This window comes from Cronobacter dublinensis subsp. dublinensis LMG 23823 (assembly GCF_001277235.1).
Classification (GTDB): domain Bacteria; phylum Pseudomonadota; class Gammaproteobacteria; order Enterobacterales; family Enterobacteriaceae; genus Cronobacter; species Cronobacter dublinensis.
In genome coordinates this window covers 1,320,158-1,377,828 of record NZ_CP012266.1, presented here as the reverse complement: position 1 = coordinate 1,377,828, position 57,671 = coordinate 1,320,158, and the positions used below count along the sequence as shown (strand labels likewise).

The 57,671-nt window shown below is 58.1% G+C and carries 50 protein-coding genes and 7 tRNA genes (2 of these 57 running past the window's edge); 39 read left to right on the top strand and 18 right to left on the bottom strand.

Going from position 1 to position 57,671, the window contains the following annotated elements:
• Both AFK67_RS06295 and AFK67_RS06290 read right to left on the bottom strand, forming a co-directional pair.
• Positions 1 to 947, bottom strand: partial view of a DUF979 domain-containing protein gene (locus AFK67_RS06295; RefSeq protein WP_007719991.1) — the 5' portion only. Its footprint begins 40 nt before the window's first position; only the first 947 of its 987 coding nucleotides appear in the window; the start codon lies at positions 945 to 947; its stop codon lies off the left edge, out of view.
• Positions 944 to 1,666, bottom strand: a complete 723-nt coding sequence (locus AFK67_RS06290; protein WP_007719990.1) for a DUF969 domain-containing protein — start codon at positions 1,664 to 1,666, stop codon at positions 944 to 946. The genes AFK67_RS06295 and AFK67_RS06290 overlap by 4 nt, the downstream gene beginning before the upstream one ends.
• A gap of 247 nt (positions 1,667 to 1,913) precedes the next feature.
• Between AFK67_RS06290 and AFK67_RS06285 the strand changes: the two genes are divergently transcribed.
• Positions 1,914 to 2,462, top strand: coding sequence for a winged helix DNA-binding protein (locus AFK67_RS06285; protein WP_038873463.1), 549 nt, complete (start codon positions 1,914 to 1,916; stop codon positions 2,460 to 2,462).
• A 1-nt stretch (position 2,463) separates the two neighbouring features.
• Here the strand turns inward: AFK67_RS06285 and pxpA are convergent, their stop codons facing one another.
• The 7 genes from pxpA to AFK67_RS06250 all read right to left on the bottom strand — a co-directional run bounded on the left by pxpA (position 2,464) and on the right by AFK67_RS06250 (position 8,290).
• Positions 2,464 to 3,198: a 5-oxoprolinase subunit PxpA gene (pxpA, locus tag AFK67_RS06280; protein ID WP_007719985.1), complete on the bottom strand. Its 735-nt coding sequence runs from the start codon at positions 3,196 to 3,198 to the stop codon at positions 2,464 to 2,466.
• A complete protein-coding gene (pxpC, locus tag AFK67_RS06275; RefSeq protein ID WP_007719983.1) occupies positions 3,188 to 4,120 on the bottom strand; it encodes a 5-oxoprolinase subunit PxpC in 933 nt (310 codons plus the stop codon). Before pxpC ends, pxpA begins: the two co-directional genes overlap by 11 nt.
• Positions 4,114 to 4,770: a 5-oxoprolinase subunit PxpB gene (gene pxpB, locus AFK67_RS06270; protein WP_038873470.1), complete on the bottom strand. Its 657-nt coding sequence runs from the start codon at positions 4,768 to 4,770 to the stop codon at positions 4,114 to 4,116. Before pxpB ends, pxpC begins: the two co-directional genes overlap by 7 nt.
• Before the next feature lie 20 nt (positions 4,771 to 4,790).
• Positions 4,791 to 5,534: a type 2 GTP cyclohydrolase I gene (locus AFK67_RS06265; protein ID WP_007719981.1), complete on the bottom strand. Its 744-nt coding sequence runs from the start codon at positions 5,532 to 5,534 to the stop codon at positions 4,791 to 4,793.
• A 9-nt stretch (positions 5,535 to 5,543) separates the two neighbouring features.
• The gene (gene phrB, locus AFK67_RS06260) at positions 5,544 to 6,965 is read right to left on the bottom strand and encodes a deoxyribodipyrimidine photo-lyase (protein ID WP_007719980.1); all 1,422 of its coding nucleotides are present in this window, start codon (positions 6,963 to 6,965) and stop codon (positions 5,544 to 5,546) included.
• Positions 6,966 to 6,977: 12 nt separating this feature from the next.
• The gene (locus AFK67_RS06255) at positions 6,978 to 7,934 is read right to left on the bottom strand and encodes a YbgA family protein (RefSeq protein ID WP_007719979.1); all 957 of its coding nucleotides are present in this window, start codon (positions 7,932 to 7,934) and stop codon (positions 6,978 to 6,980) included.
• 149 nt (positions 7,935 to 8,083) lie between these two features.
• The gene (locus tag AFK67_RS06250; protein ID WP_007719978.1) at positions 8,084 to 8,290 is read right to left on the bottom strand and encodes a YbfA family protein; all 207 of its coding nucleotides are present in this window, start codon (positions 8,288 to 8,290) and stop codon (positions 8,084 to 8,086) included.
• Positions 8,291 to 8,605: 315 nt separating this feature from the next.
• Here AFK67_RS06250 and kdpF point away from each other — a divergent pair, with 315 nt between their 5' ends.
• From kdpF to potE, 9 genes are all read left to right on the top strand, one after another.
• Complete coding sequence (gene kdpF, locus AFK67_RS21605; RefSeq protein WP_071601114.1) at positions 8,606 to 8,695, top strand: K(+)-transporting ATPase subunit F; 90 nt, start codon at positions 8,606 to 8,608, stop codon at positions 8,693 to 8,695.
• A complete protein-coding gene (kdpA, locus tag AFK67_RS06245) occupies positions 8,695 to 10,377 on the top strand; it encodes a potassium-transporting ATPase subunit KdpA (protein WP_007719977.1) in 1,683 nt (560 codons plus the stop codon). The genes kdpF and kdpA overlap by 1 nt, the downstream gene beginning before the upstream one ends.
• 20 nt (positions 10,378 to 10,397) lie before the next feature.
• Positions 10,398 to 12,446 (top strand): potassium-transporting ATPase subunit KdpB, encoded by a 2,049-nt coding sequence (gene kdpB, locus AFK67_RS06240; protein WP_038883998.1) that lies wholly within the window; start codon positions 10,398 to 10,400, stop codon positions 12,444 to 12,446.
• Between the two features lie 11 nt (positions 12,447 to 12,457).
• Positions 12,458 to 13,030: a potassium-transporting ATPase subunit KdpC gene (gene kdpC, locus AFK67_RS06235; RefSeq protein ID WP_007729828.1), complete on the top strand. Its 573-nt coding sequence runs from the start codon at positions 12,458 to 12,460 to the stop codon at positions 13,028 to 13,030.
• Between the two features lie 9 nt (positions 13,031 to 13,039).
• The gene (gene kdpD / locus AFK67_RS06230) at positions 13,040 to 15,724 is read left to right on the top strand and encodes a two-component system sensor histidine kinase KdpD (RefSeq protein ID WP_038873485.1); all 2,685 of its coding nucleotides are present in this window, start codon (positions 13,040 to 13,042) and stop codon (positions 15,722 to 15,724) included.
• Positions 15,721 to 16,398, top strand: coding sequence for a two-component system response regulator KdpE (gene kdpE, locus AFK67_RS06225; protein ID WP_007728047.1), 678 nt, complete (start codon positions 15,721 to 15,723; stop codon positions 16,396 to 16,398). The genes kdpD and kdpE overlap by 4 nt, the downstream gene beginning before the upstream one ends.
• Before the next feature lie 331 nt (positions 16,399 to 16,729).
• Positions 16,730 to 16,834, top strand: coding sequence for a leader peptide SpeFL (gene speFL, locus AFK67_RS22750; RefSeq protein ID WP_106503839.1), 105 nt, complete (start codon positions 16,730 to 16,732; stop codon positions 16,832 to 16,834).
• Positions 16,835 to 17,100: 266 nt separating this feature from the next.
• The gene (speF, locus tag AFK67_RS06220) at positions 17,101 to 19,296 is read left to right on the top strand and encodes an ornithine decarboxylase SpeF (RefSeq protein WP_007728046.1); all 2,196 of its coding nucleotides are present in this window, start codon (positions 17,101 to 17,103) and stop codon (positions 19,294 to 19,296) included.
• On the top strand, positions 19,296 to 20,609 hold the full coding sequence (potE, locus tag AFK67_RS06215; protein WP_032967497.1) for a putrescine-ornithine antiporter: 1,314 nt from the start codon (positions 19,296 to 19,298) through the stop codon (positions 20,607 to 20,609). The genes speF and potE overlap by 1 nt, the downstream gene beginning before the upstream one ends.
• Positions 20,610 to 20,725: 116 nt before the next feature.
• On the opposite strand, the gene pgm is transcribed toward potE, so the two are convergent.
• Together pgm and seqA are read right to left on the bottom strand one after the other, a co-directional pair.
• Positions 20,726 to 22,366 carry a phosphoglucomutase (alpha-D-glucose-1,6-bisphosphate-dependent) gene (gene pgm / locus AFK67_RS06210; RefSeq protein WP_038884001.1) on the bottom strand — a complete coding sequence of 547 codons (1,641 nt, stop codon included), beginning with the start codon at positions 22,364 to 22,366 and terminating at the stop codon, positions 20,726 to 20,728.
• A 24-nt stretch (positions 22,367 to 22,390) separates the two neighbouring features.
• The gene (gene seqA / locus AFK67_RS06205; protein ID WP_032967495.1) at positions 22,391 to 22,936 is read right to left on the bottom strand and encodes a replication initiation negative regulator SeqA; all 546 of its coding nucleotides are present in this window, start codon (positions 22,934 to 22,936) and stop codon (positions 22,391 to 22,393) included.
• A gap of 183 nt (positions 22,937 to 23,119) precedes the next feature.
• Between seqA and ybfF the strand changes: the two genes are divergently transcribed.
• The 5 genes from ybfF (at position 23,120) to AFK67_RS06180 (ending at position 26,665) form a co-directional block, all read left to right on the top strand.
• Complete coding sequence (gene ybfF, locus AFK67_RS06200; RefSeq protein WP_007728040.1) at positions 23,120 to 23,887, top strand: esterase; 768 nt, start codon at positions 23,120 to 23,122, stop codon at positions 23,885 to 23,887.
• Positions 23,888 to 24,014: 127 nt separating this feature from the next.
• Positions 24,015 to 24,296 (top strand): LexA regulated protein, encoded by a 282-nt coding sequence (ybfE, locus tag AFK67_RS06195; protein WP_007756312.1) that lies wholly within the window; start codon positions 24,015 to 24,017, stop codon positions 24,294 to 24,296.
• 161 nt (positions 24,297 to 24,457) lie between these two features.
• A complete protein-coding gene (gene fldA, locus AFK67_RS06190) occupies positions 24,458 to 24,988 on the top strand; it encodes a flavodoxin FldA (protein WP_015740539.1) in 531 nt (176 codons plus the stop codon).
• A 289-nt stretch (positions 24,989 to 25,277) separates the two neighbouring features.
• Positions 25,278 to 25,730 (top strand): ferric iron uptake transcriptional regulator, encoded by a 453-nt coding sequence (gene fur / locus AFK67_RS06185; RefSeq protein WP_007728035.1) that lies wholly within the window; start codon positions 25,278 to 25,280, stop codon positions 25,728 to 25,730.
• Positions 25,731 to 26,053: 323 nt separating this feature from the next.
• On the top strand, positions 26,054 to 26,665 hold the full coding sequence (locus AFK67_RS06180; RefSeq protein WP_007728033.1) for a helix-turn-helix domain-containing protein: 612 nt from the start codon (positions 26,054 to 26,056) through the stop codon (positions 26,663 to 26,665).
• Positions 26,666 to 26,722: 57 nt separating this feature from the next.
• Here the strand turns inward: AFK67_RS06180 and AFK67_RS06175 are convergent, their stop codons facing one another.
• The 5 genes from AFK67_RS06175 to nagE form a co-directional block, all read right to left on the bottom strand.
• Positions 26,723 to 29,374 (bottom strand): beta-N-acetylhexosaminidase, encoded by a 2,652-nt coding sequence (locus AFK67_RS06175; protein WP_038884004.1) that lies wholly within the window; start codon positions 29,372 to 29,374, stop codon positions 26,723 to 26,725.
• 54 nt (positions 29,375 to 29,428) lie between these two features.
• Positions 29,429 to 30,826 carry a chitoporin ChiP gene (chiP, locus tag AFK67_RS06170; RefSeq protein WP_038884007.1) on the bottom strand — a complete coding sequence of 466 codons (1,398 nt, stop codon included), beginning with the start codon at positions 30,824 to 30,826 and terminating at the stop codon, positions 29,429 to 29,431.
• A gap of 451 nt (positions 30,827 to 31,277) precedes the next feature.
• Entirely contained in the window at positions 31,278 to 32,945 is a 1,668-nt protein-coding gene (gene glnS / locus AFK67_RS06165) for a glutamine--tRNA ligase (protein ID WP_007728024.1), read from the bottom strand.
• A 105-nt stretch (positions 32,946 to 33,050) separates the two neighbouring features.
• Entirely contained in the window at positions 33,051 to 33,467 is a 417-nt protein-coding gene (locus tag AFK67_RS06160) for a hypothetical protein (RefSeq protein ID WP_007728023.1), read from the bottom strand.
• 127 nt (positions 33,468 to 33,594) lie between these two features.
• Entirely contained in the window at positions 33,595 to 35,547 is a 1,953-nt protein-coding gene (gene nagE / locus AFK67_RS06155; RefSeq protein WP_007728022.1) for a PTS N-acetyl glucosamine transporter subunit IIABC, read from the bottom strand.
• 317 nt (positions 35,548 to 35,864) lie between these two features.
• Here nagE and nagB point away from each other — a divergent pair, with 317 nt between their 5' ends.
• The 12 genes from nagB (at position 35,865) to AFK67_RS06095 (ending at position 42,880) form a co-directional block, all read left to right on the top strand.
• Positions 35,865 to 36,665 (top strand): glucosamine-6-phosphate deaminase, encoded by an 801-nt coding sequence (gene nagB, locus AFK67_RS06150; protein WP_007670385.1) that lies wholly within the window; start codon positions 35,865 to 35,867, stop codon positions 36,663 to 36,665.
• A 21-nt stretch (positions 36,666 to 36,686) separates the two neighbouring features.
• Entirely contained in the window at positions 36,687 to 37,835 is a 1,149-nt protein-coding gene (gene nagA / locus AFK67_RS06145; RefSeq protein ID WP_007728021.1) for an N-acetylglucosamine-6-phosphate deacetylase, read from the top strand.
• An 8-nt stretch (positions 37,836 to 37,843) separates the two neighbouring features.
• Positions 37,844 to 39,064 carry a DNA-binding transcriptional regulator NagC gene (gene nagC, locus AFK67_RS06140; RefSeq protein WP_007728017.1) on the top strand — a complete coding sequence of 407 codons (1,221 nt, stop codon included), beginning with the start codon at positions 37,844 to 37,846 and terminating at the stop codon, positions 39,062 to 39,064.
• 61 nt (positions 39,065 to 39,125) lie between these two features.
• Positions 39,126 to 39,878: an HAD-IIA family hydrolase gene (locus AFK67_RS06135; protein WP_004387185.1), complete on the top strand. Its 753-nt coding sequence runs from the start codon at positions 39,126 to 39,128 to the stop codon at positions 39,876 to 39,878.
• A gap of 298 nt (positions 39,879 to 40,176) precedes the next feature.
• Positions 40,177 to 41,841, top strand: coding sequence for an asparagine synthase B (gene asnB / locus AFK67_RS06130; protein ID WP_007728015.1), 1,665 nt, complete (start codon positions 40,177 to 40,179; stop codon positions 41,839 to 41,841).
• 251 nt (positions 41,842 to 42,092) lie between these two features.
• A tRNA-Met gene (locus tag AFK67_RS06125) sits at positions 42,093 to 42,169 on the top strand.
• Positions 42,170 to 42,177: 8 nt separating this feature from the next.
• A tRNA-Leu gene (locus AFK67_RS06120) sits at positions 42,178 to 42,262 on the top strand.
• A 23-nt stretch (positions 42,263 to 42,285) separates the two neighbouring features.
• Positions 42,286 to 42,360, top strand: a tRNA-Gln gene (locus tag AFK67_RS06115).
• Positions 42,361 to 42,396: 36 nt separating this feature from the next.
• A tRNA-Gln gene (locus tag AFK67_RS06110) sits at positions 42,397 to 42,471 on the top strand.
• A gap of 29 nt (positions 42,472 to 42,500) precedes the next feature.
• Positions 42,501 to 42,577: transfer RNA gene (locus tag AFK67_RS06105), tRNA-Met, on the top strand.
• Between the two features lie 62 nt (positions 42,578 to 42,639).
• Positions 42,640 to 42,714 (top strand) — tRNA-Gln (locus tag AFK67_RS06100).
• Positions 42,715 to 42,805: 91 nt separating this feature from the next.
• Positions 42,806 to 42,880, top strand: a tRNA-Gln gene (locus tag AFK67_RS06095).
• Positions 42,881 to 43,110: 230 nt separating this feature from the next.
• Here the strand turns inward: AFK67_RS06095 and ubiF are convergent.
• Positions 43,111 to 44,286 (bottom strand): 3-demethoxyubiquinol 3-hydroxylase, encoded by a 1,176-nt coding sequence (gene ubiF, locus AFK67_RS06090; RefSeq protein WP_007710605.1) that lies wholly within the window; start codon positions 44,284 to 44,286, stop codon positions 43,111 to 43,113.
• Between the two features lie 145 nt (positions 44,287 to 44,431).
• Between ubiF and miaB the strand changes: the two genes are divergently transcribed.
• The 9 genes from miaB (at position 44,432) to AFK67_RS06045 (ending at position 53,669) form a co-directional block, all read left to right on the top strand.
• Positions 44,432 to 45,856 carry a tRNA (N6-isopentenyl adenosine(37)-C2)-methylthiotransferase MiaB gene (gene miaB, locus AFK67_RS06085; RefSeq protein ID WP_007710631.1) on the top strand — a complete coding sequence of 475 codons (1,425 nt, stop codon included), beginning with the start codon at positions 44,432 to 44,434 and terminating at the stop codon, positions 45,854 to 45,856.
• A gap of 203 nt (positions 45,857 to 46,059) precedes the next feature.
• Complete coding sequence (locus tag AFK67_RS06080) at positions 46,060 to 47,121, top strand: PhoH family protein (RefSeq protein WP_007710634.1); 1,062 nt, start codon at positions 46,060 to 46,062, stop codon at positions 47,119 to 47,121.
• Positions 47,118 to 47,585: an rRNA maturation RNase YbeY gene (ybeY, locus tag AFK67_RS06075; RefSeq protein WP_007710637.1), complete on the top strand. Its 468-nt coding sequence runs from the start codon at positions 47,118 to 47,120 to the stop codon at positions 47,583 to 47,585. Before AFK67_RS06080 ends, ybeY begins: the two co-directional genes overlap by 4 nt.
• 102 nt (positions 47,586 to 47,687) lie before the next feature.
• A complete protein-coding gene (gene corC, locus AFK67_RS06070) occupies positions 47,688 to 48,563 on the top strand; it encodes a CNNM family magnesium/cobalt transport protein CorC (protein ID WP_007710647.1) in 876 nt (291 codons plus the stop codon).
• Between the two features lie 4 nt (positions 48,564 to 48,567).
• Positions 48,568 to 50,109 (top strand): apolipoprotein N-acyltransferase, encoded by a 1,542-nt coding sequence (gene lnt / locus AFK67_RS06065; RefSeq protein ID WP_007710648.1) that lies wholly within the window; start codon positions 48,568 to 48,570, stop codon positions 50,107 to 50,109.
• Positions 50,110 to 50,459: 350 nt separating this feature from the next.
• Positions 50,460 to 51,365, top strand: a complete 906-nt coding sequence (locus AFK67_RS06060) for an amino acid ABC transporter substrate-binding protein (protein WP_007710649.1) — start codon at positions 50,460 to 50,462, stop codon at positions 51,363 to 51,365.
• A 164-nt stretch (positions 51,366 to 51,529) separates the two neighbouring features.
• Complete coding sequence (locus AFK67_RS06055) at positions 51,530 to 52,270, top strand: amino acid ABC transporter permease (protein ID WP_007710650.1); 741 nt, start codon at positions 51,530 to 51,532, stop codon at positions 52,268 to 52,270.
• Positions 52,270 to 52,944, top strand: a complete 675-nt coding sequence (gltK, locus tag AFK67_RS06050; protein ID WP_007710651.1) for a glutamate/aspartate ABC transporter permease GltK — start codon at positions 52,270 to 52,272, stop codon at positions 52,942 to 52,944. The genes AFK67_RS06055 and gltK overlap by 1 nt, the downstream gene beginning before the upstream one ends.
• Positions 52,944 to 53,669, top strand: a complete 726-nt coding sequence (locus AFK67_RS06045) for an amino acid ABC transporter ATP-binding protein (RefSeq protein ID WP_007699518.1) — start codon at positions 52,944 to 52,946, stop codon at positions 53,667 to 53,669. Before gltK ends, AFK67_RS06045 begins: the two co-directional genes overlap by 1 nt.
• 60 nt (positions 53,670 to 53,729) lie before the next feature.
• Here the strand turns inward: AFK67_RS06045 and AFK67_RS06040 are convergent, their stop codons facing one another.
• Positions 53,730 to 54,212 (bottom strand): zinc ribbon-containing protein, encoded by a 483-nt coding sequence (locus AFK67_RS06040; protein WP_038884013.1) that lies wholly within the window; start codon positions 54,210 to 54,212, stop codon positions 53,730 to 53,732.
• Between the two features lie 228 nt (positions 54,213 to 54,440).
• Between AFK67_RS06040 and leuS the strand changes: the two genes are divergently transcribed.
• The 3 genes in view from leuS to holA are tightly spaced (at most 14 nt apart) and all read left to right on the top strand, a layout consistent with a single transcriptional unit that may run on beyond the window.
• Complete coding sequence (gene leuS, locus AFK67_RS06035; protein ID WP_007710654.1) at positions 54,441 to 57,023, top strand: leucine--tRNA ligase; 2,583 nt, start codon at positions 54,441 to 54,443, stop codon at positions 57,021 to 57,023.
• A gap of 14 nt (positions 57,024 to 57,037) precedes the next feature.
• On the top strand, positions 57,038 to 57,637 hold the full coding sequence (gene lptE, locus AFK67_RS06030) for an LPS assembly lipoprotein LptE (RefSeq protein WP_007710657.1): 600 nt from the start codon (positions 57,038 to 57,040) through the stop codon (positions 57,635 to 57,637).
• Positions 57,637 to 57,671, top strand: partial view of a DNA polymerase III subunit delta gene (gene holA / locus AFK67_RS06025; RefSeq protein WP_007710659.1) — the start only. 997 nt of this gene lie beyond the right edge of the window; 35 of the gene's 1,032 nt are visible here — the first part of the coding sequence; its start codon is at positions 57,637 to 57,639; the stop codon falls past the right edge of the window. The genes lptE and holA overlap by 1 nt, the downstream gene beginning before the upstream one ends.

Here is a 57,671-nt window from a genome sequence, read left to right as displayed (position 1 = left end):
ACCAGCAGCGTCACCGCCGTGGGGATCTGAATTTTTATCACCTGATACTTATCTTTCAGCTCCAGCAGCGCGGCGGGAACGATGTTAAAGTTGGCCGCCATCGGCGTCATCAGCGTGCCGCAATACCCGGCATACATGCCGATAGCCAGCAGCGGCGCCGGGTCGCCGTGGTGATGGTTAATCAACAGCGGCAGCGCAATACCCGCGCTCAGCACCGGGAACGCCGCAAACGCGTTACCCATGATCATCGTAAACAGCGCCATGCCGATGCAGTAAATCACCACCAGCAGGAAACGGTTTTCCGGGTCGACAAACAGGCTCACCACCTGCTGCACCGCGGTGCCGGTATTGGCGACGACAAACACGCCACCGAGCATCGCCAGCATCTGCGGCAAAATGACCGCCCAGCCGATGGTATCCACCAGACGGCGCGACTGGCGGACCGCATGGAGCGGCGTGCCGCGCGTCAGCCACCAGCCGACCAGCAGTGCCGCGACGCACGCGACGCACAGCGCGGCAAGCGTCAGCTGTTTTTGATCCAGCAGGAACACGCCGCCCACCGAAACGCCTTTTAAAAACAGCGTGCCGATGACCGTCACCACCGGGATCAGCAGGGCGGGCAGGAACAGCCAGTTGCGCAGGCGCTGCGACGACGCTTCGCGCTCCGCCTCGGTAGACATTTTATAGTGCCCCTTCCCTACCAGCCCAAAGCCCGCCAGCAGCGCTATCACAATCACCGCGCCGCCGATGATGCGGTAGGCCAGCGAACGGCCCAGCTCCTGCACCATCAGATCGCCGAAGAGGAAAATACCGCCGAACAGGAACCAGAACAGCGCGGTGGTAAAGCGCTTCGGGTTGCCGCGATCGCGCAGCGTCATCACCACCAGCAGCATCACGACAAAGCCAATCAGGTAATAGACGCGGTTAATGGTCAGTAACGTGCTCATTGCGCCGCCTCCTCTTTGCCCTGCTCCGCACGCCAGGCCATCACGTCACGGCGCACGCTGGCGTCGAGTCGCAGCAGGCGCGCCATATGAATAATCAGCGCCGCGATAGCGGTCGGGATGGCCCAGAGGCCGATATGCAGCGGCTCGATGCCCGCTATGCCGTTCTCTTTCAGGAAGGCGTCAATCAGCAACACCGCGCCGAAAGCGATAAAAATATCTTCGCCGAAGAACACGGCGATGTTGTCGCATGCGGCGGCGTGGGCTTTGATTTTGTCGCGAATGTGTTGCGGCAGCTCGCCATATTCATTAAGCGCCGCGCCTTCAGCCATCGGCGCCAGTAGCGGACGCACGGTCTGGGCATGGCCGCCGAGCGACATCAGCCCGAGCGCGGCGGTGCCTTCGCGCACCACGAAATAGAGCATCAGAATTCGCGCTGACGTGGCGCTGGCGATTTTCGCCACCCACGCCTGGGCGCGCTCTTTCAGGCCGTAATACTCCAGCAGGCCAATCACCGGCAGGATCAGAATGAAGGTTGCGAGCGAACGGCTGTTAACAAATTTTTCACCAAAGGTTTCCAGCAGCATGCCAAAATCCATACCGACCGTGAGCCCTGTCGTCAGCCCGGCGACCACCACGACCAGCAGCGGGTTAAAGCGCAGCGCAAAACCGAGAACCACCACCGGGATCCCGATGAGCGGCAACAGAGAGGAACCGTCCATACATTGTTACCCTTTCCAAAGTGAGCGTTGCACGCCGAAGGCTGTTTTTGTCATTCGCCGGGGTGGCGAAGCGTGGGCATTGCGGCGAACGTTGTTGTGTTGTCAGGCGCTGTGAACGTGCAGAACCTGACCAAAAAGCTATATCTGAACGGTCACAACATGTAAACAATTTATCAATAAAATGTTTTTATTTTGTCGGTTACGTTTTATAGTTTTTGCGAATACCCCCAGGAGGAAGAGGGACGCGATGAGCCAGAAAAAAACTGCAACATCAAAGAGTAATGATGACATCACCGACGGGCGCATCGTCTCGTCCCGCCACCTGGTATCGGAGCGCTGCGCCGAATTATCGGAGCTGGAATACGCGCTGATCATGACTAGCAACGCGTTTAACAAATGGATGGTGCGCTGCATGACGGCGGCAGGCGAGCCGGATATGGGCGCGTTCGACGTGTCGTTGCTGCATCACGTCAACCACCGCAACCGCAAGAAAAAGCTGGCGGATATCTGCTTTGTGCTGAACGTCGAAGACACGCACATCGTGACCTACGCGCTGAAAAAGCTGGTGAAGGCCGGGTATGTCACCAGCGAAAAGGTAGGAAAAGAGCTTTATTTTTCGACCACTGAAGAAGGCAAAGCGCTGTGCATGAAATACCGCGATGTGCGCGAGGCGTGTCTTATCGCCATTCAGGTGGAGAGCGGCATTCCGGGGGCCGCGATTGGCGAAACGGCGCAACTGCTGCGCACCATCGCCTCGCTTTACGACACCGCCGCGCGGGCGGCGGCATCGCTGTAAGTTACGCGCTTATCGGTATCTGGCGCGCGTCAAAGGCGTCACGTAACCGGCGCGCGAACGCCAGCGCGTGCGCGCCGTCGCCGTGCAGGCAGACCGTCTGGGCGTTGACCGCAGCCCAGCCCCCTTCCCGGCTTCGCACTCGCCCCTCCAGCACCATTGAGAGCGTGCGCGACACCGCCTCGTCGTCATCCTCGATTAATGCGCCCGGCTCGCTGCGCGGCACAAGCGAGCCGTCCGCCAGATAACCGCGGTCGGCGAATACCTCTTCGCGCGTGGCAAGCTGATGGCGCGCGCCCGCGCGAATCAGCTCGCTCCCGGCCAGCCCCACCAGCAGCAGCGCGGCATCAAAATCCTTCACCGCGCGGGCGATGGCGTCCGCAAGCGCCGCGTCTTTCGCCGCCTGGTTATACAGCATCCCGTGCGGTTTCACATGCGTGATCCTGCCACCCTCGGCGCGCGCAATGGCCGCGAGCGCGCCGACCTGGTAAAGCGTCTCGGCGTAAATCGTCTCCGGCGGCAGCTGCATCGCCGTGCGCCCGAAGTTTTCGCGGTCCGCAAAGCCCGGATGCGCGCCGATGGCCACGCCGTGCGCCAGCGCCAGCCGCACGCTCTCGCGCATGGTCTGCGCGTCGCCCGCGTGGAATCCGCAGGCGATGTTGGCCGAGCTAATCAGCGGCATCAGCAGCGCGTCGTTACCGCAGCCCTCGCCGAGATCGGCATTCAGATCAATCTTCATCGTTCAGCCGCCATGCCAGTTGTTGCAGGTAGCGCTCGCGATCGCTGCGCGCTTTCAGCGCCTCTTCGATGGAGCACTGCACAAAGTGAATGGGCTCGCCCAGACGCAGCTGCGCGAGGTTATAGCGATCGGCGTCGATAACACAGGCGATGCGCGGGTAGCCGCCGGTGGTCTGGGCGTCGTTCATCAGCACAATCGGCTGGCCGCCGGGCGGCACCTGCACCACGCCAGGCAACAGCCCGTGCGAGAGCAGATCGCGCTCCGTAGTGCGCTCCAGCACATGACCATGCAGCCGGTAGCCCATGCGGTTGCTCTGCGGGCTTAACTGCCAGGGCGTGCGCCAGAACGCCTCTTTCGCCGCGTGGCTGAATTCGTGATACTCCGGCCCCGGCAGCGCGCGGATACGGTTACCCCACAGCAGTTGCTTCACGCCGCGCGCCTCGCGAAAGTGGCGGGTGGCCGGGTTCACCGGCACGACGTCGCCGTCGCGCAGCAGGCGCCCTTCAAAACCGCCGACGCCCACTTTGATATCAGTACTGCGCGAGCCCATCACCTCCGGCACGTTGAAGCCCCCCGCCAGCGCCAGATAGCTGCGCATGCCGCGGCGCGGCAGCTTAAGCGTTAAGCGCTGCCCTGCGCGGGCCAGCAGCCGCCAGCCGGTCCAGACGGCGCGTTCATCCAGCGTCGCATCGCAACCCGCGCCGGTGAGCGCAAACCAGGTCTCTTCGGTGAACTCGACCACACACTGGCCGAGCGTGATTTCGAGCGCCGCCGCGTTCGGATCGTTGCCCACCAGCAGGTTGGCAATCTGTAACGATGGGCCATCGAGCGCGCCGCATTGGCTCACGCCGTACTGGCGCAGCCCGACGCGGCCGCCGTCCTGAATCGAGGCGTGCATGCCCGCGCGAATAATCTTCAGCATACGCCCTCCGGTTGCGGCACAAAGCGCACGGTGTCGCCGGGCGCGAGCAGGCCCGGCGGGTTTTTCTGCGGGTTAAACAGCGCAAGCGGCGTGTGGCCGATTATCTGCCAGCCGCCAGGCGTGGGCAGCGGATAAATACCGGTCTGACTGCCGCCGATGCCCACAGAGCCTGCGGGCACCGACAGCCTTGGCTCGGCGCGACGCGGCGTGGCAAGCTCGGGCGCAAGCCCCCCGAGATAGGGAAAGCCCGGCTGGAAGCCGATGAAATAGACCACGTAATCCACCTGCGAGTGCTTCTCCACCACCTGCTTTTCGCTAAGCCCGGCGTGGCGCGCCACGTCTGCCAGATCCGGCCCGCCGTCGCCGCCGTAGACGACAGGGATTTCAATACGCCGCGCATCGGGGAGAATAGCCTCGCTCTCCTCCCACCAGCGCTGTAGCCGCTCAATCGCGTCCAGCGCCATCGTGCCGGGCTCGCGCAGCATCACGGTAATGTTATTCATGCCGGGAATGACTTCCACCACGGCGGGCACCGCCTCCAGACGCTGCACCAGCCCCCAGATCCGCTGCTGGCTGGCAAGCGTCACGGGCGGTTCCAGCTCAAGCACCACGGCGCTTTCGCCTAACAGATAACAACGGGCTCGCTGCACGTTTTCCTCTCTTGTGTTGTTTAAGCCGGGTTCGGGATATCGATAAAGGTCACGTCCAGATCGGTGGTTTCGTTCAGCCACTCGCTGAGCGCCCGAATGCCGCCGCGCTCGGTGGCGTGGTGGCCGGCGGCGTAAAAGTGCAGCCCTTGCTCACGCGCCGAGTGAATGGTCTGCTCCGACACTTCGCCGGTGATAAACGCATCGACGCCGAAGCGCGCCGCGCTGTCGATAAAGCTCTGGCCGCCGCCGGTACACCAGGCGACGCGTTTCACAAGGTCAGGGCCGGTATCGCCGCACCACAGCGGACGACGCCCCAGACGCGCCTCAAGCCAGGAGGCGAATTCCGGGCCAGAGACCGCCATCGAAAGCTCGCCCCACGGCACCAGCGGTTCGATTTCGCCTTTTACTTCAATGCCGAGCAGCTGCGCCAGCTGGACGTTATTGCCAAGCTGCGGGTGCGCGTCGAGCGGCAGGTGCCAGCCGTAGAGATTAATGTCGTGGGTCAGCAGCGTTTTCAGGCGGTTGCGCTTCATGCCACGCACCACCGGCGATTCGCCTTTCCAGAAATAGCCGTGGTGCACAATCACGGCGTCCGCCTGCTGGCGCACCGCTTCATCAAGCAGCGCCTGGCTTGCGGTCACGCCGGTGACGATTTTTCGCACCTCATCGCGGCCTTCGACCTGCAACCCGTTCGGCGCGTAATCGCTGAACGTCGCGCTGTTGAGTTTGTCGTTAATCAGTTGTTCCAGTTCGCTGTTTTTCATAGGGTCTCTCTATTCCTTACGGGCCGCTTCAAACGCCGCGAGCGTGGCGACGCGGGCTTTTTTATGGTCGACGATGGGTTTCGGATAACGCAGCGCCGCGCCCTGCTTTTTCGCCCAGTCATGCGGCTCATGCACCGCCTTGCCGGGGATGTGGCTCAGCTCCGGCACCCAGCGGCGGATAAAATCGCCGTCGGCGTCAAACCGCTGCCCCTGCGTGGTGGGGTTGAAGATGCGGAAATAAGGCGCGGCGTCGGTGCCTGTCGAAGCCGCCCACTGCCAGCCGCCGTTGTTCGCCGCGAAATCGCCGTCGATCAGTTGCGACATAAAATAGCGTTCGCCACGCCGCCAGTCGACCAGTAAGTCTTTGACCAGAAAGCTGGCGGTTATCATACGCAACCGGTTATGCATCCAGCCGGTCGCATTCATCTGACGCATGGCGGCGTCGACAATCGGGTAACCCGTGCGCCCCTCGCACCAGGCCTCGAACAGCGCGTCGTTCTGCTGCCACGCCACCCGCGCCGTCCAGTCGACAAACGGCTGATGACGGCACAGGCACGGCCAGGCGACGATAAGATGGCGATAGAACTCGCGCCAGATAAGCTCATTTAGCCAGACCGCCCCGCTGCCGCCTTCCAGCGCGCGCGGGTGTTCGGTGAGCAAGCGATGCAGACACTGGCGCGGCGACAGCACGCCGATGGCGAGATAGGGCGAAAGCAAACTGGTGCCGCGAATTGCCGGGAAATCGCGCTTTTCGGGATAGTCGCCCGCCGCCGTCTGGCAGAATTCGCGCAGGCGTTGCAGCGCGGCCTCCTCGCCCGCCGGAAACAGCAGCGCGTCCGGCGTCTCGCACGGGTAATCAAAGGGGGCGAGCGCGGGCACGTCGCTTATCGCACCGCCCGCGCGCGGTTTTGGCGCGTTCACGCACGGCGGCAGCCCTTCGCCGAGACGGCGCAAAAATGCCCGGCTGTACGGCGTGAAAACTTTATACATCTCGCCGCTACCGGTCACGACGCTTCCGGGCGGCAGCATCACGCTGTCATCAAAGCCCTGGCAGGCGACGCGCTCAGCAAGCCGGCGCTCGACCGCCGCGTCGCGCCGGGCCTCGTTCAGCTCATACTGATAGTTGTAAAAAAGCGCCGAGACCTGATGCTCGTCGCAAAACGTCGCGAGCGTCTCCACGGCGGCGGCGAAATCGGGGGCCTCGCGGGTAAAGAGCGGAATGCCGCGTTTCGCGAGCGCCAGCTGCAGCGCCTCAAGGTTTTGCCAGATGAACGCCGCCTGGCGCGGCGCGAGCGTGTGATCGCGCCACTGTTGCGGGGTCGCGATAAAAAGACCGATCACCCGCGCGTCGGGGTCACGGCAGGCGGCGGCGAGCGCCAGGTTATCAAAAACGCGTAAATCCGCGCGAAACCAGACCAGATGCGTGGTCATAACACTCCTTGTTTAACGGCCATAGCGCAGGCGCAGCGCTTCCGGGTAAGGCTCGAAATAGCGTTGTTGATCAAGGTAGGGGTCAGGGAATTCCGCCATGTAGTGCTTAAGCAGCGTCACCGGCGCCAGCAGCGGCTGGGTGCCCTGACGGTAGCGGTCGATAAGCGTGGACAGCTCCTGACGCTGACGCCCGTTGAGCTGCTCGCGGAAGTAGCCCTGCACATGCATCAGTACGTTGGTGTGGTTGCGGCGAGTCGCCTGTACCGACAGCAGCGTCATCAGGCGCATGCGGTACTCCTCGAAATAGGCATCCAGAGACTCCCACTTGTCGATGGCGGAGACAAAGCGCCCCAGCTCGCGATAGAGCGGCTGCGAATGCGCCAGCAGCAGAAGTTTGTAGCGGCTGTGAAAGGCTATCAGATTACCGCGCGTCAGCCCTTCGGCGCGCAGCGCGTGCAGTTCATGCAGGGTATAAATGCGCTCGACGAAATTCTCGCGAATGGCCGGGTCGTACAGGCGTCCGTCCTCTTCCACCGGCAGCCAGGGCAGCGCTTTCATCAGAATATCGGTGTAGATGCCGCGACCGGCTTTACGGTTATTTTTACCGTCCGCATCGTAGACGCGCACGCGCTCCATGCCGCAGCTTGGCGACTTGGCGCAGACAATATAGCCGCACAGGTGACCAAGACGGCTGACGCGCGCCTCGGAAAAGGCCGTCATCTCCTCGGTTAAATCGCCCTCGCGTTTATCGCTAAAGCGCAGCGCAGGGTGGCCGTCGTCGGTTTTCACCAGACGCAGCGCCGGGCGCGGCACCGGCAGGCCCACCGCCATTTCGGGGCAGACCGGCTCATACTTCACCCAGGGCGCCAGCTCTTCCACCGCAAAGGCGAGCCGTTTATGGCCGCCGTCAAAACGCACATTTTCCCCTAAAAGACAGGCGCTAATGCCAACAGGGATTTTTATACTCATTCGGCCATCCTCATTTTTATACACTCTCAGTGTAGCCAGAGGCGGCCTGTTAACACCAGTCTGATGACTGCGAAAAACGCAGCGGCGCGCAGGTAGCGCAGGCATAAAAAAACCGCTCAATGTGAGCGGTTTTTAAGGGTGCGCGCGAATCAGTAGAAATAGCTAGCGGTTTGTTCCGCCTGGGCCATCCAGACCGGCTGATCGCTGGTTTTCGACCACACGCGATGCAGATAGCTGTAAAAGCGTGCGCGATCTTTCCAGAACAGCATTACGGGCAGAGCGACAATGCCCGCCACCAGCACCAGCGCGCGACGCAGGAAGACCTGATGCGAAGGATATTTTTTATATAAAGACATAGGTTTCTCCCCCATTTTTAAATTGCCCGGCACGCAAGGCCGGAAAGTGAATTTTGTGAGCTGGTTAAAATTGTACCGTTTTGCCTGTAATTTTACTACTCATCCGACCACCTTTTAAGACCAATTCTTAGCATCTTTACAATTGATACCGTAAATAAGTTACAAAATGGTTAACGAAATACTAACCCGCAGTTAAATCAGGGTCTTTGTGATTTTTATATTTTTTTTACACCCTGCTTCGCGATTTTTGCGAAACCTTTACGCCTGAATCCCTACCCTCTGCCCATATTCCAAAAACCCCCATGGAGGTGGATTGTGAGTGCAGGCCTGCTAACCGGCATCGTGCTGGTTTTCCTGTTGCTGGGCTATCTGGTATACGCCCTGATTAATGCGGAGGCGTTCTGATGGCGGCCTCGGGATTTTTACTTATCGCCAGTTTTTTACTGGTACTGATGGCGCTCGCAAGACCGCTCGGCGCCCTGTTGGCCCGGCTTATCGACGGCGAGCCCCTGCCGGGCGTGGGCGGCGTGGAGCGCGTGCTCTGGACCGTGCTCGGTATTCAACACGAGGAGATGGACTGGAAGCGCTATCTGCTGGCAATCCTGCTGTTTAACGCGCTCGGGCTGGTGGTGCTGTTTACCCTTCTCATGTGCCAGGGCTTTCTGCCGCTGAATCCGCAGCAGATGCCGGGGCTTTCCTGGGATCTGGCGCTCAATACGGCGGTGAGCTTCGTCACCAATACCAACTGGCAAGCCTATGCGGGCGAAAGCACTTTAAGTTATTTCAGCCAGATGGCGGGCCTCGCGGTGCAGAACTTCCTCTCCGCCGCCACCGGCATCGCCGTGGCGTTTGCGCTGATCCGCGCGTTCGCGCGCCAGTCGGCGAGCACGCTCGGCAACGCCTGGCAGGATCTCACCCGCGTGACGCTGTGGGTGCTGGTGCCCATTTCGCTGATTATCGCCCTGTTTTTTATTCAACAAGGTGCGATTCAAAACTTCTCAGCCTACCAGCCGTTTACCACGCTTGAAGGCGCACAGCAGATGCTGCCGATGGGCCCGGTCGCCTCGCAGGAAGCCATCAAGATGCTCGGCACCAACGGCGGCGGCTTCTTTAACGTCAACTCTTCACACCCGTTTGAAAACCCGACTGCGCTAACGAACTTCGTACAGATGCTGGCGATTTTCATTATCCCGGCGGCGCTCTGTTTCGCCTTCGGCGATGCGGTGGGCAACGCGCGTCAGGGCCGCGCCATTCTGTGGACCATGACGGTGATTTTCGTAGTCTGCGTGGCGCTGGTGATGTGGGCCGAAACCGCGGGGAACCCGCACTTCCTGACGTTCGGTGCCGACAGCGCGGTGAATATGGAAGGCAAAGAGAGCCGCTTTGGCATCCTCGCCAGCAGCCTGTTCGCGGTGGTGACCACATCGGCCTCGTGCGGCGCGGTCAACGCCATGCACGACTCTTTCACCGCGCTCGGTGGCATGCTGCCGATGTGGCTGATGCAGATTGGCGAAGTGGTATTTGGCGGCGTCGGATCCGGGCTGTACGGGATGCTGCTGTTCGTGCTGCTGGGCGTGTTTATCGCCGGGCTGATGATTGGCCGCACGCCGGAATACCTCGGTAAAAAAATCGACGTGCGCGAGATGAAAATGACCGCGCTGGCGATCCTGGTCACCCCTGCGCTGGTGCTTATCGGCACGGCGCTGGCGCTGATGACCGACGCGGGCCGCGCGGGCATTTTCAACCCCGGCATTCACGGGTTTAGCGAAGTGCTGTACGCGGTGTCGTCGGCCGCCAATAACAACGGCAGCGCCTTCGGGGGCCTTAGCGCCAACACGCCGTTCTGGAACCTGCTGCTGGCGTTCTGCATGTGGTTTGGCCGCTTCCTGGTGATTGTGCCAGTGATGGCGATTGCCGGGTCGCTCGCCGCCAAAAAAGCCCAGCCCGCGAGCCCCGGCACGCTGCCTACTCACGGCGCGCTGTTTATCGGCCTGCTGACGGGCACGGTGCTGCTGGTCGGCGCCCTGACCTTTATCCCCGCCCTCGCCTTAGGCCCGGTCGCGGAACACCTTTCTCTTGTGAAATGACCATTGCGGAGTCACTATCCATGAGTCGCAAGCAACTGGCCCTGTTCGAATCGTCCCTGGTTCGTCAGGCGCTGATCGATGCTTTTAAAAAACTGAGTCCGCGCGCCCAGTGGCGCAACCCGGTCATGTTTATCGTCTGGGTCGGCAGCCTGCTGACCACGCTGATTGCCGTGGCGATTGCCACCGGAAAGCTCCCGGGCGAGGCGCTGTTTACCGGCGCAATCAGCCTGTGGCTGTGGTTTACGGTGCTGTTCGCGAACTTCGCCGAAGCACTGGCCGAGGGCCGCAGCAAAGCTCAGGCCAATAGCCTCAAGGGCGTTAAAAAGACCGCGTTCGCCCGTAAACTGCGCGCACCAACCCACGACGCTCAGGTGGATCACGTTCCCGCCACCGACCTGCGCAAAGGCGATATCGTGCTGGTGGAAGCCGGCGATATTATCCCGTGCGACGGCGAAGTGCTCGAAGGCGGCGCGTCGGTTGACGAGAGCGCCATTACGGGCGAATCGGCGCCGGTTATCCGTGAATCGGGCGGCGATTTCGCCTCGGTAACCGGCGGCACGCGCATTCTCTCCGACTGGCTGGTTATCCAGTGCAGCGTCAACCCCGGCGAGACGTTCCTCGACCGCATGATTGCGATGGTCGAGAGCGCCGAGCGCCGTAAAACGCCGAACGAAATCGCGCTCACCATTCTGCTGGTGGCGCTCACCATCGTCTTCCTGCTGGCGACCGCGACCCTCTATCCCTTCTCGCTGTACGGCGGCACGCCGGTCAGCGTGACGGTGCTGGTGGCGCTGCTGGTGTGTCTCATCCCGACGACCATCGGCGGGCTGCTCTCCGCCATCGGCGTGGCGGGCATGAGCCGGATGCTGGGCGCGAACGTGATAGCCACCAGCGGGCGCGCGGTAGAAGCGGCGGGCGATGTGGACGTGCTGCTGCTTGATAAAACCGGCACCATCACGCTTGGCAACCGTCAGGCCTCCGCGTTCCTGCCCGCGCCGGGCGTCGATGAAAAAACGCTGGCGGACGCCGCGCAGCTCGCCTCGCTTGCCGACGAAACGCCGGAAGGCCGCAGCATCGTGGTGCTCGCCAAGCAGCGCTTTAACCTGCGCGAGCGCGACGTGCAAAGTCTTCAGGCGACGTTTGTACCCTTTACCGCCCAGACGCGCATGAGCGGGATTAACGTCCAGAACCGGATGATCCGTAAAGGCTCGGTAGACGCCATTCGTCGCCACGTGGAAGCCAACGGCGGGCAGTTTCCGGCACAAGTGGACACGCTGGTGGAAGGCGTGGCGCGCACCGGCGGCACGCCGCTGGTGGTGGCCGAAGGCGCGCAGGTGCTCGGCGTTATCGCGCTGAAAGATATCGTCAAAGGCGGCATTAAAGAGCGCTTCGCGCAGCTTCGCAAAATGGGCATCAAAACGGTGATGATCACCGGCGACAACCGGCTGACCGCCGCCGCCATCGCGGCCGAAGCGGGCGTGGATGATTTTCTCTCCGAAGCGACGCCGGAGGCCAAACTGGCGCTGATCCGCCAGTATCAGGCCGAAGGACGGCTGGTGGCGATGACCGGCGATGGCACCAACGACGCCCCGGCGCTGGCGCAGGCGGACGTGGCGGTGGCGATGAACTCCGGCACCCAGGCGGCGAAAGAGGCGGGGAACATGGTCGATCTCGACTCCAACCCCACCAAACTCATCGAGGTGGTGCATATCGGCAAACAGATGCTGATGACGCGCGGCTCGCTGACGACGTTCAGTATCGCCAACGACGTGGCGAAATATTTCGCCATTATCCCGGCGGCGTTCGCGGCGACGTACCCGCAGCTTAACGCGCTGAACGTGATGCATCTGCACTCGCCCGCTTCGGCCATTCTGAGCGCCGTTATCTTTAACGCGCTGATTATCGTCTTTCTGATCCCGCTGGCACTGAAAGGCGTGAGCTACAAGCCGCTCGCGGCGGCGGCGATGCTGCGTCGTAACCTGTGGATTTACGGTCTGGGCGGTCTTGTAGTGCCGTTTATCGGCATCAAGCTCATCGACCTGCTGTTAACGCTGTTTGGTCTGGTTTAAAAGGAGTCGCTATGGCTACGTTACGCCCTGCATTCGCAGTACTGATTTTCCTGACGCTTATTACCGGCGGCGTCTACCCGCTGGCGACCACCGTGCTCGGCCAGTGGTGGTTCAACGACCAGGCGCAAGGCTCGCTTATCCGCCAGAATGATGAGGTTCGCGGCTCGCGCCTCATTGGCCAGGCGTTCAGCGAGGCGAAATATTTCCAGGGCCGCCCTTCCGCCACTGCCGAAGCGCCTTATAATCCAATGGCTTCCGGCGGCAGCAATCTCGCCGCCAGTAACCCGGAGCTGGATAAACAGGTGCAGGCGCGCGTCGCCGCGCTGCGGGCCGCCAACCCGGACGCCCGCGCGGCGGTGCCGGTGGAGCTGGTGACGGCTTCTGCGAGCGGTCTGGATTATGGCATCACGCCGGACGCCGCCTTCTGGCAGGCGCCGCGTGTGGCGCAGGCGCGCGGGATCTCTGAAGCGGAAGTCGGACGGCTTATCCGCGAGGCGACCCAGGCGCCGCTCGCCGGTTTCCTCGGCCAGCCGGTCGTGAATGTGCTGCAACTGAATATGGCGCTGGACGCCCTGCAACCGTAAGGAAAAACCATGACCGAAGAGCCGATGCGCCCCGACCCGGATCGCCTGCTGGAGCAGACGCAGGGACGGACGCGCGGAAAACTCAAAATTTTCTTCGGCGCCTGCGCAGGCGTAGGGAAAACCTACGCCATGCTCCAGGAGGCCCAGCGTCTGCGGGCGCAGGGCCTCGATATCCTGGTGGGCGTGGTGGAAACCCACGGCCGCCAGGAGACGGCGGCATTACTCAAGGGGCTGGCAATCCAGCCCCTTAAGCGTATCCATCACCGGGGCCGCGTGGTGCAGGAGTTCGATCTCGACGGCGCGCTGGCCCGCAACCCGGCGCTGATCCTGATGGATGAACTGGCACACAGTAACGCGCCCGGCTCGCGCCACCCGAAACGCTGGCAGGATGTCGACGAGCTGCTGGACGCGGGCATCGACGTGTTTACTACGGTCAACGTGCAGCATCTGGAGAGCCTGAACGACGTCGTGGGCGGCGTGACCGGTATTCAGGTGCGCGAAACGGTGCCGGACCCGATTTTCGACGCGGCAGATGAAATTGTGCTGGTGGATTTGCCGCCGGACGACCTGCGCCAGCGCCTGCATGAAGGCAAAGTCTATATCACCGGCCAGGCCGAGCGCGCCATCGAGCACTTTTTCCGTAAAGGCAATCTTATCGCGCTGCGCGAGCTGGCGCTGCGGCGCACCGCCGACCGCGTGGATGACCAGATGCGCGCGTGGCGCGACCGGCAGGGCCAGGAGAAAGTCTGGCATACCCGCGATGCCATTCTGCTGTGCATCGGCCAGGGCTCGGGCAATGAAAAGCTGGTGCGTACCGCCGCGCGGCTGGCGGCGCGACTCGGCAGCGTCTGGCACGCCGTGTATGTGGAAACCCCGCGCCTTCACCGACTGTCGGAATCCGCCCGCCGCACTATTTTAAGCGCGCTGCACCTCGCCCAGGAGCTGGGCGCGGAGACCGCCACCCTCGCCGACCCGGTCGAGGAAAAAGCGGTGCTGCGCTACGCCCGCGAGCATAACCTTGGCAAAATCGTCATCGGGCGGCGCAACAAACGCCGCTGGTGGAGCCAGGATACGTTCGCCGAGCGGCTGGCGCGCCACGCGCCCGACCTCGATTTGCTGATTGTCGCGCTGGATGACAAACCCGCGCCCGCGGCGGCGAAACCTGCCGACAGCCGCACGTTTATGGAAAAGTGGCGCGTGCAGATGCGCGGCTGCGCCGTGGCGCTCGCGCTCTGCGCGCTGATTACGCTGGTGGCGCACCAGTGGCTTATCGCCTTCGACGCCGCCAACCTGGTGATGGTCTATTTGCTTGGCGTGGTGGTGGTGGCGCTGTTTTATGGCCGCTGGCCGTCGGTACTCGCCACTGTCATCAACGTGGTGAGCTTCGATCTCTTTTTTATCGCGCCGCGCGGCACGCTGGCGGTGTCGGACGTGCAGTATCTGCTGACCTTCGCGGTGATGCTGAGCGTCGGGCTGATTATCGGCAACCTGACCGCCGGCGTGCGTTACCAGGCGCGCATCGCGCGTTATCGCGAACAGCGCACCCGACACCTCTATGAAATGTCCAAAGCGCTGGCCGTGGGCCGCACCGCGCGCGATATCGCCGCCACCAGCCAGCAGTATATCGCCTCCACCTTTCACGCCCGCGGCCTGCTGCTGCTGCCGGACGACCAGGGCAAACTGCAACCGCCGCAGCCGCTGACCGACATCACGCCGTGGGATGAAGCTATCGCCCGCTGGAGCTTTGATAAGGGGCTGCCTGCGGGCGCGGGCACCGACACCCTGCCCGGCGTGCCTTATCAAATTCTGCCGCTGCGCGCGGCGGGCCGGACGCTCGGGCTGGTGATTGTCGAGCCGAGCAACCTGCGCCAGCTGATGATCCCCGAGCAGCAGCGGCTGCTGGAGACGTTTACGCTGCTGGTGGCAAGCGCTCTCGAACGGCTCTCCCTGACCGAAAGCGAAGAGCAGGCGCGGCTTGCGAGCGAGCGCGAACAGCTGCGCAACTCGCTGCTGGCGGCGCTCTCCCACGACCTGCGCACGCCGCTGACGGTGCTGTTCGGCCAGGCGGAGATCCTGACGCTCGATCTGGCCTCAGAAGGCTCAAAACACGCGCCGCAGGCAAGCGAAATTCGCCAGCATGTGCTGAACACCGCGCGGCTGGTGAATAATCTGCTGGATATGGCGCGCATTCAGTCCGGCGGTTTTAACCTGCGCAAAGAGTGGCTGACGCTGGAAGAAGTGGTGGGCAGCGCGCTCAAGATGCTGGAGCCGGGCCTCGGCGGGCGACATATCGCGCTGAGCCTGAGCGACCCGCTGGCGCTTATTCACGTCGACGGCCCGCTCTTTGAGCGGGTGCTGATTAACCTGCTGGAAAACGCCGCCAAATATGCGGGCGCGCGGGCGCAGATAGGCGTGCGGGCGGGCTGGCGCGACGAGCGGCTCGATCTCGAAGTCTGGGACAGCGGCCCCGGCATTCCGGCTGGTCAGGAGGAGGCTATCTTTGCTAAATTCGCTCGCGGTAATAAAGAATCCGCCATCCCCGGCGTCGGCCTGGGGCTCGCCATTTGCCAGGCGATTGTCGAGGTGCACGGCGGCGAGATTTACGCCCGTAATCGCCCGGAAGGCGGCGCCAGCTTTCACGTGCTGCTGCCCAAAGAAACGCCCCCGGAACTGGATATCCACGAGGTCATGTGATTAGCGTTCTGATAGTCGAAGATGAAAAAGAGATCCGCCGCTTTCTGCGCACCGCGCTTGAGAGCGAGGGGTTGCGCGTCTATGACGCCGAAACTCTGCAACGCGGGCTGATTGAAGCCGCGACCCGCAAGCCCGATCTGGTGATTCTCGATCTCGGCCTGCCGGATGGCGACGGCATCGATTTTATCCGCGACTATCGCCAGTGGAGCCAGACGCCGGTGATTGTGCTTTCGGCGCGCAGCGACGAGCAGGATAAGATAGCGGCGCTCGATGCGGGTGCCGATGATTTTCTTGGCAAACCGTTCGGCATTGGCGAGTTGCAGGCGCGGCTGCGCGTCGCGCTGCGCCGCCACGGCGCCGCCAGCCAGAGCGACCCGGTGGTACGGTTCTCCGATATCACGGTTGACCTGGCCGCACGGCGCATTACACGCGGCGCGCAGGAGATCCACCTGACGCCTATTGAGTTCCGCCTGCTGGCCGTGCTGCTGAACAATGCCGGCAAAGTGCTGACCCAGCGCCAGCTGTTAAGCCAGGTATGGGGGCCGAACGCGGTGGAGCACAGCCATTATCTGCGTATCTACATGGGTCACCTGCGCCAGAAGCTGGAGCTTGACCCGGCGCGCCCGCGTCACCTGTTGACTGAAACGGGCATCGGCTACCGGTTTATGCTTTAGGCGCATCGCCGCGTCAGGCCTGGCGCGGCGGCGTTTCTCCCTCATTTTTATTCTGAATAAATCCTCGCCGCAATAAAATTATTATTCATTTGTTTTATTATTCCTATGCGATAATTCATTCCCGCCAGCGTTAAATCCCCCGAAATATAGTAAAAACCATATCAATAACTAACCAGCTACATTTATGCAATCAGAGGAGATCTGCGCTGCATTATGCATAAATAACGACGTATTATTTCTGATTTAGGCTATTTTTGTTGATCTCTTTCACAGATTAACCCTACAGGCCGGATAAAATGACCCCGCTTTCAATGAATGAAAGGAAACGACGATGGAAAATAACAATCGGTTAATGCCGCATATCCGGCGGACAACCCATATTATGATGTTTGCTCACCGCAACTGCTTTGACTTCCATATTTTCAACGCCCGCTAGCCTTTAGCGCCGCAGCGCGCCTGCCGTTTCTCAGCGAAAATTCCACATGATGTCCTAACGGGGTTACGCCTGAGAATGTGCGCCTCTTTTTTGCCATAAAACCCATGATAACCAGCGTGTTAGCTGGCAGGGTTTTGTCTGGCAAAAATAAAATCAAGGTTATTTCCCGCGTTTATTATGCGGCGGGAAACTTTTGCCTAAAAATAATAAAGCAATTTCCGCAAGGAAATAGCGCGGGATTGCTTTGCCTGAAATAAGGGATCACCATGCAAGCGTTAAAAATTGGCGTCAGCCGTTTATGCCCGGACTGTTTTTCAACAGAACGGGAAATCATTAATATTCACGACACCGACTATATTGATATTGCCGCCGCGGTTATTGCCGTCAGCGATATTTTCCAGGGCATTATCGATGAAATAGAGATGACCGGCTTCGGCGTGCCGGTATTTGTGGTGTGCCAGCCTGAGGAGCGGGTGCCAGCGGAGTATCTGGCGCGGATTTCTGGCGTGTTTGACTATAACGAAACGCACCGCGACTACTATGGCCGCCAGCTTGAAGCCGCCGCGCAGAAGTATGAAACCGCGCTGCGCCCGCCCTTCTTTCGCGCGCTGGTCGATTACGTGAATCAGGGCAACAGCGCGTTTGACTGCCCCGGCCACCAGGGCGGTGAGTTTTTCCGCCGTCACCCCGCCGGAAACCAGTTTGTGAATTTCTTCGGCGACACGCTGTTTCGCGCCGACTTATGCAACGCCGACGTGGCGATGGGCGATTTACTGATCCACGAAGGCGCGCCGTGCCTCGCACAGCAGCACGCCGCGCAGGTGTTTAACGCCGACAAAACGTATTTTGTGCTGAACGGCACGTCATCCGCCAATAAAGTGGTGCTTAACGCGCTGCTTGCGCCCGGCGATCTGGTGCTGTTTGACCGCAATAACCATAAGTCGAACCACCACGGCGCGCTGTTGCAGGCGGGAGCCACGCCGGTCTATCTGGAGACCGCGCGTAACCCGTACGGCTTTATCGGCGGCATTGATGCCCACTGCTTCGACGAGCGCTATCTGCGCAACCTGGTGCGCGAAACCGCCCCGGATCGCGCTGCGATGGCGCGGCCCTTCCGCCTCGCCGTTATCCAGCTCGGCACTTACGACGGCACTATCTACAACGCCCGCCAGGTGGTCGATATCCTGGGGCCGCTGTGCGATTACATTCTCTTCGACTCCGCCTGGGTGGGCTATGAGCAGTTTATTCCGATGATGGCGCCCTGCTCGCCGCTGCTGCTGACGCTTAACGAAAACGATCCGGGCATCCTGGTCACGCAGTCGGTGCATAAACAGCAGGCCGGATTTTCTCAGACGTCACAAATACATAAAAAAGACAGCCATATCAAAGGACAGCCGCGTTATGTGCCCCACAAGCGCATGAATAACGCCTTTATGATGCACGCCTCCACCAGCCCCTTTTACCCGCTCTTCGCGGCCCTCGACATTAACGCGCGGATGCATGAAGGCGAAGGCGGACGCCGCATGTGGATGCGCTGTGTGGAGAATGGCATCGACGCACGCAAGATGATTTTCGACAACTGTCGCGCTATTCGCCCCTTCGTTCCGGCGACGGTCGATGGCCGCCCGTGGCAGAGCTATGAGACGCAGGAAATTGCCTCCGACCTGCGATTCTTCCACTTCGTGCCCGGCGAGCGCTGGCACGCCTTTGAGGGCTACGCGCCGCACCAGTATTTTGTCGACCCGTGCAAGCTGCTGCTCACCACGCCGGGCATCGACACCGCAACCGGCGAATATGAAGCATTCGGCGTGCCTGCCGCCGTGCTCGCAAGCTATCTGCGCGAAAACCATATCGTCCCGGAGAAGTGCGACCTGAACTCGATCCTGTTCCTGCTCACCCCGGCAGAAGAGATGAGCAAGCTGCAACAGCTGGTGGCGCAGCTGGCGCGTTTTGAAAAGCTGCTGGAGAGCGACGCGCCGTTAAGCGAGGTGCTCCCGACACTCTGGAAACAGCATCAGGCCCGTTATGACGGGTATACGCTGCGCCAGCTCTGCCAGGAGATGCATGATTTCTACGCCAGCCGCAACGTGAAGCAACTGCAAAAAGAGATGTTCCGTAAGGCGTATTTCCCCCGCGTCGCCATGAGCCCGCAGGCCGCGAATCATGCGCTGATCCGCGGCGAGGTGGAGCTGGTGCGGCTTGACCAGGCCGAAGGCCGCATCGCGGCTGAAGGCGCGCTACCTTACCCGCCCGGCGTGCTGTGCGTGGTGCCCGGCGAAATCTGGCGCGGCGCGGCGCTGCGCTACTTCCAGGCGCTGGAAGAAGGGATCAACCTGCTGCCGGGCTTCGCGCCGGAATTACAGGGGGTCTATGTCCAGGAGAACGACGGTCGCCGCCAGGTGTGGTGCTACGTCGTCACTACGCGTCCGGTCACGCAGAGCCGCACAGAAGGAGCGTTATGATGAGCAAATCCAACAAAATGGGCGTCGTGCCGCTGACCATCCTGACGATGGTCAACATGATGGGCTCGGGCATTATTATGCTGCCGACCAAGCTTGCCGAAGTGGGCACCATTTCGATTATCTCCTGGCTTGTGACTGCCGTCGGGTCGACCGCGCTGGCCTGGGCGTTCGCGAGGTGCGGGATGTTCAGCCGTAAAGCGGGCGGCATGGGCGGCTACGCGGAGTACGCGTTCGGTAAGTCGGGCAACTTTATGGCCAACTATACCTACGGCGTGTCGCTGCTTATCGCTAACGTCGCCATCGCTATCTCTGCGGTCGGCTATGGCAGCGAACTGTTCGGCGCGGCGCTGACGCCGGTGCAGACCGGCCTCGCCACGATGGGGGTATTGTGGATTTGCACGGTCGCCAACTTCGGCGGCGCGCGCATCACCGGCAAGCTCAGCAGCATTACCGTCTGGGGGGTGATTATTCCGGTGGTCGGGCTGTCGGTGATCGGCTGGTTCTGGTTCAGCCCGTCGCTGTATGCGGACTCCTGGAACCCGCACCACGTGCCGTTTTTCGACGCGGTGGGATCGTCCATCGCGATGACGCTGTGGGCCTTTCTCGGGCTGGAATCGGCCTGCGCCAACACCGAGGTGGTGGAAAACCCGGAGCGCAACGTGCCGATTGCGGTACTGGGCGGCACGCTCGGCGCGGCGGTGATTTATATTGTTTCCACCAACGTGATTGCGGGCATTGTGCCAAACCTGAGCCTCGCGCACTCCACCGCGCCGTTCGGGCTGGCGTTCGCGCAGATGTTCACGCCGGGCGTCGGGAAAATCATCATGGCGCTGATGGTGATGTCCTGCTGCGGTTCGCTGCTCGGCTGGCAGTTTACTATCGCTCAGGTGTTCCGCTCCTCCGCCGACGCGGGCTATTTCCCGAAAGTGTTCTCACGGCTGAGCAACGCCGAAGCGCCGGTAAAAGGGATGCTGACGATTGTGATTATCCAGAGCGCGCTGTCGTTGATGACTATCAGCCCGTCGCTCAACAAGCAGTTCAACGTGCTCGTGAATCTGGCGGTGGTGACCAATATCATCCCGTATATTCTGTCGATGGCGGCGCTGGTCATTATTCAGCAAGTAGCGAACGTGCCGCCGCGCAAGGCGAAGCGGGCCAATGCGGTGGCCCTGGTGGGCGCGATTTACAGTTTTTACGCGCTCTACTCTTCCGGCCAGGAGGCGATGCTGTACGGCGCGATGGTGACGTTTATGGGCTGGACGTTATATGGGCTGGTGTCACCGCGTTTTGAATTAAACAACAAGCACGGCTAAAAAAAGCCCGGTGGCGCTGACGCTTACCGGGCCTGTGAGATCAATGTATAACGGCAACCCGAGGGTTGCCGTTATTACGTCAGTGCCAGAGGGAGCTGACGCCCGCCCCGCAACGCTTACGCGTTTTTCAGCACTTCGCTGACGATTTCTACCGCTTCTTTCTCAATCTGCTTGCGGTGCTCTTCGCCGAGGAAGCTTTCGCAGTAGATCTTGTACGCGTCTTCGGTGCCGGAAGGACGCGCCGCGAACCAGCCGTTCTCGGTCATCACTTTCAGGCCGCCGATGGCCGCACCGTTACCTGGCGCAGCCGTCAGACGCGCGGTGATCGGGTCGCCTGCCAGCGTGCTGGCGCTGACCATCTCCGGAGAGAGTTTAGAGAGCGCCGCTTTCTGCGCTGAGGACGCGGAAGCCTGCAGACGGTTGTAGCTCGGCGCGCCGAAACGCGCGGCGAGTTCGTCATAGTGCTGCTGCGGGTTTTTGCCGGTGACCGCGGTGATTTCCGCCGCCAGCAGGCACATGATGATGCCGTCTTTATCGGTGGACCACGGCGTGCCGTCAAAGCGCAGGAAGGACGCGCCCGCGCTCTCTTCGCCGCCGAAGCCGAAGCTGCCGTCGTAGAGACCGTCAACGAACCATTTAAAGCCGACCGGCACTTCCACCAGCTTACGGCCCAGCGCATCGACCACGCGGTCGATCATCGCGGAAGAGACCAGCGTTTTGCCGACGGCCACGTCCTGGCCCCACTGCGGGCGATGCTGGAACAGATAGTTGATAGCGACAGCCAGATAGTGGTTCGGGTTCATCAGCCCCGCCGGAGTGACGATGCCGTGGCGGTCGTAGTCCGGGTCGTTGGCGAACGCCAGATCGAATTTATCGCGCAGCGCCAGCAGGCCCGCCATCGCGGATTCCGAGGAGCAGTCCATCCGGATAGCGCCATCTTTATCGAGATGCATAAAGCGGAAAGTCTGATCTACCTGATCATTAACGAGGGTGAGATCGAGCTTGTAGTACTCGGCGATGCGCTTCCAGTATTCGATGCCGGAGCCGCCCAGCGGGTCGACGCCAAGCTTCAGGCCCGCTTTCTGGATAGCGGCCATGTCGACGATCTCCGCCAGCCCTTCGATAAACGGCTGCACCAGATCTTTTTCCTGAATACGACCGCTCGCCCAGGCGTCATCCAGCGAAATACGCTTCACGCCTTTCAGGCCGTCCGCCAGCAACGCGTTGGCGCGGTTTTCGACCACTTTGGTGACGTTGGTATCCGCCGGGCCGCCGTTAGGCGGGTTGTATTTGATGCCGCCGTCGTCCGGCGGGTTGTGCGACGGCGTGATGACGATGCCGTCGGCCTGCGCGCCGCCGCGTTTGTTGTGTTCAAGGATGGCGTTAGAGACCGCAGGCGTCGGCGTGTAACCGTTGTTGTCCTGCACGATGATATCGACGCCGTTCGCCGCCAGCACTTCCAGCACGGAGATAAACGCGGGCTCGGAGAGCGCGTGCGTATCTTTACCGACGTAACACGGCCCGGTGATGCCGTTTTTGGCGCGCTCTTCGGCAATCGCCTGGGCGATGGCCAGAATGTGCGGCTCGTTAAAACTGTGACGCGCGGCGCTGCCGCGGTGGCCGGAAGTCCCGAACTTCACCGCGTGCTCCGCATTACCCACCATCGGCTTCAGCACATAGTACTGCGCGGTCAGCTGGGCGACGTTAATTAAATCACTCTGTTGTGCAGGCTGTCCCGCACGGTTATCGACTGCCATGGCCTGGTCCTTCTGACGCAAGAGTTAAATGGTGCCGCAAACCTTCTCAATCAATTCCGCCGGGAACTGCATGGTCTGCATGATGTGTTCAATCATGCTGCATTTGCGGCCTGTATTCGTGTTCGTGATAACCCAGAACGGCGTCCCCGGCACGTGGCGGGGTTTCGTCTGGTTGCCACTTTGCAGCAGCGTTTGCTCATCGCCTGCGAAATAGACGCGGGTACGACCGTGTAACGATTCGGTCGCGTCGGCAAACGCGTCTGCATCCAGTGAATAGAGTGTAGACAGCACCAGCATAAAACGATTGACCGCGCGTTTTTGTTCGGCGTATTCATCCGACAGCAGCAGCTCGCGCATGGCGCGAACGCGATCGCGCGCCGGGTTGGCCGGTTTTTCAGCGGCGGGCGCGACGGTTTCGGGAAGCTCTGCTTTGGCGGGTGTAGCAGCGACGTGCGAGGCGGCGGAAAACTTCAGCATGCGCCGTAAAATGTCGGACGCGCTTTCGCCAATATGCAGGGTGTGGCTGGCAATGTAGCGATACAGCTCGTCATCAACTTCAATCGTTTTCATCTTAATCCAGTGCGATTTCTTTTCTGAATACAAGTCATTGGGATTATAGAGTTAAAACCCAACAGCGGATAGCGTCAAACCAGGAAGGCCGCAAAAGTCGGAATTAACTGGAACCTTGCAGCCGGGCGGCAGAATGGTCAACATGATAACCTAACCTGTCAGTCGCCAAAAAAGAACTTTGCCATGAAATTAAATACCCGCACGCAATCTGCGCAACAACCGACTCAAAATACACCGATTGTGTTAATTCACGGGCTGTTCGGGAGTCTCGATAACCTCGGCGTGCTGGCCCGCGACCTGGTGCAGGATAATGACATCGTGCAGGTCGATTTACGCAACCACGGCCTTTCTGCGCGTAGCGAGGCGATGGATTACCCGGCGATGGCGCAGGATATTCTCGACACGCTGGATTCGCTGGGACTGAATAAGGTGATTCTTATCGGTCACTCGATGGGCGGCAAAGCGGCGATGGCCGTCACCGCGCTTGCCCCGGAGCGCATCGAAAAGCTGGTGGCGATTGATATCGCGCCGGTGGATTATCAGGTGCGCCGCCACGACGAGATATTCGCGGCCGTTAACGCGGTGAGCGATGCGGGCGCGACCTCCCGCCAGCAGGCAGCGGAAATCATGCGCCAGCATATCGCGGAAGAAGGCGTGATTCAGTTTCTGCTGAAGTCGTTTGTCGACGGCGAGTGGCGCTTTAACGTGCCGGTGCTGTGGGAGCAGTATGCGCATATCGTCGGCTGGCAGGCGATCCCCGCCTGGCACGGCCCGGCGCTGTTTATTCGCGGCGGCGCGTCGCCTTATGTGGAAGAAGCGCACCGCGAGGCGCTGCTGGCGCAATTCCCGCAGGCCCGCGCGCACGTTATCGCGGGGGCCGGTCACTGGGTTCATGCCGAAAAACCGCAGGCGGTGGTACGCGCTATCCGTCGTTTCCTGGAAACTGATTAAAAACAGACCGACCGGCGCCGTCGCGCGCCGGATGCGTTGGCGCGCTTCGCTGCCTCATGTATGATGGCGCGCTGAAATACCGTCGGGACCGCCCCGACAGCCTGTTTCCCCTGTCTATACTCATACCATGGCAAAAGAACAAACGGACCGCACAACGCTCGATCTCTTCGCGGATGAACGCCGTCCGGGCAGACCGAAAACCAATCCGCTGTCGCGAGATGAACAGCTGCGCATCAATAAGCGCAACCAGCTTAAGCGCGACAAAGTTCGCGGGCTTAAGCGCGTGGAGCTGAAGCTGAACGCCGACGCCGTGGACGCGCTGAATCATCTGGCGCAGGCGCGTAATATCAGCCGCAGCGAGCTGATTGAAGCCATGCTCCTCGCTCAGCTGCAGGCCTTGCAGGAGTAAGGTCTGGTCTGAATTTTACCCAAAAGGACGGGGCAATGTAGCAGAGAGTGCACCCGGCGCCTGATACCGTTTCCGCACCTTCGCCTGTTCTGCTATGATTGCCCTATCTGTGGGCGTTATGCCAGCACCATCACATTTAGATTCAAGAGGTTATTCTTCTTATGGCAATCGTAGGCATCTTTTTCGGCAGCGACACCGGCAACACCGAAAATATCGCAAAAATTATCCAGAAACAGCTCGGGAAAGACGTTGCTGAAGTGCATGACATTGCTAAAAGCAGCAAAGAGGATCTGGAAGCGTTCGATATTCTTCTGCTTGGCATCCCGACCTGGTACTACGGTGAAGCGCAGTGCGACTGGGACGACTTTTTCCCGACGCTGGAAGAAATTGACTTCAACGGTAAGCTGGTTGCGCTGTTCGGCTGCGGCGACCAGGAAGATTACGCGGAATACTTCTGCGACGCGCTGGGCACCATTCGCGATATTATCGAGCCGCGCGGCGCGACTATCGTTGGCCACTGGCCGACCGAAGGTTATCACTTCGAAGCGTCCAAAGGTCTGGCGGATGACGATCACTTCGTCGGCCTCGCGATTGACGAAGATCGCCAGCCGGAGCTCACCGCAGAACGCGTTGAGAAGTGGGTGAAGCAGGTTTCTGAAGAGCTGCACCTGCAGGAAATCATCAACGCCTGATGATAAACGGCGCGGGCGGCCGTCCGCGCCGGTTGATAGATAAAAGCAATGAAAATAATTGCTACAAATTTTTAACTTTCCCTCACTACGCTGTACAATGGCTTCCTTAATTATCAGGCCTTCACGTTAAAAACGCTGGCGGGTCCACGATTTTTAAGCTCTTTTTTGCCGGGTGCTTGCGGTTTTCATTTAGGCATGTCAGTTCTATAATGAGACGCATTCATCTTCGGCGTATCCGATGTATCGCTCCCTTTCGGGACGAGTCGTTAAGCAACAGGACAGATTCCGCATGACTGACAACAATACCGCATTAAAGAAGGCCGGCCTGAAAGTCACGCTTCCTCGATTAAAAATCCTCGAAGTGCTGCAGGAACCGGTCAATCATCATGTCAGTGCGGAAGACCTTTATAAGCGTCTGATTGACATGGGTGAAGAGATTGGCCTTGCCACGGTCTATCGCGTACTGAACCAGTTCGACGATGCCGGCATTGTCACCCGTCACAACTTCGAAGGCGGTAAATCCGTTTTCGAGCTGACGCAACAGCATCATCACGATCACCTGATCTGCCTCGATTGCGGCAAAGTGATCGAATTCAGCGATGAATCTATTGAAGCTCGTCAGCGTGAAATCGCGACGCGTCACGGCATCCGCCTGACTAACCACAGCCTCTATCTGTACGGTCACTGTGCCGATGGCGACTGCCGCGAAAACGAACACGCGCACGAGGTCGGCGAGAAATAACGCTCGTCATACCGCCTGCTCCAAAGCCGACCTGTGTCGGCTTTTTTATTGTCTGAAAACCAGAGACTGAAAATACAGCTGTACTATTTTAGATAAAAAACACTGCGCTGCGTATTTTAATACAGCGTACAATGCTTAATTAAACCATATCTATTTTATTAAATTGAAATTCAGAAAAGATAAATGTCTTTACCGGTCAATCAGTTAGGCAACGAATTATCACGATTGTTCATTTCCTCTTCCCTGCCCCTTATTGCAGCAATAAAAAAGCATCCATTAAGATACAGCAACGACATAATTTTATTTTAAACAAGGTAACCAATATGGTATTACCCTCCAAACCCCTTGCTGAGATTTATCGCATTGCTGATATTTTCAATAGTTACGGTAACTGGTCTCGTGCGGAGAAAAATACGCTGATCCCGCTGCGGGACGGGGAAATCTGTATCATACGCGGCGGTCAGTTCTCGCTGATGCGCCAGAGCGACCGGCTGCTGCTGGAAAAAAGCAGCGCCCCGTCGGTACTGGGCCTGGCCAGAAATTTAGGTAAATCCCAATTCGCAAAATTACAGGCGGATTCAGAATGTCATTATCAGTTAATTCCTTTTGATTATTTCATGCAGGAAATTGAAAAAAATCACTGCCAGTTACATCTCCTGGTTTTGTCCTCATGGATAATTAATATGCTTTGCTATCGCGAAGAGATTATGCTCGGCAGAAACAGCTTTAGTATGATTAAAGCCAATATCGAATGTCTGGCCGCGATGGATGAGTTTATGCGTAACCGGATTAACGTCGCAGATTATATTGTTAAAAAAACCAATCTTTCCCGCAGTATGGTAATGAAAACCCTTTCTCAGTTGCGCAGCGCGAAACATATTGAAATCAGTAAAGGTAAGCTGCTAGCCGTGCATTCCCTGCCTGACGCGCCGTAATACGCCGCCCCGATAAACCTAAAAGCCAGCCCGGAGGCTGGCTTTTTTATTATGCCGTTACGGCTGCAGGTGCTCCGTCCGGCTGTAACGTTTGCCGTCGTGGCTGACGCTGCGCACCTGCACGTCGCCCGTGACGCCCGGCGGTTGCGCGGCGTCATAGCGCTGCCAGCGCGCGCCGCCATCGGTGGAATACTCTACCGTCACGCCAGGCAGGCTGGTGTTCATCTGCAATACGCCTGCGTTAATGCGCGCGCCGGGCACCGGCAGACGGAACTGCACGCCTGCTTTTTCAAGCTTCGGCAATTCGCGGCTGCCGAGCAGATTCGCAAAGCGCGTCCAGTCTCGTTGCAGCGCTTTCACGTCAACCTGATGCGTTTCACCGCCTTTATACTCGCGGCCCGCCTGATAATCCTGTTCCCAGGCGGCGCGGTGCCAGGCGCGCTCCGCAACGGCCAGCAGACGTGGGTACATCATGTACTCCATCTGTTTATCGGTGCGCACCACTTCGCTCCAGAGCTGCGCCGAGAGGCCATACGCGCCCGGCCAGGGCTTGTCGGATTTGGCGCTGAACGTGTTGCCGTCGCGATCGACCGATGTCTCGGCGTTCTGCGGCAGGTTATCCGGCGCGAAGCTGAAAATCTTCCGCTCATCGCTGAAACGCGTGCCCCAGTAGTAGCCGCTCTCCGCCGGATTCACTTCGTTCGGGAAATCCAGGTAGACATAATCCGGGTTAGAAACCACCACACGGAAACCTTTATTCGCCCAGTCGTTGACGCTGTCAAAACCGCCCCAGTAAAGGGTGTCCCAGAAGTTCACGTTAACGTGCGAGGTCGCAAAGGCGCCGGCGTCTTTCGCATCCTTGAGGCCATCCTGCCAGGCCTGCATGGTGTCGATGCCGTGCGCTTTCACAAGCTTGCTGACCTCAACGCCAAAGTAGCTGGAGAGATGTTCGACATCGGCGACCACGCCGTCCTGCACCATCTTCTGACACACCGGCGAGCGCGCCCAGGGCTTATCCTGGCGACCTTTATCGATAATCCCCTTCCCGGCTTCCGGTTTCGTTTTATCGGTGTAACCGGTGCCAAGGTAGATATTTTTCGCCTCATCGCCGCCAAAATGCCAGGTCGTGAGCGGCTGCCCGGCCTCCCGGTGCATCTGCTGAATTTCGCTGATGACTTTGTCCACAAAACGGCGCGAAGCGTCGAGGCATGGGTTGAGGTAGCCGGTGCGGTTGTAATACTGCACGCCGGTGGTGACCGACGTATCCTGCGGGTCGAGCAGGCGGTACGCATTCGCCTCGTCGGGTTTACCCGCCTTCGCCAGCCGATCGTAGCGTGCCTCCATCGCGATCACCGCCGCACGGGCGTGGGCTGGCATGTCTATTTCCGGGATGACCTCAATCTGGCGCGCCGCGGCGTATTTCACGATGTCGATATAATCGGCGCGGGTGAAATAGCCGCTGCCGTTATTGTTCGTGTCCGGCCCGGAGCCGAGCTGCGGCAGCAGGCAGGTTTTTTCGCTCAGATCGTGGCAGCGTTTTCCGCCGATCTCAGTAAGCTCCGGCAGCCCCGGGATCTCGATACGCCAGCCTTCGTCATCACTTAAATGAAAGTGGAATTTATTCAGCTTATAGGCCGCCATCTGATCGAGCAGGCGCAGTACGGCGGCTTTGGTGTGAAAGTTACGCCCCACATCAAGGTGGATGCCGCGATAGTCAAACCGCGGCGCGTCCTGCGCGTCGAGCGTCGCGATACGCTGCGCGCCCTCCGCCGGGATAAGCGACAGCAGCGACTGCAAACCATAAAACACGCCCGCCCGATCGTAACCGGTAATCACCGCCTCTTTCGGACCGATATGCAGTTGATACGCCCCGGATACCGCCTCTTTACCGCTAAACGCGCGCGTCGCGATGGCCGTGCGTACCGGATAACCCACGCCCGTTTTCACCCCCAACAGCGCGAAGCGCGCATTGATAGCCTCCTGTGACGCGTTATCAAGCGCGGCGAGATCAAGCTGCACGCCCTTTTCGAGAGAGACGTCCTGCCCGTGCAGCCTTACCTGGCGAGGCGTAGGGATAATCTGCCCGCGCAGGCTCCCGGCGTTGAGTATTTTGACGTCGCTGTTTTTGTCAAAGCGCGCCCCGGCGGTCATTAAAATATTTTTATCCTCCGGGGTGCGTTTCCACTGGTCCTTCAACGGGCTGACGAAATCCGTCAGGGTTTCGGTATCGGTGCTGGCGATGACCTTCGGCGCGCCGTCGTCTGCGGTGACGTACCAGCGCGGCAGCACATCGGTGATAAACAGCTGCCAGTATTCATTGACGATTGGGATCTCCACCGAGGCGTTGGCCGGGAAGCCGGTGAATTTGTCCGTCGGTTCAAGCTTATGGAGATCGCCCATCACATGGGTCACCTTAAACTGATCGTTATCGACTTTGAGGATCTGGCGAATGCTGTGAAACCAGATAGTCCAGTTTTTATCGGTCACCGCCTCGCCCGGATTGGTGAGCGTGATAACCGCTTTATTGCAGGAAGCCCAGTCGGCGCCGAGCGCCGCACAGTCGATACCGCGCTGCGCCGCGTGATTATCGGTGATAGCGTAGTTGAGCCCAAACTGGCTGATGTGATCGGCCGTTGACGCCTGCGCGCTGGTGCCCGTAAAGACGCCCATCAGCGCGCCCGCTAACATACTGATCTGTAGATTTTTCATCATTTCGTCCTTTCACTGCCCTTGATGTAAGGCGCTGCGCGCGCCCCTGCGCAATCAGAAAATCGTAAACGGCGCCGTGATGATAAATTTCACGTCGCGCTCGTCCTGGAAGATGTTGCCGTAACCGCCGCCGTAGCTCGGGATGTCGGAATGATTGTCGTATTGCGTGAAATGCAGTTTGAACATCGTGCCTTTGGCGCGACCGTCCTGCAGGGTGTAAACCGCGTCCAGACTGTACGCGGACTCTTTCAGGCGGTAGTCGGCGTCGTAGTAGCCGTCGGTCGTGGGAAGCGTTGAGGGCTTCGCATCCCACGCGTAAACGTAAGAGGCGCCCAGCGCGAAGCCCGGCAAATTCCAGTTTTTCAGGTCATACATTGCGCCGAAGAACACGGCTTTTTCATCGTCAGCGTTAAAATCCGAGCGGTTATCCCACCAGATATCGAGCCGTCCGTTGGAGGAGGCATACGTCGGCGTCATGCGTTGCAGGAAATAGCCCTGTTGCCCTTCGGCGCGCACCCAGGTGCCTTCAAGACGCAGATCGACCGGACCGACCTTATAGCCAAACGTCAGCGCCTGGAGCCACGCGGTGCCGTCGTAAATATCATTAATGGTGCCGCGGCTGGCTTTATCGCGCGCGCCGTAGAACTGATAGCTGGTGGCGAGCGGGTTTCCGGCAAGCGGGAAGCTGTAACTCGCTTTGGCGAAGTACTGATCGACATAGCCCTGCGCCTGGCCGAACGCCGCTTCCAGCACCAGCGAATTTTTAAAATCATATTTCGCGCCGATGGAGTGGAGATAATCCACGCGGGTGGTTCTGTCGTTCTGCCGGAACTTGTCCATCTCCAGATGCCACGGCGACTTGTATTCGTTGGTCCACATGTAAGAAAAACTCAGCGCGCCCGCATCGCCGTAGTCAATATTCGCGCCCGCTTCCGCGCCCTGATACGTGCCGGGCATAAAGCTCCAGTGCGGCGCAAGCAGCGTCTGTCCGGTGGGTTGCAGCCAGCCGGCGCGCGCCCAGACGGAACCATATTTTAATTTACCCGCCGCTTTATAGAGGCTGATGCCGCTTTTATCGCCGGACCAGTCTTCGTCATAGGCTTTATTGCTGGAGGAGAACGCGATTTCGTTCGGATGACCGCTGTCGCCGTTTTCCGCCATTTCAAGCGCGGTAAACGCGGCGATATCGAGCCCGAACATATCGGCGGCGAATCCGGACTGAAAGTCGAGATTCGCGTTCCAGGTGGAGTGGGAAAGGTTGGTTTTATATTTGTCTTCCACGACATCTTTACGGTCGCGCTCGCGCTGCCAGTAATAGATGCCGCCGGTTAACGTGGAGTCATCAATAAACCCTGCGGCCTGCACGCCGGGCGAGCTGCACAGGCCGCCCAGCGCGGTAACGCTGGCGACAGCCAAGGCGACGCCGCTACGTTTGTGTCTCAACGAACGCATGTGAAATTCCTCTTTGACGTAAAAAAATTCGCGTGGCGCAAGGCGCGTAAAGCGAATGAAAAAGTAAAAAAATTGAAAGCGGTGACGAAAACATCCCCCGCGAGAAAGCACTTAAAGACTATTTTTCGCGACGCGAATTATCAATCTTAAAACCCGAAATCTTTGTGGCTTTATGACGAGGAGCACAAAAAATCCTTCATTTTGTAACATTTTCATAAGGGTGGATTTTTATAGCGATAAAGTTTAAAAAATAAGACAAAACAATAAAATGAAAGCGATTTCATTCTTTAAAACAGGGGAATGTGTGGAAGCGCTGATCCGTGAGAGAAAATGAAGGGAGAAATAAAAAACATATTAATTCGCAACGCGAATATTTCAGAGAGGTTAACGGCTTGATTCGATGAATAAAAAAAACGCCGCACGATGGCGGCGTCCTGTTACAGGCTGGCTTTTACTCGCCGATTTTAGCCCAGGTATCGCGCAGGCCGACGGTGCGGTTGAAGACCAGTTTGTCACCGTTTGCATGGCGGCTGTCGAGGCAGAAATAGCCTTCGCGCTCGAACTGCAGGGCTTTGCCCGCCTCGGCGTTTTTCAGGCTCGGTTCAGCATAACCCTGCTTGATAACCAGCGATTCGCTGTTGATCGTCGCGAGGAAATCTTCCGCAGCACCCGGGTTCGGCACACTGAAAAGACGGTCATAAAGACGGATCTCAACCGGCAGCGCATGCGCGGCGCTGACCCAGTGGATAACGCCTTTCACCTTGCGACCATCGGCCGGATCTTTGCTCAGCGTTTCGGCATCGTAAGTGCAGTAGATGGTAGTGATTTCGCCCGCGTCGTCTTTCTCAACGCGTTCCGCTTTAATGACATAGGCATTACGCAGGCGGACTTCTTTGCCGAGCACCAGACGTTTGTACTGCTTGTTCGCTTCTTCGCGGAAATCTGCGCGATCGATCCAGATCTCGCCGCTGAACGGCACGTCGCGGTTGCCCATTTCCGGTTTGTTCGGATGATTAGGCATTAAAACCACTTCGCTCTGACCCTGCGGGTAGTTTTCGATAACCAGTTTCACCGGATCGATAACGGCCATCGCGCGCGGCGCGTTCTCGTTGAGGTCTTCGCGAATGCAAGACTCAAGAGACGCCATTTCAATGGTGTTGTCCTGCTTGGTTACGCCGATGCGTTTACAGAATTCACGGATGGAAGCAGCGGTGTAACCGCGACGGCGCAGACCGGAAATGGTCGGCATACGTGGATCGTCCCAGCCTTCAACGTGCTTGTCGGTCACCAGCAGGTTCAGCTTGCGCTTGGACATCACGGTATATTCCAGATTCAGACGAGAGAACTCGTACTGACGCGGATGCACCGGAATGGTGATGTTATCCAGCACCCAGTCGTACAAACGACGGTTATCCTGGAATTCCAGCGTACAGAGTGAATGGGTGATCCCTTCCAGCGCATCGGAAATGCAGTGGGTGAAGTCGTACATCGGGTAGATGCACCACTTGTTGCCGGTCTGGTGATGTTCAGCGAACTTAATGCGGTAAATAACCGGGTCGCGCATTACGATAAACGGCGACGCCATATCGATTTTCGCACGCAGGCACGCTTTACCTTCTTCAAACCCGCCCGCGCGCATTTTTTCAAACAGCGCCAGGTTTTCCTCCACGCTGCGATCGCGGTACGGGCTGTTTTTGCCAGGCGCAGTCAGGGTGCCGCGGTATTCGCGGATCTGCTCCGGCGACAGCTCGTCGACGTAAGCCAGCCCTTTGTTGATAAGCTCAACGGCGTAGCTGTAGAGCTTATCGAAATAGTCAGAGGAGTAACGTACGTCGCCAGACCAGTGGAAACCCAGCCATTGCACGTCGTTTTTAATCGACTCGACAAATTCCAGGTCTTCTTTCACCGGGTTGGTATCGTCAAAGCGAAGGTTGCACTGGCCGTTGTAATCCTGCGCGATGCCGAAGTTCAGGCAGATAGATTTCGCGTGGCCGATGTGCAGATAGCCGTTCGGCTCCGGCGGAAAGCGGGTGCAAATCGTGGTGTGTTTTCCAGACGCCAAATCTTCATCAATAATCTGGCGAATAAAGTTAGTCGGGCGGGCTTCTGCCTCACTCATCGCATATTCCTCAAAGCGTCAACATCGTTTAACGGCGTATGATCTTATAAGCAGAGACGGGAAACAACCTTTAGTTACAGAAATCCCGCCGCGAAGTACCGCCTGTTACTGGCGGGCTTCAGCATACTGCGCGAGGTGACAACGCTCGGGCGTTCTGGCTTTGAATAATTTTACGGGCGGCCTTAACGACTCAACCCCGCCTTCGCGCGGAAGGTAACCCGGCGCTTCAACACACCAGCTCCAGGAATACATCATCGTGCCGTGCAGGAAGAAAATCATGTTTTCCCATTCTGAAACCCGCGAAACGGAAATATGACCGTTTTCATCCGCCGTGAATTTTTCCGGCGGCGGGTAATAGCCCGGCGGCGAGCGGTGCGTTTGTAGCCAGAGCGTTGCGTGGGGAACCGGTTCGCCCTGCTCGTTTTGAATATCCATCTCCAGCGCAGGCCGGTGCGTGGCGTAGCGGGGCACACAGCCGCTCAGCAGCACGGCGGCAAAAACAGCGATAATAAAATGACGCATACGATTCTCCTTAATTCTGGTGGCGATACCCTACACGGCATTCTGACGGATGCGCCAGCCCCCAAAAAAAGCAAAAAAAACGGCGGGAGCATCTCCCGCCGTTTAAGGCATAACGACTCAGAAGCGATTATTTGCCTTTAATCTCATACAGCGGGCTCTGCCCTGCCACCACCGCGCCCTGCGCCTTAACAATCAGACTGCCGAAGTCGTCGATGTTGCTGCACACCACGGGGCTAATCATTGAGCGCGCATTCGCGTTCAGGTAATCGAGGTCAAGCTCCAGAACCGGCTGACCTGCGGTCACCTGGGCGCCCTCTTCCACCAGACGTTTAAAGCCCTGACCGTTAAGCGCGACCGTATCAATACCCATGTGAACCACGATTTCCGCGCCGTTTTCGGTTTCCAGGCAGAACGCGTGGTTGGTGTTGAAGATTTTGACAATCGTGCCCGCCGCCGGTGACACCACCGTTTTGTCGGTCGGTTTGATAGCGACGCCATCACCGACGGCTTTGCTCGCAAACGCTTCGTCCGGCACTGCATCCAGCGCCACAACCTCGCCGGTCACCGGCGAGACCAGCGCGGCTATCGTATACGCATTGGCGACCGCCTGTGGTTTTACCGCGGGTGCGACAGGCGTAGCCGGCGCGACGCCTGCAGTAGCGGGTGCGACAGGGCCACGGGCCACGACTTTTTTCATTTCGTCGCCGATAGATTCCGCCTTCGCGCCCACAATGACCTGAATGGTTTGCTTGTTTAATTTCACCACGCCGGACGCGCCAAGGCGTTTGCACGCGGCCTCACTGACCAGCGCAGCGTCATCAACGGTGAGTCGCAGGCGGGTAATACAGGCATCAATCGCTTTCAGGTTATCACTGCCGCCAACGGCCGCGATGTAGCTGGTCGCCAGTTGTTCCAGACCTTCTTCTGTATTGCTGTTCGCCTCTTCCGTCACTATCTCGCTGTCTTTGTCTTCACGACCCGGCGTTTTCAGGTTGAACATGCGAATCACCGCGCTGAACAACAGGAAATAGATAACGAAGAACACCAGCCCCATGACCAGCAGCATCCAGACATTTTTGCTGGCGGCGGGCAGGCTGTACATCAGCGCATAGTCAATGGCCCCTGCCGAGAAGGAGAACCCGGCGTGGATGCCCAGCAGCGTGGCGACAAACAGGCTAACACCCGTTAACAGCGCATGCAGCAGATACAGGACAGGCGCCAGGAACATGAACAGGAATTCCAGCGGCTCGGTCACACCGGTCAGAAACGCGGTGATCGCAACGGACAGCAGCATACCGCCGACCATCGGACGGCGAGCTTTGGGAGCGGCAAAGTACATTGCCAGCGCAGCCCCCGGTAAACCGAACATCATGATCGGGAAGAAGCCGGACATAAACATCCCGGCGGTGCCGTCACCCGCGTAGAAGCGGTTGATATCGCCATGGAATACCGTACCCGCGGCATTGGTAAACTCGCCAATCTGGAACCAGGCGATAGTGTTCAGTACCTGATGCAGCCCGGTTGGAATAAGCAGACGGTTAATAAAGCCGAAGATACCGGAACCCAGCGCGCCCGCAGAGACGATCCATTCGCCGCCAGCATGAATCGCGTGCTGCACCGGCGGCCAGACATAGCCAAAAATGGCAGCCAGCACCAGACAGAAGAAACCCGTTGCGATAGGGACAAAACGTTTGCCGCCGAAGAAGCTCAGGAAGTCAGGCAGCTTGATCCCCGCCCAGCGGTTATAGACCGCGCCGCCTACCAAGCCCGTAATAATACCGGCCAGCACGCCCATATTAATTTCCGGGTTGATAGTTACCATAGCTTTGGTCAGCACAAAATAACCCACCGCACCGGCAAGGGCCGCCGCGCCTGCGCTATCTTTGGACCAGCTGGAGGCGACCCCAATAGCAAAGATTAACGCCAGGTTATCGAAAATCGCCCCGCCCGCTTGCGCGATGAAGGCAACGTTAAGCAAATCTGGCTGACCGAATCGTAACAGTAGCGCCGCCACAGGCAGCACCGCGATGGGGAGCTGTAACGCTCTGCCCAGCCGCTGGAAAAAACCTAAAATATTCATCTGATTCCCCCTACGAGACCCCGTTCTGGCTTCTTTGAAGCCGTTTTTTATTGTGCTACCAACCCCGAAACGCGGCGATACTTTGCAACAGTGCTGAGTGTCTGCAAAATTAATTCGCCTCGCAAATTAAACGCGTCTTTTCTGTGATTTTTATCACCAAATATCGTAGTTACACACCCTGACCTATGGCTTACCTCGAAAACTTATTTTATCATTCAAAAAATCGAGACGGATTGCTCCCGCTTTCAGCGAACGGGTATACCCTTACACTGTGCGTCGTTCAATCCGCGCCTGTTTTCTAACTTTCGAGGTGAACAATGAGACTGATTCCGCTGGCTACGCCGCAGCAGGTAGGCAAATGGGCCGCCCGCCATATTGTTAAGCGCATTAACGATTTCAACCCCACCGCTGACCGTCCTTTCGTTCTCGGCCTGCCGACAGGCGGCACGCCGCTTGAAGCCTACAAAGCGCTGATTGAGATGCACAAAGCGGGCCAGGTGAGCTTCAAACATGTGGTGACCTTTAACATGGATGAATATGTCGGGCTGCCGAAAGATCATCCGGAAAGCTACCACAGCTTTATGTACCGCAATTTCTTCGACCACGTTGATATTCCCGAAGAAAATATCAACCTGCTGGATGGCAACGCGCCGGATATTGACGCAGAATGCCGCCGCTATGAAGAAAAAATTCGAGCTTACGGCAAAATTCATCTGTTTATGGGCGGCGTGGGCAACGACGGTCATATCGCGTTCAATGAGCCTGCGTCTTCGCTGGCCTCCCGTACCCGTATCAAAACGCTGACGCATGACACCCGCGTGGCGAATTCGCGTTTCTTTGGCGGCGATGTGAATCAGGTGCCAAAATACGCCCTTACGGTGGGCGTCGGCACGCTGCTGGACGCGCAGGAAGTCATGATTCTGGTTCTGGGCCACGTTAAGGCGCAGGCGCTGCAGGCAGCCGTTGAAGGCAATGTGAATCATATGTGGACCATCAGCTGTCTGCAGCTGCATCCGAAAGCGGTTATCGTCTGCGATGAGCCTTCCACCATGGAACTGAAAGTGAAGACGTTAAAATACTTCACCGAGCTCGAAGCTGAGAATATTAAAGATCTTTAAGGACTGTTTACCGGGGGCATTATGTACGCTTTAACCCATGGCCGGATTTATACCGGTCACGACATTCTGGATGACCACGCGATTGTTATCGCCGATGGCCTGATTGAGCGCCTGTGCCCGCTGGCTGACCTGCCAGCAGGGATCGAGCAGCGCGATATGGGCGGCGCCATCATCGCCCCCGGTTTTATCGACGTGCAGCTGAACGGCTGCGGTGGCGTGCAGTTTAACGACACGGCAGACGCCGTCTCGGTCGACACGCTGGAAATCATGCAAAAGGCCAATGAGAAATCGGGCTGCACCAGCTATCTGCCGACGCTGATCACCTGTAGCGATGCGCTGATGAAACAGGGCGTGCGCGTGATGCGCGACTACCTGGCGCACCATAAAAACCAGGCGCTCGGTCTGCACCTTGAAGGCCCGTGGCTGAATATCGTCAAAAAAGGCACGCATAACCCGGATTATGTGCGTGAGCCGGACGCGGAACTGGTGGATTATCTGTGTGAGAACGCCGATGTCATCACCAAAATCACGCTCGCGCCGGAACGCGTCGCGCCGGAGGTTATTGCAAAACTGACGGCCGCTGGCATCGTGGTCTCCGCCGGGCACTCCAACGCGACGCTGAAAGAAGCGAAAAAAGGCTTCCGCGCCGGGATCCGCTTTGCCACGCACCTTTTTAACGCGATGCCGTATATCACCGGCCGCGAGCCTGGCCTTACCGGCGCAATCTTTGACGAGCCGGATGTCTTTTGCGGCATTATCGCCGACGGCCTGCACGTGGATTTCGCGAACGTGCGTCTCGCAAAAAAGGTAAAAGGCGACAAACTTTGTCTGGTGACCGATGCAACGGCGCCCGCAGGTGCCAATATTGATGAGTTCATTTTTGCTGGTAAAACAATATACTACCGCAATGGCCTGTGCGTGGACGAGAACGGCACCCTCAGTGGTTCGGCGTTGACCATGATCGAAGGCGTGCGCAACCTGGTGGAGCATGTCAATATCGCACTGGACGAAGCGCTGCGTATGGCGACGCTTTATCCGGCTCGCGCCATGGGCGTGGCGCACCGGCTTGGCAGCGTTGAAGCGGGCAAAGTGGCGAATCTCACCGCCTTTACCCGCGATTATAAAATCATCAAGACCATCGTTAATGGTAACGAGGTCGTTACTGAGTAAATAAAGGCATGACGACTGGCGGACAGGCTCAAATTGGCAACGTTGATCTCGTAAAACAGCTTAACAGCGCGGCGGTGTATCGCCTTATCGACCAGCATGGACCGATATCGCGCATACAGATAGCCGAACAGAGCCAGCTCGCGCCCGCCAGCGTTACCAAAATTACTCGCCAGCTGATTGAGCGCGGCCTGATTAAAGAAGTCGATCAGCAGGCCTCTACCGGGGGCCGCCGCGCTATCTCCATCATCACGGAAACCCGGCATTTTCAGGCGGTCGGCGTGCGGCTTGGCCGACACGACGCCACGCTGACGCTGTTTGATCTGAGCAGCAAAGTGCTGGCGGAAGAACATTTCCCCCTGCCCGAGCGCACCCAGGAAACGCTGGAGCACGCGCTGTTGAACACCATCGCGCAGTTTATCGAAACCTGGCAGCGCAAAATCCGCGAGCTCATCGCCGTCTCCGTTATTCTGCCGGGCCTTGTTGACCCGGAAAGCGGCGTTATCCGCTATATGCCGCACATTAACGTGGAGAACTGGCCGCTGGTCGACGCGCTGCAAAATCGCTTCAACGTCGCCTGTTTTGTCGGGCACGACATCCGTAGCCTGGCGCTGGCAGAGCACTACTTCGGTGCAACGCGCGACTGCGAAGACTCCATTCTGGTGCGCGTTCACCGCGGCACGGGCGCAGGGATTATCTCCAACGGGCGCATTTTCATCGGCCGCAACGGCAACGTCGGCGAGATTGGCCATATCCAGGTCGATCCTTTAGGCGAGCGCTGTCACTGTGGCAACTTCGGGTGTCTGGAAACCGTCGCCGCTAACGCTGCGATAGAGCAGCGCGTGCGTCAACTGCTTGAACAGGGTTACCAGAGCCGCCTGACGGCGGACGAGTGCAACATCAAAGCGATTTGCAAAGCCGCCAACCGGGGTGATGCGCTGGCCTGTGAAGTGGTGGAGCGCGTCGGGCGTCAACTGGGCAAAACTATCGCTATCGCCATTAACCTGTTTAACCCGCAAAAAGTGGTGATCGCCGGAGAAATCGTGGAGGCGCAGAAAGTGCTGCTGCCCGCTATCGAAAGCTGCATCAACACCCAGTCCCTGAAAGCGTTTCGTAAAAACCTGCCGGTGGTGCCGTCGCAGCTCGATCACCGCTCGGCGATCGGCGCGTTTGCGCTGGTGAAACGCGCCATGCTTAACGGATTGTTATTACAGCGTTTGCTGGAAAGTTAACGAGTGACTTTGGCGTTTGCGCTATAGTTACGCCTTTCTGTTCCCTGAGCCAGAGTAGTCCATGACCATTCAGAACGTAATTTGCGATATCGATGGCGTGCTGATGCACGATAACGTTGCGGTGCCCGGCGCCAGCGAGTTTCTGACCCGCATCCTCGAAAAAGGGTTTCCGCTGGTTCTGCTGACCAACTACCCTTCCCAGACCGGCCAGGATCTGGCTAACCGTTTCGCCTCCGCCGGGATCGACGTGCCGGACAGCGTGTTCTACACCTCCGCCATGGCGACGGCGGATTTCCTGCGTCGTCAGGAAGGTAAAAAGGCCTATGTGGTCGGCGAAGGGGCATTAATTCACGAGCTATATAAAGCCGGCTTTACCATCACCGATATCAACCCTGATTTTGTGATTGTCGGCGAAACCCGCTCCTATAACTGGGAAATGATGCATAAAGCCGCCTTTTTCGTCGCCAATGGCGCGCGATTTATCGCCACTAACCCCGACACGCACGGGCGCGGCTTTTACCCGGCGTGCGGCGCGCTGTGCGCGGGCATTGAGAAAATCTCTGGCCGCAAGCCGTTTTATGTCGGCAAGCCGAGCCCGTGGATCATTCGCGCAGCGCTGAACAAAATGCAGGCGCACTCCGAGCATACCGTGATTGTCGGCGACAACCTGCGTACCGATATTCTGGCGGGATTCCAGGCCGGGCTCGAAACCATCCTGGTATTGTCCGGCGTTTCTACCATTAACGATATCGACGCCATGCCGTTCCGGCCAAGCTGGATCTACCCTTCCGTCGCCGAAATCGACGTTATCTAATCCCAACGGCCATTAACGATGGCCGTTTTTTTTGCCCTTTGCGCAAAGACCGCATTCAATAAAATCGCTATATTTTTGCTGAATCATCAAAAACACAGCGTTTTTGATAACCATTTTTAAATTTCCGCTAACGCCTGTTGAACTATTTATTACTCCGACGCTAAAAGACTTGCACAGACCGCATCATTTACGGCATTTTCTTAATCAATAACGGAGGCCGACGCGAAAACATTGCATAAACCGCAACGCCTCGCAGACAGACAACACAACATCACCGCCAGGGTTAACGGAGTTTTCTATGTGTTCTATTTTTGGTGTGCTGGATATTAAAACTGATGCGGTTGAACTGCGTAAAAAAGCACTTGAGCTCTCGCGCCTGATGCGCCACCGCGGCCCGGACTGGTCCGGCGTTTTCGCCAGCGATAAAGCTATTCTCGCGCATGAACGTCTTTCTATCGTCGACGTCAACGCAGGCGCGCAGCCGCTCTACAACACCGAAAAAACGCATGTGCTGGCCGTTAATGGCGAGATCTACAACCATCAGGCGCTGCGCGCGGAGTACGGCGATCGTTTCCAGTTCCAGACCGGCTCTGACTGCGAAGTTATCCTGGCGCTGTATCAGGAGAAGGGGCCGGAATTTCTCGACGAATTACAGGGCATGTTCGCTTTCGTGCTCTATGACAGCGAAAAAGACGCGTACCTGATTGGTCGCGACCATATCGGCATCATCCCGCTTTATATGGGCCACGATGAGCACGGCAACTTTTATGTCGCTTCCGAGATGAAATCGCTGGTGCCGGTATGCCGCACCATTAAAGAGTTCCCGGCGGGCAGCTATCTGTGGAGCCAGGACGGCGAAATCCGCCAGTACTACCAGCGCGACTGGTTTGACTATGACGCGGTAAAAGACAACGTGACGGATAAAGCCGAGCTGCGTCAGGCGCTGGAAGACGCCGTGAAGAGCCACTTAATGTCTGACGTGCCGTATGGCGTGCTGCTCTCGGGCGGTCTGGACTCGTCTGTTATCTCGGCTATTACCAAGAAATTCGCCGCGCGCCGCGTGGAAGATCAGGAGCGCTCCGAAGCCTGGTGGCCGCAGCTGCACTCCTTTGCGGTTGGCCTTGAAGGCTCGCCGGATCTGAAAGCAGCACAGGAAGTGGCGAACCATCTCGGTACGGTACACCATGAAATCCACTTTACCGTTCAGGAAGGGCTGGATGCTATTCGTGACGTGATTTACCACATCGAAACCTACGATGTGACAACCATTCGCGCGTCGACTCCGATGTATTTAATGTCCCGTAAAATCAAAGCGATGGGCATTAAGATGGTGCTCTCCGGCGAGGGTTCAGACGAAGTGTTCGGCGGCTACCTTTACTTCCATAAAGCGCCGAATGCGAAAGAGCTGCATGAAGAGACCGTGCGTAAACTGCAGGCGCTGCATATGTTTGACTGCGCGCGTGCCAACAAAGCGATGTCGGCCTGGGGCGTTGAAGCGCGCGTGCCGTTCCTCGATAAGAAATTCCTCGATGTGGCGATGCGCATCAACCCGCAGGATAAAATGTGCGGCAACGGCAAGATGGAAAAACATATTCTGCGTGAATGTTTTGAATCTTACCTGCCGGCGAGCGTGGCGTGGCGCCAGAAAGAGCAGTTCTCTGACGGCGTCGGCTACAGCTGGATCGATACACTGAAAGAAGTGGCCGCAGAGCAGGTCACCGATCAGCAGTTAGCCACGGCCAGCTTCCGTTTTCCGTACAATACGCCGTCGTCTAAAGAAGCGTACCTTTACCGCGAGATTTTTGAAGAACTCTTCCCGGTGCCGAGCGCAGCGGAGTGCGTGCCGGGCGGGCCGTCCGTTGCCTGCTCTTCTGCAAAAGCTATCGAATGGGATGAAGCATTCAAAACCATGAACGATCCGTCAGGCCGCGCAGTGGGCGTACATCAGTCCGCCTACAAATAAGCGAGCTTTAAATGAACAACGGGCCTTCACGGCCCGTTTTTTTATGGGCGCAAAGATGTTCGGGCAGTGTCTCGTTTTCCATTGACTTAGTGGATAATTCGCCCGGAATCGACGAATATTGCATCAAGCTGTTCGCAAGCTAGTCAAACAGTCACAATCCGTCGATTTTCGCCAAAAAAGGTGTTGACGCTTCCAGGCCCAATACGCATAATGCGCCCCGCAACGCCGATAAGGTAACGCGAAAAAAAGATGGCTACGTAGCTCAGCTGGTTAGAGCACATCACTCATAATGATGGGGTCACAGGTTCGATTCCCGTCGTAGCCACCATCTTTTTTGCGGGAGTGGCGAAATTGGTAGACGCACCAGATTTAGGTTCTGGCGCCGCAAGGTGTGCGAGTTCAAGTCTCGCCTCCCGCACCATTCCCGGGTTAGCGTTGCACGGATGGGGTATCGCCAAGCGGTAAGGCACCGGTTTTTGATACCGGCATTCCCTGGTTCGAATCCAGGTACCCCAGCCATATTTCTTCGACTTTTGCGTATAACGCAGTGGTCGTTGGGGTATCGCCAAGCGGTAAGGCACCGGTTTTTGATACCGGCATCCCCTGGTTCGAATCCAGGTACCCCAGCCAGTCGTCATGGCTGGTGAGTAACAAAATTTGGCTACGTAGCTCAGCTGGTTAGAGCACAGCACTCATAATGCTGGGGTCACAGGTTCGATTCCCGTCGTAGCCACCATATTTAAAGCGTCTTGCATTTTTAATGTGGGATAGCGCGAAGTAAAATTCGCAAGAGTTTCTTGGGGTATCGCCAAGCGGTAAGGCAGTGGATTCTGATTCCACCATTCCGAGGTTCGAATCCTCGTACCCCAGCCACTTTGAAGAAGCGGTTGGCAACAAGCTAAACGCACAGGTTAAAGGTTCTTTGTTTCTTCCTTTAACTGATCATTCAGTACCAACATTTTGTTGGGGTATCGCCAAGCGGTAAGGCAGTGGATTCTGATTCCACCATTCCGAGGTTCGAATCCTCGTACCCCAGCCACTCTTTAAAAGCCTGCGAAAGCAGGCTTTTTTCTTTTCTGCGCCTCAACTGTATAGCGCTGTCTTTAGCGCGCTTCCCAAACTCTGCCGTTCTCTTGCAGCATCACGCAATAAAAAAGCCCGCGCATGCAGGCCTTTTCACTCCCCTCGCTCACCGCTGCCAGGCGATGACGGCGCTAACGCCTCCGCCATGTCATTAAACGCAGCAATAAGCATGTTGTAACTAAGGCGTTATAAACCGAGCGCATATCGCAGCGCCTGACGCTTCAGTACGCCCGACCGCTGGGCGGCGATAAGCCCCAGATTGCGCAGCACCCGCAGCGGCTTCAGCTTCGCGGTAAAGCCCGCGTGGAAGAGATCCATACCGCTTTGCATCAGCAGATTATCCGGCAGCCGGCGACGCTGGTAGCGCTTGAGCACCTCGCCAGACGCCCAGTCTTCCGCCGCATTGCGGGCATCAATCACCACCTTCAACAGCGCATCTACATCGCGATAGCCGAGATTCACGCCCTGCCCCGCCAGCGGGTGAATGGTATGCGCGGCGTCGCCCACCAGCGCGACACCCGGCAGCACGTAACGCAGTGCATGTCGGCGCACCAGCGGAAACGCGCCGCAGGTGACCGGCGTCACGCCGCCGAGCCGCGATGGAAACGCCGCCGCGATCTCGCGCCCGAGCTGCGTCATATTCATCGCCTGCAGTTGACGAACGCGCGCCGGGCGGTCATACCAGACCAGCGAGGCCCAGTTATCAAACAGCGGCAGAAACGCATGCGGCCCGTTGGGCGTAAAATGCTGCCATGTGCTGTCGCCAGGCGGTTGCTGGCACTGCACGCTGATGAGCAAACACGACTGCTGATATTGCCAGGCGTTCACCCCGATCCCGGCCCATTTGCGCACCTGCGAGCTTGCGCCATCGGCGCCGATGACCAGCCGCGCGTCGAGCGTTTCGCCATTATCCAGCGCCAGCTGATACCCGTGTTGCGAGGCGGTCATCTGCGTGAGCGTCGTCGGGCACAGCAGTTTAACGGCCGGATGCGCCTCCAGCGCCTCCCACAGCGCGCGTTGCAGTACGCTGTTTTCCACCATGTAGCCGAGTTCGGGCAGTTGCAGCTCGTCAGCGCTGAATTCAACGCGTGCCTCGTTCCACTCCCAGGTTTCGAGGCGACGATAAGGATGCGCGCGCATCTCCAGCACCCGCTGCCAGACGCCCAGCCCGCGCAGCAGATCCACAGAAGCGCAGCTGATGGAAGAGATCCGCACGTCCGGCGGATTTTGCGGCGAAAACGCGGGCGGCGCGGCGTGCTCGACTACCGCCACCTGAAAACCATTTTGCGCCAGCCCCAGCGCGGCCGCGGCGCCCACCATGCCACCGCCGACGACGGCGACTTCAATAGGTTGATTTGTCATGGTCATTTTGTCCTTAAGCAGTCTCCCTTCAGTTTACCGGATTTTTCGCCGCCTGACGTCTTTGCCTCGCCACTGGTCACGAACACGTCAAAGCATTACAATACGCGGCCAAAATGAGTGGCTTTAACTGAGCAATGGCAAGTCAATGACAAAAAAACTCCATATTAAAACCTGGGGCTGTCAGATGAACGAATACGATTCATCGAAGATGGCCGATCTGCTGGAAACCACGCACGGCTTTACGCTGACCGACGTGGCGGAAGAAGCAGATATTCTGCTGCTGAATACCTGCTCAATCCGCGAGAAGGCACAGGAGAAGGTTTTCCATCAGTTAGGGCGCTGGAAAACGTTAAAGGAAAAGAACCCGGATGTGATTATCGGCGTGGGCGGCTGCGTGGCCTCTCAGGAAGGCGATCATATTCGCGATCGCGCCCGCTACGTCGACATTATTTTCGGGCCTCAGACTCTGCACCGCCTGCCGGAAATGATCAACCAGGTGAAAGGCACCCGCAGCCCGGTCGTTGACATCAGCTTCCCGGAAATCGAGAAATTCGACCGTCTGCCGGAGCCGCGCGCGGAAGGCCCGACGGCGTTCGTTTCCATCATGGAAGGCTGCAACAAATACTGCACCTACTGCGTGGTTCCGTACACCCGCGGCGAAGAAGTCAGCCGTCCGAGCGACGACATCGTGCTGGAAATCGCCCAGCTCGCGGCACAGGGCGTACGTGAAGTTAACCTGCTCGGGCAGAACGTGAACGCCTGGCGCGGCGAAAACTACGACGGCACCATCGGCACTTTCGCCGATCTGCTGCGTCTGGTGGCCGCTATCGATGGTATCGACCGTATTCGCTTCACCACCAGCCACCCGATCGAATTCACTGACGATATCATCGAAGTGTATCGCGATACCCCGGAGCTGGTGAGTTTCCTGCATCTGCCGGTGCAAAGCGGCTCCGACCGCGTGCTGAACATGATGGGACGCACCCACACGGCGCTGGAATATAAAGCGATTATCCGCAAGCTGCGCGCTGCGCGTCCGGATATCCAGATTAGCTCCGACTTTATCGTCGGCTTCCCTGGCGAAACCCAGCAGGATTTCGAACAGACCATGAAGCTGATTGCCGAGGTCAATTTCGATATGAGCTACAGCTTTATTTTCTCCGCACGCCCCGGCACCCCGGCCGCCGACATGGTGGACGACGTGCCGGAAGAAGAGAAAAAGCAGCGTCTGTATATTCTGCAGGAGCGCATCAACCAGCAGGCGATGGCCTGGAGCCGCCGTATGCTCGGCACGACCCAGCGCATCCTGGTGGAAGGCACGTCGCGTAAAAGCATCATGGAGCTTTCCGGACGCACCGAAAATAACCGTGTGGTGAATTTCGAAGGCGCGCCGGAGATGGTCGGTAAATTCGTCGATGTGGAAATAACCGAGGTGTTTCCGAACTCCCTGCGCGGCAAAGTTATCCGCACCGAGGAAGAGATGGGCCTGCGCGTAGTGGAATCCCCGGCGGCGATCATCGCCCGCACCCGCAAAGAGAACGAACTCGGCGTCGGCATTTTCCAGCCGTAACCCGCTGTCTCACGTATGCCGCCCCGCTGCGGCATACGCTTATTTTTCACCCATCCGCTCTTGTATTCTGAAAGCGTCACCCAAATATCCGGGTTGTCGCTTGCGCCTTTTTCCCTCGCCGTGAATAATTTCTCTAAGGCCCTGTGAAAATCAGCAGGCATTTTATTCACCTTAACTGGCCCTGTGTGACCAAGAGGACAAGTTTGAATATCGAAACACGTGAATTTACGCTGGAACCTGCAGACAACGCTCGTCTGCTTAGCCTCTGTGGACCCTTTGATGACAACATCAAACAGCTGGAACGCCGCCTCGGCATCGAAATCGCCCGTCGCGACAACCACTTTAAACTGACCGGCCGCACCATTTGCGTCAGCGCCGCGACGGATATTCTGCGCCATCTGTATGTCGATACGGCACCGATGCGCGGCGAAATCAAAGAGATCGAGCCGGAACAGATCCATCTGGCTATCAAAGAGTTTCGCGTGCTGGAGCAGAGCGCCGAAAGCGTGCCGGAGTACGGCAAAGCGGTCAATATCAAGACCAAACGCGGCGTGATTAAACCCCGCACGCCGAACCAGGCGCAGTATATCGCCAACATCCTTGACCACGACATCACGTTTGGTATCGGCCCTGCCGGTACCGGTAAAACGTATCTCGCGGTCGCGGCCGCCGTGGACGCGCTGGAGCGTCAGGAGATCCGCCGCATTCTGCTGACCCGCCCGGCGGTGGAAGCGGGTGAAAAGCTCGGCTTCCTGCCAGGCGATCTCAGCCAGAAGGTTGACCCATACCTGCGGCCGCTCTACGACGCGCTGTTTGAAATGTTAGGTTTTGAGCGCGTAGAGAAACTGATGGAGCGCAACGTGATTGAAGTCGCGCCGCTCGCGTATATGCGTGGTCGCACGCTCAACGACGCGTTCATCATTCTTGATGAGAGCCAGAACACCACCATCGAGCAGATGAAGATGTTCCTGACGCGTATCGGCTTTAACTCTAAGGCAGTTATTACCGGCGACGTCACGCAAATCGACTTGCCGAGAAACCTGAAGTCCGGTCTGCGTCACGCCATTGAAGTGCTGTCGGAGGTGGAGGAAATCAGCTTTAACTTCTTCCACAGCGAAGACGTGGTACGCCACCCGGTCGTTGCGCGTATCGTCACCGCCTATGAAGCCTGGGAAGAGGCTGACCAGAAACGCAAGGCCGAACAGGCGGCGGAACGTAAACGCGAAGCGCTGGCGCTGGCCGCTGGCACGCAGGAGAGTAAATGAGTCAGGTTATCCTTGATTTGCAGGTTGCCTGCGAAGACATCGCCGGTTTGCCGGACGAAGCCCAGTTTCAGACATGGCTGAATGCCGTCATCCCACAGTTTCAGGAAGAATCAGAGGTGACGGTACGACTGGTGGATGAAGCGGAAAGTCATGATTTAAATCTGACCTACCGCGGTAAGGATAAATCGACCAACGTGCTGTCGTTTCCGTTCGAAGCGCCGCCAGGCATCGAGCTGCCGCTACTTGGCGATCTGATTATCTGTCGTCAGGTGGTGGAGCGCGAAGCGCAGGAGCAGGAAAAGCCGCTGGAAGCCCACTGGGCGCATATGGTGGTGCACGGCAGTCTGCATCTGTTGGGCTATGACCATATCGAGGATGACGAAGCCGAAGAGATGGAAGGCATCGAAACCGAGATAATGCTTGCCCTGGGCTTTGACGATCCGTACATTGCCGAGAAAGCATAATCTGTGCGGCAGTCCGCTGCCGCCCGTGATTTCTATCGCCGCGGCGTGTATTTACCGCCGCGGGCGACACATCCACTAACATGAGAACCCTGAATTAACGCCATGAGCGACGACAACTCACACAGTAGCGACTCACTTAACAAAAAGGGATTTTTCTCCCTCCTCTTAAGCCAGCTTTTCCACGGTGAACCGAAAAACCGTGATGAACTGCTTGAGCTTATCCGTGATTCCGAGCAGAACGAGCTTATCGACCAGGATACGCGCGACATGCTCGAAGGGGTAATGGATATCGCCGACCAGCGCGTTCGCGACATCATGATCCCCCGCTCTCAGATGGTCACCCTCAAACGCAACCAGAGCCTCGATGAATGTCTCGACGTCATTATCGAATCGGCGCATTCGCGTTTCCCGGTGATCAGCGAAGACAAAGATCACATTGAAGGGATTTTGATGGCCAAGGATCTGCTGCCGTTTATGCGCAGCGATGCCGACGCCTTCAGCATGGATAAAGTGTTGCGCCCGGCGGTTGTCGTGCCGGAAAGCAAACGGGTTGACCGGATGCTGAAAGAGTTCCGCTCACAGCGCTACCACATGGCTATCGTGATTGACGAATTCGGCGGCGTGTCCGGGCTTGTGACCATCGAAGATATTCTGGAGCTTATCGTCGGTGAAATCGAAGACGAATATGACGACGAAGAAGATATCGATTTCCGTCAGCTGAGCCGCCACACCTGGACCGTGCGCGCGCTGGCGTCTATTGAAGATTTCAATGACACCTTCGGCACACAGTTTAGCGATGAAGAAGTGGACACCATCGGCGGTCTGGTGATGCAGGCGTTTGGCCACCTGCCTGCGCGCGGCGAAACCATCGACATCGATGGTTACCAGTTTAAAGTTGCTATGGCGGACAGCCGTCGTATTATCCAGGTCCACGTCAGAATGCCGGAAAATTCGCCGCAGCCTAAACTGGAAGACTAATGGAATGGCTCTTGCCTCATTGATTGAACGCCAGCGCGTGCGTCTGCTGCTGGCGCTGCTTTTCGGTGCCAGCGGAACGCTGGCCTTTTCCCCTTATGATTTCTGGCCCGCCGCCCTCATTTCGCTGATGGGCCTTCAGGGGCTCACCCTAAACCGCCGCCCGATGCAAAGCGCCTGGATTGGTTTTGCCTGGGGGATGGGTCTGTTTGGCAGCGGCGTGAACTGGGTCTATGTCAGTATCGCCCAGTTTGGCGGTATGCCGGGCCCGGTTAACGTGGCGCTGGTCGTGCTGCTTGCCGCCTACCTGTCGCTGTATACCGGCCTTTTCGCCGGCGTGCTGGCGCGCCTGTGGCCGAAAACCGGCTGGCTGCGCGTGGCGGTCGCTGCGCCGGTCGTCTGGCATCTCACCGAGTTTCTGCGCGGCTGGGTGCTGACCGGGTTCCCGTGGCTGCAGTTCGGCTACAGTCAGATAGACGGCCCGCTGAAAGGCCTGGCGCCGGTGATGGGCGTCGAGGCGATCAACTTCTTACTGATGGCGGTCAGCGGTCTTCTGGTGCTGGCGCTGGCGCGTCGCGCCTGGAAGCCCGCCGTTTGCGCGCTGGTGCTGTTCGCGCTCCCCTTCCCGCTGCGCTACATCCAGTGGTATCAGCCGCACGCCGAGCGCGCGATAAACGTCGCACTGGTGCAGGGCAATATTCCGCAGTCGATGAAGTGGGATGAGGGCGAGCTGGTGAATACGCTGCGTATCTACCTCAACGCCACGCGGGCGCAGTTCGGCAAAGCCGGACTGATTATCTGGCCGGAATCCGCTATCCCCGATTTAGAGAGCAACCAGCAGCCGTTCCTGCGCGACCTCGATACAGTGCTGCGCGCGAATGACGCGACGCTGATAACCGGCGTGGTGGATGCGCGTCTTAACGACAAAAACCGTTACGACACCTATAACACCATTATCACGCTCGGCGGCGATACGCCTTACAGCTACAACTCCGCTAATCGCTACCATAAAAACCATCTGGTGCCGTTTGGCGAGTTTGTGCCGCTGGAGTCTCTCCTTCGACCGCTGGCACCGTTCTTCGACCTGCCGATGTCCTCGTTCAGCCGCGGCCCTTACCTGCAACCGCAACTGCAGGCGCACGGCATGAAGCTGACGGCCGCTATCTGCTATGAAATCATTCTCGGCGAACAGGTGCGCGATAACTTCCGCCCGGACACCGATTTCCTGCTGACGATTTCAAACGATGCCTGGTTCGGCCACTCCATCGGCCCGTGGCAGCATTTGCAGATGGCGCGTATGCGCGCGCTGGAGCTGGCGCGTCCGCTGCTGCGCAGCACCAATAACGGCGTCACGGCGGTGGTTAACCCGAACGGCGACGTGCAGTCGATCATCCCGCAGTTCACCCGCGAGGTGTTAAACGCCTCCGTCACGCCCACCAGCGGGCTCACCCCCTACGCCCGTTTCGGCAACGCGATTATCTGGATTATCGTCGCGCTCGGCGGCTTCGCCGCGGTGCTGATAAGCCTCGGCAGGCGCAGACGCGTGTAAATTGCCGCTAAAAAGGTCAGCTATGCTGGCCTTTTTCTTTTCTGGCATACCCTTTGCTTTAGTTAATCCAATGATTTAGCTGAAACGCCTTCACAGGCGATGCAGGCGCGTTTATTGCACCAGCAATACGCTTTTGCGGCACCACTTTAGTGCAACGCCGCATTTTTGCCTCTAATTGGTGCGGCGCGCTTCGCAAAAATAAACAAATTCACAGCAAATTATTTACATCCAGCCAGGCTAAATGGTACCAACACGGTACTAACGCTGCTGGCGGGACGGCAGGATATAACAACACACATTCACAATTGGGTATCAATGGCGTCTCTGGCGCCGCGATAAAGGAGTTGGATATGCAGTTACGTAAACTGACCGCAGCAATGCTGGTAATGGGCCTGAGCGCGGGTCTGGCTCACGCGGAAGAAGCAGGCAGCGGTCAAAGCACGCTGGATAAAATCAAAGCGAACGGCGTTATCGTCGTCGGCCATCGCGAATCCTCAGTTCCTTTCTCCTATTACGACAACCAGCAAAAAGTGGTCGGCTACTCGCAGGCTTACTCCGACGCTATCGTTGAAGCCGTGAAAAAGCAGCTCAACAAGCCGGATCTGCAGGTTAAAATGATCCCGATTACCTCGCAAAACCGTATCCCGCTGCTGCAAAACGGCACCTTCGATTTCGAATGCGGCTCCACAACCAACAACCTGGAGCGCCAGAAACAGGCGGCGTTCTCTGACACCATTTTCGTTGTGGGCACCCGCCTGCTGGTGAAAAAAGGCGGCCCGATTAAAGATTTTCCGGATCTGAAAGGCAAAGCGGTCGTTGTGACCTCCGGCACCACCTCTGAAGTGCTGCTGCACAAGCTCAACGACGAGAAGAAAATGGATATGCGCATCATTAGCGCCAAAGACCACGGCGACTCTTTCCGCACCCTGGAAAGCGGCCGCGCGGTGGCCTTTATGATGGATGACGCCCTGCTGGCCGGCGAGCGCGCGAAAGCGAAGAAACCGGACAACTGGGAAATCGTCGGCACGCCGCAGTCCAAAGAAGCCTACGGCTGTATGCTGCGTAAAGGCGACGAGTCCTTCAAAAAGCTGGTAGACGATACCATCGCCCAGGCGCAGACCTCCGGCGAAGCGGCGAAATGGTTTGATAAGTGGTTTAAAAACCCGATTCCGCCGAAAAACCTTAACCTGAACTTCGAGCTTTCAGAGGACATGAAAGCCCTGTTCAAAGAGCCTAACGATAAAGCGCTTAACTAATTACAACCATTAAGGGGCGGGTCACCCTGCCCTCACGATTGACGACATGAAGCCCGGACAGACTATACGTCGGATGGCCGTTCCCCATCCGGCGCGAATACAAGAGGCTTCTCATCAATCTTAGGGGGTAGCGCTGCTACCCCCCTTTTTTTTCGGAGTCCGTTATGTCTATAGACTGGAACTGGGGCATCTTTTTACAGGATGCGCCGTTCGGCAACACCACCTACTTAGGTTGGCTATGGAGTGGCTTTCAGGTAACGGTCGCGCTGTCGATCACTGCCTGGATAATCGCGTTCCTGGTCGGCTCCCTGTTCGGTATTCTGCGCACCGTGCCAAACCGCTTTCTCTCCGCCATCGGCACCTGCTATGTCGAGCTTTTCCGCAACGTTCCGCTGATCGTCCAGTTCTTTACCTGGTATCTGGTCGTGCCGGAACTGCTGCCGGAAGATCTCGGCATGTGGTTTAAAGCGGAGCTCGATCCCAACGTACAGTTTTTCCTCTCGTCGATGATCTGCCTCGGCCTCTTCACCGCCGCCCGCGTGTGCGAACAGGTGCGCGCCGCTATCCAGTCGCTGCCGCGCGGTCAGAAGAACGCCGGGCTCGCAATGGGCCTGACGCTGCCGCAAACCTATCGCTACGTGCTGCTACCGAACGCCTATCGCGTGATTGTGCCGCCGATGACCTCCGAAATGATGAACCTGGTGAAGAACTCGGCTATCGCCTCAACCATCGGTCTGGTGGATATGGCGGCGCAGGCGGGCAAGCTGCTCGACTACTCCGCCCACGCCTGGGAATCGTTTACGGCTATTACGCTCGCCTATGTGTTTATCAATACGGTCATCATGGTGGTGATGAATCTGGTGGAACGTAAGGTTCGCCTGCCGGGCAATATGGGGAGCAAATAATGTACGAGTTCGACTGGGGATCGATTGTTCCCTCTATGCCCTATCTGCTGGCAGGGCTGGTCATTACCTTAAAAATCACCGTCACGGCCGTGATTATCGGCATCGTCTGGGGCACGCTGCTGGCGGTCATGCGCCTTTCTGCGTTCAAGCCGTTCGCCTGGTTTGCCACGGCGTACGTCAACGTGTTTCGCTCTATTCCGCTAGTAATGGTACTGCTGTGGTTTTACCTGATTGTGCCGGGCATTTTGCAGGATGTGCTGGGGATCTCGCCGAAAACCGATATTCGCCTCATCTCTGCGATGGTCGCGTTTTCGATGTTTGAAGCCGCGTACTATTCGGAAATTATCCGCGCCGGTATCCAGAGCATCTCCCGCGGTCAGTCGAGCGCCGCGCTGGCGCTGGGGATGACCCACTGGCAATCCATGAAGCTGATTATCCTGCCGCAGGCGTTCCGCGCCATGGTGCCGCTGCTGCTGACGCAGGGCATTGTGTTGTTCCAGGATACCTCGCTGGTATATGTGCTGAGCCTCGCGGATTTCTTCCGCACCGCGTCGACGATTGGCGAGCGCGACGGCACTCAGGTGGAGATGATCCTGTTTGCAGGCGCCGTTTACTTTGTCATTAGTTTAAGTGCATCGCTGTTGGTCAGTTGGCTGAAGAAAAGGACTGTATAATGATTACCCTGAAAAACGTTTCGAAATGGTATGGTCACTTTCAGGTGCTTACCGACTGCTCCACGGCCGTGAAGAAAGGCGAAGTTGTGGTGGTGTGCGGCCCTTCCGGCTCCGGCAAGTCGACGCTGATTAAAACCGTTAACGGCCTCGAACCTGTTCAGCAGGGCGAAATCGTCGTGAACGGCACCCGCGTCAACGATAAAAAAACCAACCTGGCGCAGCTGCGCTCGCATGTTGGCATGGTGTTCCAGCACTTCGAGCTGTTCCCGCACCTGTCTATTATCGAAAACCTGACGCTGGCGCAGGTAAAAGTCCTGAAGCGCGATAAAGCTGCTGCCCGTGAAAAAGGGCTGAAACTGCTGGAGCGCGTCGGGCTTTCCGCGCATGCCAATAAATTCCCGTCACAGCTCTCCGGCGGCCAGCAGCAACGTGTGGCGATTGCGCGCGCGCTCTGTATGGACCCGGTGGCGATGCTGTTTGACGAACCCACCTCCGCGCTCGACCCTGAAATGATCAACGAAGTGCTGGATGTGATGGTGGAACTGGCGCAGGAAGGGATGACGATGATGGTCGTGACCCACGAGATGGGCTTTGCGCGCAAGGTCGCGCATCGCGTTATCTTTATGGATGAAGGTAAAATTGTGGAAGATTCGCCGAAAGAAGAGTTCTTCGCCAACCCGAAATCGGAACGCGCGAAAGACTTCCTCGCGAAAATCCTGCACTAAGTCTTCCGCACACTACATCAACACGAAAATCCGCGCGGGCGTCGGCCCGCGCGTTGTAGGTTACGGCTCAAACGGCCGACGCTGGAACTGGTTATGGCCGCATTTCGGGCAAACCGGCAGCACTTCGGGCGTGTAAAACGCCAGGTGATGATGGCAGTTTTCGCATACCAGATTGCCAAGCCCCACCACTTCGCCGCTGTGATACACGCCGTGATGGTTGAGATCCTGAAACACCTCACGCCATTCCAGCTGGGTTTTATCGGTGATATCCGCGAGTTCCTGCCAGACGCTTTCTTTTATTACCCGCAGAAAAACGCTGTCCGTCAGCTCATCCTGGCTTTCGCCATAGCTGCGGGCGAATTCTTCAAGATCGCGCCTCACCGCGCGGGTCACTTCGTCTTCCTCCGTGCGGGTAAGCTCGCCGCTGCGGGCGATATGCAGCCTGGCGCTTTCCACCAGCGCATCGATATCGCGCTCGCCGTTACGTAAGCGTTCGGTGAGCGAGGCCACCAGTTCACGGTAGTACTGCGCAACCTTGTTCATCGCCTTTCTCCTCCTGGATGGGTAACCTCTTCTTATTGTAGACGTTAATCCCGCGGCGCTTTGTCTGACAGCGCACAACGCCTGTGAAAAGCGCGGTTTTTCTTATTCATTCCGCCTCCGCTGAAAGGCTGTTGTGCGGCGGTCGAATCGGCTATGCTATGCGGATCTGAAATAACACACGTTAAAGCTACATTTGTAGCTGTATTGAAAACAGGACTACTGGCTGCCATGCAAGAGCAATATCGCCCGGAAGAGATAGAATCCAAAGTACAGCTTCACTGGGAAGAGAAGCGCACGTTCGAAGTGACCGAAGACGAGAGCAAAGAGAAGTATTACTGCCTGTCGATGCTTCCCTATCCTTCTGGCCGACTACACATGGGCCACGTTCGTAACTACACCATCGGCGATGTGATCGCGCGCTACCAGCGTATGCTCGGTAAAAACGTGCTGCAGCCTATCGGCTGGGACGCCTTCGGCCTGCCTGCAGAAGGGGCGGCAGTAAAAAATAACACCGCACCGGCGCCGTGGACCTACGACAACATCAACTACATGAAGAACCAGCTCAAAATGCTGGGCTTCGGCTATGACTGGAGCCGCGAGTTGGCGACCTGCACGCCGGAATACTACCGCTGGGAGCAGCAATTCTTCACCGAGCTCTATAAAAAAGGCCTGGTGTATAAGAAAACCTCCGCGGTGAACTGGTGCCCGAACGACCAGACCGTGCTTGCCAACGAACAGGTTATTGACGGCTGCTGCTGGCGCTGCGACACCAAAGTTGAGCGTAAAGAGATCCCGCAGTGGTTTATTAAAATCACCGCTTACGCTGACGAACTGCTGAACGATCTGGACAAGCTCGACCACTGGCCGGACACCGTGAAAACCATGCAGCGCAACTGGATTGGCCGCTCCGAAGGCGTGGAAATCACCTTTGACGTCCAGAACAGCGACGAGAAGCTGACGGTTTACACTACCCGTCCGGATACCTTCATGGGCGTCACCTATCTGGCCGTCGCGGCGGGTCACCCGCTGGCGCAGGCCGCCGCTGCCGCTAACCCGGCGCTGGGCGACTTCATCGCGGAATGCCGCAACACCAAAGTAGCCGAAGCCGATATGGCGACGATGGAGAAAAAAGGCGTCGACACCGGCCTGAAAGCGATTCACCCGCTGACCGGCGAAGCCATCCCGGTATGGGCGGCGAACTTTGTGTTGATGGAATACGGCACCGGCGCCGTGATGGCGGTTCCGGGTCACGACCAGCGCGACTATGAGTTCGCGACCAAATACAGCCTGCCGATTAAACCGGTTATCCTGACCTCAGAAGGCACCGCGCCGGATCTGAGCGAGCAGGCGCTGACGGAAAAAGGCGTACTGTTTAACTCGGGCGAGTTTGACGGTCTGGATTTCAAGGCAGGCTTTAACGCGATTGCCGATAAACTCGCCGCGAAAGGCGTGGGCGAGCGCAAAGTAAACTACCGTCTGCGCGACTGGGGCGTTTCGCGTCAGCGATACTGGGGCGCGCCGATCCCGATGGTCACGCTGGAAGATGGCACGGTAATGCCGACGCCGGAAGATCAGCTGCCGGTAATCCTGCCGGAAGATGTGGTTATGGACGGTATCACCAGCCCGATTAAAGCAGACCCGGAGTGGGCGAAAACCACCGTTAACGGTCAGCCAGCGCTGCGCGAAACCGACACCTTCGACACCTTTATGGAGTCGTCCTGGTACTACGCGCGCTACACCTGCCCGCAGTACAAAGAAGGCATGCTGGATGAGAAAGCGGCCAACTACTGGCTGCCGGTTGATATCTATATCGGCGGTATCGAACACGCCATCATGCACCTGCTCTATTTCCGCTTCTTCCACAAACTGATGCGCGACGCGGGCATGGTGAATTCTGACGAACCGGCAAAACAGCTGCTGTGTCAGGGCATGGTGCTGGCCGACGCGTTCTATTACGTCGGCGTGAACGGCGAGCGTAACTGGGTCTCCCCGAAAGACGCTATCGTCGAGCGCGACGAGAAAGGCCGCATCGTGAAAGCGAGCGACGCTGCCGGTCACGAGCTGGTGTATACCGGCATGAGCAAGATGTCGAAGTCCAAAAACAACGGCATCGACCCGCAGGAAATGGTGGAGCGTTACGGCGCCGACACCGTGCGTCTGTTTATGATGTTCGCCTCGCCGGCGGATATGACGCTCGAATGGCAGGAATCCGGCGTGGAAGGCGCGAACCGCTTCCTGAAGCGCGTCTGGCGTCTGGTGTATGAGCACACGTCCCTCGGCGACGCGCCAGCGCTCAACGTTGACGCGCTGAATGACGATCAGAAAGCGCTGCGTCGCGACGTTCATAAAACCATCGCGAAAGTGTCCGATGATATCGGCCGCCGTCAGACCTTTAACACCGCTATCGCCGCCATCATGGAACTGATGAATAAACTGGCGAAAGCGCCGCAGGATGGCGAGCAGGATCGCGCGTTAATGCGTGAAGCGCTGCTGGCGGTCGTGCGTATGCTTAACCCGTTCACCCCGCACGTCAGCTTTACGCTGTGGCAGGAGCTGAAAGGCGAAGGCGATATCGACAATGCGCCGTGGCCGCAGGCTGACGAGAACGCGATGGTGGAAGACACCACGCTGGTCGTCGTCCAGGTCAACGGTAAAGTGCGCGGTAAAATCACCGTCGCGGCCGACGCGAGTGAAGAGCAGGTGCGCGAGCGCGCCGCTCAGGAACATCTGGTGGCGAAATACCTCGCCGGCGTGACCGTGCGTAAAGTGATTTACGTACCGGGCAAACTGCTTAACCTGGTTGTGGGCTAAGCGCAGGAGGAAGCGTGCGACATCTGATTACTCTGTTTGTAGGCCTGGCGGTGATGCTCACCGCCGGTTGCGGCTGGCATCTGCGCAATACCACGCAGGTGCCGGAGCAAATGCATACGTTGATCCTTAACTCCAGCGATCCGAACGGTCCGCTGACGCGTGCGGTGCGTAATCAGCTGCGTCTGAACGGCGTCGAGATTGTCGAGGCGAGCTCGATTCGCCAGGACGTGCCGTCGTTGCGTATTGGTGCCGCGTCTGTCTCGCAGGATACCGCATCCGTATTCCAGAACGGTCGTACCGCGGAGTACCAGATGGTGATGACGGTGAACGCCAGCGTGCTGATCCCGGGTCATGATATCTACCCTATCAGCACCCACGTGTACCGCTCGTTCTTTGATAACCCGCTGACGGCGCTGGCGAAATCGGCTGAACGCACCATCATCGTTCAGGAGATGTATGATAAAGCCGCTGAGCAGCTGATCCGCAAACTGGTGGCCGTTCACGCGCGCGATGTCGCAGAGACCCGCGACGCGCCGCAGACTGCCACACCGCCTGCCGCCGCTGACGCCGCGCCGTCCGGCAACCGCGTCTCCACGACACTCCCCGTTCAGTAATGCTACGGCTTTACCCTGAACAACTCCGCGCGCA

Coding starts and splice junctions, on each gene's coding strand:
- AFK67_RS06255 (WP_007719979.1), bottom strand. CDS start 7,934: ATGAGTATAAAAATCCCTGTTGGCATTAGCGCCTGTCTTTTAGGGGAA.
- AFK67_RS06055 (WP_007710650.1), top strand. CDS start 51,530: ATGTCTATAGACTGGAACTGGGGCATCTTTTTACAGGATGCGCCGTTC.
- nagB (WP_007670385.1), top strand. CDS start 35,865: ATGAGACTGATTCCGCTGGCTACGCCGCAGCAGGTAGGCAAATGGGCC.
- pxpC (WP_007719983.1), bottom strand. CDS start 4,120: ATGCTGAAGATTATTCGCGCGGGCATGCACGCCTCGATTCAGGACGGC.
- ybfF (WP_007728040.1), top strand. CDS start 23,120: ATGAAATTAAATACCCGCACGCAATCTGCGCAACAACCGACTCAAAAT.
- AFK67_RS06160 (WP_007728023.1), bottom strand. CDS start 33,467: ATGCGTCATTTTATTATCGCTGTTTTTGCCGCCGTGCTGCTGAGCGGC.
- AFK67_RS06180 (WP_007728033.1), top strand. CDS start 26,054: ATGGTATTACCCTCCAAACCCCTTGCTGAGATTTATCGCATTGCTGAT.
- phrB (WP_007719980.1), bottom strand. CDS start 6,965: ATGACCACGCATCTGGTCTGGTTTCGCGCGGATTTACGCGTTTTTGAT.
- fldA (WP_015740539.1), top strand. CDS start 24,458: ATGGCAATCGTAGGCATCTTTTTCGGCAGCGACACCGGCAACACCGAA.
- pxpA (WP_007719985.1), bottom strand. CDS start 3,198: ATGAAGATTGATCTGAATGCCGATCTCGGCGAGGGCTGCGGTAACGAC.
- potE (WP_032967497.1), top strand. CDS start 19,296: ATGAGCAAATCCAACAAAATGGGCGTCGTGCCGCTGACCATCCTGACG.
- ubiF (WP_007710605.1), bottom strand. CDS start 44,286: ATGACAAATCAACCTATTGAAGTCGCCGTCGTCGGCGGTGGCATGGTG.
- asnB (WP_007728015.1), top strand. CDS start 40,177: ATGTGTTCTATTTTTGGTGTGCTGGATATTAAAACTGATGCGGTTGAA.
- fur (WP_007728035.1), top strand. CDS start 25,278: ATGACTGACAACAATACCGCATTAAAGAAGGCCGGCCTGAAAGTCACG.
- chiP (WP_038884007.1), bottom strand. CDS start 30,826: ATGCGTTCGTTGAGACACAAACGTAGCGGCGTCGCCTTGGCTGTCGCC.
- kdpA (WP_007719977.1), top strand. CDS start 8,695: ATGGCGGCCTCGGGATTTTTACTTATCGCCAGTTTTTTACTGGTACTG.
- seqA (WP_032967495.1), bottom strand. CDS start 22,936: ATGAAAACGATTGAAGTTGATGACGAGCTGTATCGCTACATTGCCAGC.
- ybfE (WP_007756312.1), top strand. CDS start 24,015: ATGGCAAAAGAACAAACGGACCGCACAACGCTCGATCTCTTCGCGGAT.
- AFK67_RS06135 (WP_004387185.1), top strand. CDS start 39,126: ATGACCATTCAGAACGTAATTTGCGATATCGATGGCGTGCTGATGCAC.
- AFK67_RS06285 (WP_038873463.1), top strand. CDS start 1,914: ATGAGCCAGAAAAAAACTGCAACATCAAAGAGTAATGATGACATCACC.
- kdpC (WP_007729828.1), top strand. CDS start 12,458: ATGGCTACGTTACGCCCTGCATTCGCAGTACTGATTTTCCTGACGCTT.
- AFK67_RS06040 (WP_038884013.1), bottom strand. CDS start 54,212: ATGAACAAGGTTGCGCAGTACTACCGTGAACTGGTGGCCTCGCTCACC.
- AFK67_RS06175 (WP_038884004.1), bottom strand. CDS start 29,374: ATGAAAAATCTACAGATCAGTATGTTAGCGGGCGCGCTGATGGGCGTC.
- speF (WP_007728046.1), top strand. CDS start 17,101: ATGCAAGCGTTAAAAATTGGCGTCAGCCGTTTATGCCCGGACTGTTTT.
- nagE (WP_007728022.1), bottom strand. CDS start 35,547: ATGAATATTTTAGGTTTTTTCCAGCGGCTGGGCAGAGCGTTACAGCTC.
- AFK67_RS06045 (WP_007699518.1), top strand. CDS start 52,944: ATGATTACCCTGAAAAACGTTTCGAAATGGTATGGTCACTTTCAGGTG.
- kdpD (WP_038873485.1), top strand. CDS start 13,040: ATGACCGAAGAGCCGATGCGCCCCGACCCGGATCGCCTGCTGGAGCAG.
- AFK67_RS06265 (WP_007719981.1), bottom strand. CDS start 5,534: ATGAAAAACAGCGAACTGGAACAACTGATTAACGACAAACTCAACAGC.
- nagC (WP_007728017.1), top strand. CDS start 37,844: ATGACGACTGGCGGACAGGCTCAAATTGGCAACGTTGATCTCGTAAAA.
- nagA (WP_007728021.1), top strand. CDS start 36,687: ATGTACGCTTTAACCCATGGCCGGATTTATACCGGTCACGACATTCTG.
- miaB (WP_007710631.1), top strand. CDS start 44,432: ATGACAAAAAAACTCCATATTAAAACCTGGGGCTGTCAGATGAACGAA.
- gltK (WP_007710651.1), top strand. CDS start 52,270: ATGTACGAGTTCGACTGGGGATCGATTGTTCCCTCTATGCCCTATCTG.
- AFK67_RS06060 (WP_007710649.1), top strand. CDS start 50,460: ATGCAGTTACGTAAACTGACCGCAGCAATGCTGGTAATGGGCCTGAGC.
- lnt (WP_007710648.1), top strand. CDS start 48,568: ATGGCTCTTGCCTCATTGATTGAACGCCAGCGCGTGCGTCTGCTGCTG.
- corC (WP_007710647.1), top strand. CDS start 47,688: ATGAGCGACGACAACTCACACAGTAGCGACTCACTTAACAAAAAGGGA.
- AFK67_RS06290 (WP_007719990.1), bottom strand. CDS start 1,666: ATGGACGGTTCCTCTCTGTTGCCGCTCATCGGGATCCCGGTGGTGGTT.
- ybeY (WP_007710637.1), top strand. CDS start 47,118: ATGAGTCAGGTTATCCTTGATTTGCAGGTTGCCTGCGAAGACATCGCC.
- glnS (WP_007728024.1), bottom strand. CDS start 32,945: ATGAGTGAGGCAGAAGCCCGCCCGACTAACTTTATTCGCCAGATTATT.
- AFK67_RS06250 (WP_007719978.1), bottom strand. CDS start 8,290: ATGTCTTTATATAAAAAATATCCTTCGCATCAGGTCTTCCTGCGTCGC.
- kdpB (WP_038883998.1), top strand. CDS start 10,398: ATGAGTCGCAAGCAACTGGCCCTGTTCGAATCGTCCCTGGTTCGTCAG.
- pgm (WP_038884001.1), bottom strand. CDS start 22,366: ATGGCAGTCGATAACCGTGCGGGACAGCCTGCACAACAGAGTGATTTA.
- leuS (WP_007710654.1), top strand. CDS start 54,441: ATGCAAGAGCAATATCGCCCGGAAGAGATAGAATCCAAAGTACAGCTT.
- speFL (WP_106503839.1), top strand. CDS start 16,730: ATGGAAAATAACAATCGGTTAATGCCGCATATCCGGCGGACAACCCAT.